The sequence below is a fragment of the Streptomyces sp. MMS24-W38 genome, from assembly GCF_059889265.1.
Genome location: NZ_JCBCPP010000001.1, coordinates 3,436,203 through 3,490,785, shown reverse-complemented (window position 1 = coordinate 3,490,785; position 54,583 = coordinate 3,436,203). Strand labels below are relative to the sequence as shown.

The 54,583-nt window shown below is 70.5% G+C and carries 61 protein-coding genes (2 of these 61 only partly in view); 30 read left to right on the top strand and 31 right to left on the bottom strand.

The genetic code is table 11. The annotated features are described in order from the left end of the window. On the bottom strand, positions 1-808 hold the 5' portion of the coding sequence (locus tag AC6F7H_RS14765) for a GntR family transcriptional regulator (RefSeq protein WP_500757444.1). The gene continues 77 nt to the left of window position 1, outside the view; 808 of the gene's 885 nt are visible here — the first part of the coding sequence; the start codon lies at positions 806-808; the stop codon falls past the left edge of the window. A 163-nt stretch (positions 809-971) separates the two neighbouring features. On the opposite strand from AC6F7H_RS14765, the gene AC6F7H_RS14760 reads away from it, so the two are divergent. Further along, positions 972-1,160, top strand: coding sequence for a hypothetical protein (locus AC6F7H_RS14760; RefSeq protein ID WP_500757443.1), 189 nt, complete (start codon positions 972-974; stop codon positions 1,158-1,160). A gap of 27 nt (positions 1,161-1,187) precedes the next feature. On the opposite strand, the gene AC6F7H_RS14755 is transcribed toward AC6F7H_RS14760, so the two are convergent. From AC6F7H_RS14755 to AC6F7H_RS14745, 3 genes are all read right to left on the bottom strand, one after another. Further along, positions 1,188-2,093 carry a winged helix-turn-helix domain-containing protein gene (locus AC6F7H_RS14755; RefSeq protein ID WP_500757442.1) on the bottom strand — a complete coding sequence of 302 codons (906 nt, stop codon included), beginning with the start codon at positions 2,091-2,093 and terminating at the stop codon, positions 1,188-1,190. Between the two features lie 347 nt (positions 2,094-2,440). Continuing rightward, positions 2,441-3,712 carry a GNAT family N-acetyltransferase gene (locus AC6F7H_RS14750; RefSeq protein ID WP_500757441.1) on the bottom strand — a complete coding sequence of 424 codons (1,272 nt, stop codon included), beginning with the start codon at positions 3,710-3,712 and terminating at the stop codon, positions 2,441-2,443. Positions 3,713-3,803: 91 nt separating this feature from the next. Beyond that, entirely contained in the window at positions 3,804-4,517 is a 714-nt protein-coding gene (locus tag AC6F7H_RS14745; protein WP_500757440.1) for an RsiG family protein, read from the bottom strand. A 177-nt stretch (positions 4,518-4,694) separates the two neighbouring features. Here AC6F7H_RS14745 and dtd point away from each other — a divergent pair, with 177 nt between their 5' ends. Then, positions 4,695-5,120 (top strand): D-aminoacyl-tRNA deacylase, encoded by a 426-nt coding sequence (dtd, locus tag AC6F7H_RS14740; RefSeq protein ID WP_109379231.1) that lies wholly within the window; start codon positions 4,695-4,697, stop codon positions 5,118-5,120. Between the two features lie 39 nt (positions 5,121-5,159). Here dtd and ygfZ read toward each other — a convergent pair whose 3' ends face one another. The 9 genes from ygfZ to AC6F7H_RS14695 form a co-directional block, all read right to left on the bottom strand. Next, positions 5,160-6,125 carry a CAF17-like 4Fe-4S cluster assembly/insertion protein YgfZ gene (gene ygfZ, locus AC6F7H_RS14735; protein WP_500757439.1) on the bottom strand — a complete coding sequence of 322 codons (966 nt, stop codon included), beginning with the start codon at positions 6,123-6,125 and terminating at the stop codon, positions 5,160-5,162. Positions 6,126-6,134: 9 nt separating this feature from the next. Beyond that, entirely contained in the window at positions 6,135-6,572 is a 438-nt protein-coding gene (locus AC6F7H_RS14730) for a Fur family transcriptional regulator (RefSeq protein WP_109379229.1), read from the bottom strand. A gap of 121 nt (positions 6,573-6,693) precedes the next feature. Continuing rightward, on the bottom strand, positions 6,694-7,347 hold the full coding sequence (locus tag AC6F7H_RS14725; RefSeq protein WP_500757438.1) for a restriction endonuclease subunit S: 654 nt from the start codon (positions 7,345-7,347) through the stop codon (positions 6,694-6,696). Next, entirely contained in the window at positions 7,344-8,993 is a 1,650-nt protein-coding gene (locus AC6F7H_RS14720; protein WP_500757437.1) for an N-6 DNA methylase, read from the bottom strand. Before AC6F7H_RS14720 ends, AC6F7H_RS14725 begins: the two co-directional genes overlap by 4 nt. Before the next feature lie 14 nt (positions 8,994-9,007). Then, positions 9,008-9,673 (bottom strand): hypothetical protein, encoded by a 666-nt coding sequence (locus AC6F7H_RS14715; protein WP_500757436.1) that lies wholly within the window; start codon positions 9,671-9,673, stop codon positions 9,008-9,010. 331 nt (positions 9,674-10,004) lie between these two features. Further along, the gene (locus AC6F7H_RS14710) at positions 10,005-10,580 is read right to left on the bottom strand and encodes a heme-binding beta-barrel domain-containing protein (RefSeq protein ID WP_500757435.1); all 576 of its coding nucleotides are present in this window, start codon (positions 10,578-10,580) and stop codon (positions 10,005-10,007) included. Between the two features lie 239 nt (positions 10,581-10,819). After that, positions 10,820-11,665 carry a hypothetical protein gene (locus AC6F7H_RS14705; protein WP_500757434.1) on the bottom strand — a complete coding sequence of 282 codons (846 nt, stop codon included), beginning with the start codon at positions 11,663-11,665 and terminating at the stop codon, positions 10,820-10,822. Next, positions 11,662-12,609, bottom strand: a complete 948-nt coding sequence (locus AC6F7H_RS14700) for a hypothetical protein (RefSeq protein WP_500757433.1) — start codon at positions 12,607-12,609, stop codon at positions 11,662-11,664. The genes AC6F7H_RS14705 and AC6F7H_RS14700 overlap by 4 nt, the downstream gene beginning before the upstream one ends. Further along, positions 12,606-13,286, bottom strand: coding sequence for a hypothetical protein (locus tag AC6F7H_RS14695; RefSeq protein ID WP_500757432.1), 681 nt, complete (start codon positions 13,284-13,286; stop codon positions 12,606-12,608). The genes AC6F7H_RS14700 and AC6F7H_RS14695 overlap by 4 nt, the downstream gene beginning before the upstream one ends. Positions 13,287-13,531: 245 nt before the next feature. Between AC6F7H_RS14695 and AC6F7H_RS14690 the strand changes: the two genes are divergently transcribed. Continuing rightward, positions 13,532-13,894 carry a DsrE family protein gene (locus tag AC6F7H_RS14690; protein WP_042174837.1) on the top strand — a complete coding sequence of 121 codons (363 nt, stop codon included), beginning with the start codon at positions 13,532-13,534 and terminating at the stop codon, positions 13,892-13,894. A 21-nt stretch (positions 13,895-13,915) separates the two neighbouring features. On the opposite strand, the gene AC6F7H_RS14685 is transcribed toward AC6F7H_RS14690, so the two are convergent. From AC6F7H_RS14685 to AC6F7H_RS14665, 5 genes are all read right to left on the bottom strand, one after another. After that, positions 13,916-14,185, bottom strand: a complete 270-nt coding sequence (locus AC6F7H_RS14685) for a DUF3099 domain-containing protein (protein ID WP_500757431.1) — start codon at positions 14,183-14,185, stop codon at positions 13,916-13,918. A 110-nt stretch (positions 14,186-14,295) separates the two neighbouring features. Next, entirely contained in the window at positions 14,296-14,583 is a 288-nt protein-coding gene (locus tag AC6F7H_RS14680; RefSeq protein ID WP_006139129.1) for a DUF1416 domain-containing protein, read from the bottom strand. Between the two features lie 50 nt (positions 14,584-14,633). Further along, on the bottom strand, positions 14,634-15,479 hold the full coding sequence (locus tag AC6F7H_RS14675; protein ID WP_109379225.1) for a sulfurtransferase: 846 nt from the start codon (positions 15,477-15,479) through the stop codon (positions 14,634-14,636). 142 nt (positions 15,480-15,621) lie between these two features. After that, complete coding sequence (locus AC6F7H_RS14670) at positions 15,622-15,729, bottom strand: Ms5788A family Cys-rich leader peptide (RefSeq protein ID WP_350849312.1); 108 nt, start codon at positions 15,727-15,729, stop codon at positions 15,622-15,624. A 263-nt stretch (positions 15,730-15,992) separates the two neighbouring features. Then, entirely contained in the window at positions 15,993-16,733 is a 741-nt protein-coding gene (locus tag AC6F7H_RS14665; protein ID WP_500757430.1) for an LmeA family phospholipid-binding protein, read from the bottom strand. Positions 16,734-16,975: 242 nt separating this feature from the next. On the opposite strand from AC6F7H_RS14665, the gene AC6F7H_RS14660 reads away from it, so the two are divergent. Continuing rightward, positions 16,976-18,364 (top strand): IS1380 family transposase, encoded by a 1,389-nt coding sequence (locus AC6F7H_RS14660; protein ID WP_500757429.1) that lies wholly within the window; start codon positions 16,976-16,978, stop codon positions 18,362-18,364. A gap of 195 nt (positions 18,365-18,559) precedes the next feature. Here AC6F7H_RS14660 and AC6F7H_RS14655 read toward each other — a convergent pair whose 3' ends face one another. From AC6F7H_RS14655 to AC6F7H_RS14645, 3 genes are read right to left on the bottom strand one after another with little or no spacing between them, the layout of a single operon-like run. Further along, positions 18,560-19,771 (bottom strand): hypothetical protein, encoded by a 1,212-nt coding sequence (locus AC6F7H_RS14655; protein ID WP_500757428.1) that lies wholly within the window; start codon positions 19,769-19,771, stop codon positions 18,560-18,562. Between the two features lie 3 nt (positions 19,772-19,774). After that, positions 19,775-20,029, bottom strand: coding sequence for a MoaD/ThiS family protein (locus AC6F7H_RS14650; RefSeq protein ID WP_500757427.1), 255 nt, complete (start codon positions 20,027-20,029; stop codon positions 19,775-19,777). A 41-nt stretch (positions 20,030-20,070) separates the two neighbouring features. Continuing rightward, positions 20,071-20,952, bottom strand: a complete 882-nt coding sequence (locus tag AC6F7H_RS14645) for an alpha/beta hydrolase (RefSeq protein ID WP_500757426.1) — start codon at positions 20,950-20,952, stop codon at positions 20,071-20,073. A gap of 325 nt (positions 20,953-21,277) precedes the next feature. Here AC6F7H_RS14645 and AC6F7H_RS14640 point away from each other — a divergent pair, with 325 nt between their 5' ends. The 6 genes from AC6F7H_RS14640 (at position 21,278) to AC6F7H_RS14615 (ending at position 26,977) form a co-directional block, all read left to right on the top strand. Beyond that, entirely contained in the window at positions 21,278-22,057 is a 780-nt protein-coding gene (locus AC6F7H_RS14640) for a winged helix-turn-helix transcriptional regulator (protein WP_500757425.1), read from the top strand. A 107-nt stretch (positions 22,058-22,164) separates the two neighbouring features. Next, on the top strand, positions 22,165-23,187 hold the full coding sequence (locus tag AC6F7H_RS14635; protein ID WP_109379219.1) for a LacI family DNA-binding transcriptional regulator: 1,023 nt from the start codon (positions 22,165-22,167) through the stop codon (positions 23,185-23,187). A gap of 153 nt (positions 23,188-23,340) precedes the next feature. Next, positions 23,341-24,372, top strand: a complete 1,032-nt coding sequence (locus AC6F7H_RS14630) for a S1C family serine protease (protein ID WP_500757424.1) — start codon at positions 23,341-23,343, stop codon at positions 24,370-24,372. 69 nt (positions 24,373-24,441) lie between these two features. Beyond that, on the top strand, positions 24,442-24,636 hold the full coding sequence (locus AC6F7H_RS14625) for a hypothetical protein (protein WP_500757423.1): 195 nt from the start codon (positions 24,442-24,444) through the stop codon (positions 24,634-24,636). Positions 24,637-24,785: 149 nt separating this feature from the next. Then, entirely contained in the window at positions 24,786-25,526 is a 741-nt protein-coding gene (locus AC6F7H_RS14620) for a response regulator transcription factor (protein WP_500757422.1), read from the top strand. Beyond that, positions 25,523-26,977 (top strand): sensor histidine kinase, encoded by a 1,455-nt coding sequence (locus AC6F7H_RS14615; protein WP_500757421.1) that lies wholly within the window; start codon positions 25,523-25,525, stop codon positions 26,975-26,977. Before AC6F7H_RS14620 ends, AC6F7H_RS14615 begins: the two co-directional genes overlap by 4 nt. 78 nt (positions 26,978-27,055) lie before the next feature. Here AC6F7H_RS14615 and AC6F7H_RS14610 read toward each other — a convergent pair whose 3' ends face one another. Together AC6F7H_RS14610 and AC6F7H_RS14605 are read right to left on the bottom strand one after the other, a co-directional pair. Further along, the gene (locus AC6F7H_RS14610; protein ID WP_500757420.1) at positions 27,056-27,454 is read right to left on the bottom strand and encodes a hypothetical protein; all 399 of its coding nucleotides are present in this window, start codon (positions 27,452-27,454) and stop codon (positions 27,056-27,058) included. Next, positions 27,451-27,738, bottom strand: a complete 288-nt coding sequence (locus AC6F7H_RS14605; RefSeq protein ID WP_500757419.1) for a hypothetical protein — start codon at positions 27,736-27,738, stop codon at positions 27,451-27,453. The genes AC6F7H_RS14610 and AC6F7H_RS14605 overlap by 4 nt, the downstream gene beginning before the upstream one ends. Before the next feature lie 318 nt (positions 27,739-28,056). Here AC6F7H_RS14605 and AC6F7H_RS14600 point away from each other — a divergent pair, with 318 nt between their 5' ends. The 4 genes from AC6F7H_RS14600 to AC6F7H_RS14585 are packed head-to-tail and all read left to right on the top strand — an operon-like array spanning position 28,057 to position 29,035. Next, positions 28,057-28,383: a DUF6247 family protein gene (locus tag AC6F7H_RS14600; protein ID WP_500757418.1), complete on the top strand. Its 327-nt coding sequence runs from the start codon at positions 28,057-28,059 to the stop codon at positions 28,381-28,383. Continuing rightward, complete coding sequence (locus AC6F7H_RS14595) at positions 28,380-28,619, top strand: hypothetical protein (RefSeq protein ID WP_500757417.1); 240 nt, start codon at positions 28,380-28,382, stop codon at positions 28,617-28,619. The genes AC6F7H_RS14600 and AC6F7H_RS14595 overlap by 4 nt, the downstream gene beginning before the upstream one ends. A gap of 30 nt (positions 28,620-28,649) precedes the next feature. Further along, positions 28,650-28,850, top strand: a complete 201-nt coding sequence (locus AC6F7H_RS14590) for a DUF1737 domain-containing protein (RefSeq protein ID WP_500757416.1) — start codon at positions 28,650-28,652, stop codon at positions 28,848-28,850. Continuing rightward, positions 28,847-29,035 (top strand): hypothetical protein, encoded by a 189-nt coding sequence (locus AC6F7H_RS14585; protein WP_500757415.1) that lies wholly within the window; start codon positions 28,847-28,849, stop codon positions 29,033-29,035. Before AC6F7H_RS14590 ends, AC6F7H_RS14585 begins: the two co-directional genes overlap by 4 nt. An 87-nt stretch (positions 29,036-29,122) precedes the next feature. Here AC6F7H_RS14585 and AC6F7H_RS14580 read toward each other — a convergent pair whose 3' ends face one another. Then, a complete protein-coding gene (locus AC6F7H_RS14580; RefSeq protein ID WP_500757414.1) occupies positions 29,123-30,979 on the bottom strand; it encodes a bifunctional metallophosphatase/5'-nucleotidase in 1,857 nt (618 codons plus the stop codon). Positions 30,980-31,257: 278 nt separating this feature from the next. On the opposite strand from AC6F7H_RS14580, the gene mshD reads away from it, so the two are divergent. The 8 genes from mshD to pstB all read left to right on the top strand — a co-directional run bounded on the left by mshD (position 31,258) and on the right by pstB (position 41,244). Further along, complete coding sequence (mshD, locus tag AC6F7H_RS14575; protein ID WP_500757413.1) at positions 31,258-32,208, top strand: mycothiol synthase; 951 nt, start codon at positions 31,258-31,260, stop codon at positions 32,206-32,208. 618 nt (positions 32,209-32,826) lie between these two features. Further along, positions 32,827-35,064: an RNA degradosome polyphosphate kinase gene (locus AC6F7H_RS14570; RefSeq protein WP_500757412.1), complete on the top strand. Its 2,238-nt coding sequence runs from the start codon at positions 32,827-32,829 to the stop codon at positions 35,062-35,064. Further along, on the top strand, positions 35,045-36,286 hold the full coding sequence (locus tag AC6F7H_RS14565) for a CHAD domain-containing protein (protein WP_500757411.1): 1,242 nt from the start codon (positions 35,045-35,047) through the stop codon (positions 36,284-36,286). The genes AC6F7H_RS14570 and AC6F7H_RS14565 overlap by 20 nt, the downstream gene beginning before the upstream one ends. Next, positions 36,283-36,759 (top strand): NUDIX hydrolase, encoded by a 477-nt coding sequence (locus AC6F7H_RS14560; RefSeq protein ID WP_500757410.1) that lies wholly within the window; start codon positions 36,283-36,285, stop codon positions 36,757-36,759. The genes AC6F7H_RS14565 and AC6F7H_RS14560 overlap by 4 nt, the downstream gene beginning before the upstream one ends. A 365-nt stretch (positions 36,760-37,124) precedes the next feature. Beyond that, positions 37,125-38,252 (top strand): phosphate ABC transporter substrate-binding protein PstS, encoded by a 1,128-nt coding sequence (pstS, locus tag AC6F7H_RS14555; protein ID WP_500757409.1) that lies wholly within the window; start codon positions 37,125-37,127, stop codon positions 38,250-38,252. Between the two features lie 106 nt (positions 38,253-38,358). Then, a complete protein-coding gene (gene pstC / locus AC6F7H_RS14550; RefSeq protein WP_500757408.1) occupies positions 38,359-39,363 on the top strand; it encodes a phosphate ABC transporter permease subunit PstC in 1,005 nt (334 codons plus the stop codon). Further along, a complete protein-coding gene (pstA, locus tag AC6F7H_RS14545) occupies positions 39,360-40,424 on the top strand; it encodes a phosphate ABC transporter permease PstA (RefSeq protein WP_500757407.1) in 1,065 nt (354 codons plus the stop codon). The genes pstC and pstA overlap by 4 nt, the downstream gene beginning before the upstream one ends. 43 nt (positions 40,425-40,467) lie before the next feature. Further along, positions 40,468-41,244 (top strand): phosphate ABC transporter ATP-binding protein PstB, encoded by a 777-nt coding sequence (gene pstB / locus AC6F7H_RS14540; RefSeq protein WP_500757406.1) that lies wholly within the window; start codon positions 40,468-40,470, stop codon positions 41,242-41,244. A 113-nt stretch (positions 41,245-41,357) separates the two neighbouring features. Here pstB and AC6F7H_RS14535 read toward each other — a convergent pair whose 3' ends face one another. Together AC6F7H_RS14535 and AC6F7H_RS14530 are read right to left on the bottom strand one after the other, a co-directional pair. Beyond that, positions 41,358-42,359, bottom strand: a complete 1,002-nt coding sequence (locus AC6F7H_RS14535; protein WP_500757405.1) for an inorganic phosphate transporter — start codon at positions 42,357-42,359, stop codon at positions 41,358-41,360. Positions 42,360-42,367: 8 nt separating this feature from the next. Then, positions 42,368-42,988 carry a DUF47 domain-containing protein gene (locus AC6F7H_RS14530; RefSeq protein WP_109379201.1) on the bottom strand — a complete coding sequence of 207 codons (621 nt, stop codon included), beginning with the start codon at positions 42,986-42,988 and terminating at the stop codon, positions 42,368-42,370. A 242-nt stretch (positions 42,989-43,230) separates the two neighbouring features. Between AC6F7H_RS14530 and AC6F7H_RS14525 the strand changes: the two genes are divergently transcribed. Next, entirely contained in the window at positions 43,231-43,644 is a 414-nt protein-coding gene (locus AC6F7H_RS14525) for a metal-sensitive transcriptional regulator (protein WP_500757404.1), read from the top strand. Here AC6F7H_RS14525 and AC6F7H_RS14520 read toward each other — a convergent pair. The 5 genes from AC6F7H_RS14520 to AC6F7H_RS14500 all read right to left on the bottom strand — a co-directional run bounded on the left by AC6F7H_RS14520 (position 43,633) and on the right by AC6F7H_RS14500 (position 47,554). Continuing rightward, a complete protein-coding gene (locus AC6F7H_RS14520) occupies positions 43,633-43,848 on the bottom strand; it encodes a hypothetical protein (protein WP_500757403.1) in 216 nt (71 codons plus the stop codon). The genes AC6F7H_RS14525 and AC6F7H_RS14520 overlap by 12 nt on opposite strands. 81 nt (positions 43,849-43,929) lie before the next feature. Then, positions 43,930-44,784, bottom strand: a complete 855-nt coding sequence (locus AC6F7H_RS14515) for an SCO4651 family lipoprotein (protein WP_500757402.1) — start codon at positions 44,782-44,784, stop codon at positions 43,930-43,932. A 332-nt stretch (positions 44,785-45,116) separates the two neighbouring features. Continuing rightward, positions 45,117-45,809 (bottom strand): phosphatase PAP2 family protein, encoded by a 693-nt coding sequence (locus tag AC6F7H_RS14510; protein WP_500757401.1) that lies wholly within the window; start codon positions 45,807-45,809, stop codon positions 45,117-45,119. 208 nt (positions 45,810-46,017) lie between these two features. After that, positions 46,018-47,028 (bottom strand): C40 family peptidase, encoded by a 1,011-nt coding sequence (locus AC6F7H_RS14505; protein WP_500761818.1) that lies wholly within the window; start codon positions 47,026-47,028, stop codon positions 46,018-46,020. 118 nt (positions 47,029-47,146) lie between these two features. Next, entirely contained in the window at positions 47,147-47,554 is a 408-nt protein-coding gene (locus tag AC6F7H_RS14500) for an ATP-binding protein (RefSeq protein WP_500757400.1), read from the bottom strand. Between the two features lie 205 nt (positions 47,555-47,759). On the opposite strand from AC6F7H_RS14500, the gene AC6F7H_RS14495 reads away from it, so the two are divergent. From AC6F7H_RS14495 to AC6F7H_RS14465, 7 genes are all read left to right on the top strand, one after another. Continuing rightward, positions 47,760-48,611: a helix-turn-helix domain-containing protein gene (locus tag AC6F7H_RS14495; RefSeq protein WP_500757399.1), complete on the top strand. Its 852-nt coding sequence runs from the start codon at positions 47,760-47,762 to the stop codon at positions 48,609-48,611. Between the two features lie 15 nt (positions 48,612-48,626). Beyond that, a complete protein-coding gene (locus tag AC6F7H_RS14490; RefSeq protein WP_500757398.1) occupies positions 48,627-48,983 on the top strand; it encodes a DUF397 domain-containing protein in 357 nt (118 codons plus the stop codon). Between the two features lie 208 nt (positions 48,984-49,191). Beyond that, entirely contained in the window at positions 49,192-49,500 is a 309-nt protein-coding gene (locus tag AC6F7H_RS14485; protein WP_042174769.1) for a DUF8827 family protein, read from the top strand. A 201-nt stretch (positions 49,501-49,701) separates the two neighbouring features. Next, the gene (locus AC6F7H_RS14480; RefSeq protein WP_500757397.1) at positions 49,702-50,529 is read left to right on the top strand and encodes a DUF8175 domain-containg protein; all 828 of its coding nucleotides are present in this window, start codon (positions 49,702-49,704) and stop codon (positions 50,527-50,529) included. Further along, entirely contained in the window at positions 50,519-51,871 is a 1,353-nt protein-coding gene (locus tag AC6F7H_RS14475) for a hypothetical protein (RefSeq protein ID WP_500757396.1), read from the top strand. Before AC6F7H_RS14480 ends, AC6F7H_RS14475 begins: the two co-directional genes overlap by 11 nt. Continuing rightward, on the top strand, positions 51,868-53,427 hold the full coding sequence (locus AC6F7H_RS14470; RefSeq protein WP_500757395.1) for an SCO6880 family protein: 1,560 nt from the start codon (positions 51,868-51,870) through the stop codon (positions 53,425-53,427). The genes AC6F7H_RS14475 and AC6F7H_RS14470 overlap by 4 nt, the downstream gene beginning before the upstream one ends. Positions 53,428-53,439: 12 nt before the next feature. After that, positions 53,440-54,583, top strand: the 5' portion of a protein-coding gene (locus AC6F7H_RS14465; RefSeq protein WP_500757394.1) for an ATP-binding protein. It continues 266 nt past the right edge of the window; only the first 1,144 of its 1,410 coding nucleotides appear in the window; it begins with the start codon at positions 53,440-53,442; its stop codon lies beyond the right edge, outside the window.

Sequence of the window (54,583 nt, the reverse complement as noted above, 5' to 3'; positions counted from 1 at the left end):
CCTGGTCCCGTTGCCCGGCCTGTTTGGCGAAGAGGAAGAGCAGGGACTGGGAGCCGAGGGCGTCGTACATGTCCAGGGTCTGGGTGCCCCACTCCTCCTCGCGCCTGGCGAGCACGTAGTACCCGAGGAGTGCCTCCTGCCCGTTGAGCAGGTAGAGCTTCACCGGCGGGGTGAAGGGCAGGGCCCGGAAGGAGACGCGGACGTCGATGCCGTGGGTGTGGCGGACCGCCTGCAGGTTGTGCTGGAGCACCTGGGCCTGGGCGTTGCGCATCTGCAACCACCGCTCGTGCACCGGGTCGCCGCCGTCGGCGTCCTCGTCGACCAGGACGGGGAAGGCCAGGTTGATCTTCCGGGACGGCAGGAGGACACGGAACTCGATCGACTCGGGGCGGAGCGTGCCCTCATGGATCAGCCGCACGGGTTCACCGACGGCGACCATCAGGGTCTCGGACGTGTGGCACACGACGTCGATACGGACGTGCGTCGCCGAGAAGGCCTCGGTGAGGCGGGGGGCCAGGCCGACCATGGTCCGCTGGGGTTCCTCGGGGACCGAGGCCGGTACGGCGACCCGGGGCGGGCTGCCCTTGCTGACGTTGCTCAGGAGGCCGTCCTCCCGAAGGACGCGCAGGGCCTGACGGACGATGCCGCGCTCCACGCCGAACTCCACGGCGAGCTCGGCCTGGGTGGGCAGGCGCTCGCCGACCTTGAGCTCCCCGGCGCGGATGCGTTCGCGCAGGGTGTCGGCGATCTCCTGGGGCGATTTCCTTCTGCTGCCGTTCACTGCGACGTTCTCCTGGGTCACGACCAAACGCTACAACTTTGATCCATCTATGGGGAGTTGTTTGGAAGTTGTTTATAGATGCCCGCCAAGTGGGGACAACTTAACTAGAGTTGGTTGCCAACTTTGGCAACTTGACCGGGTTGGCGGAAGTTCCGCTTCCGCCGCCGGGGAAGCCCGAAGGGGGAATTCCGTGCCTGTCCTCGCCCTCATCTCCGCGGTGGTCGTCATCACCGTCGAGCAGTACGTGGAATGGAAGTACGGCATCGCCGGCATCGTCGGCCTGCTGCTGCTCACCGTGGGCATCAAGGCCAACAGCCCCGGCGTCAGCTCCGCGGGAGCGGTCCTGCTCGCCCTGCTGGTGGCGCGGCCCGCCCTGTGAGCCGTCGGCGCCCACGGCCGGAAGACGTCAGTCGGTGAGCACCAGCTCCGAACTGATCGTCTTCCACAGCGCGTCGAACCACAGGTGGGACTGCTCCACGAAGGCGGCGTCCCGCGTCCCGGCGCCCTGATCGAAGCCGAACAGCACGGACCGGACGCCCTGCGCGTCGTACGTCTGAAAGTTCTCCTGGTCGATCTGCGCCTCACTGCGCGCCAGCGTGTAGTAGGCGAACAGCGCCTCCTGCCCGTTGAGCAGGTACAGCTTCACCGGCGGGGTGAAGGGCAGGGCCCGGAAGGAGACGCGGACGTCGATGCCGTGGGTGGCGCGCAGGGCGAGCAGGTTGTGCCGGAGCACCTGGCCCTGGGCGTTGCGCATCGACAACCACCGCTCGTGCACGGCGTGGTCGTCACCGCGGTCCTCGACCGCCACCGGGAAGGCGAGGTCGATGTCCCGGCTGGGCAGCAGGACACGGACGTCGACCTTGGCCGGTTTCAGTCGCCCGGCGTGGATCTGGCGCAGCGGTGCGCCGATCGCGAGGGTGAGGGATATGGCGGTCAGGCAGACGGCGTCGATCTCGACGCGCTCGGCCGCGAACGCGGCGGCGATGCGGGGCGCCAGGGCCACCGTGGTGGGCTGCGGCGGTGCTCCGGGGCCGGTCGGCGCGCTGCCGGGGTCGACGGCGACGGTCGCCGGGGCACCCTTGGAGGCGTTGGTGAGGAGCCTCTCGGACTGCAGGACGCGCAGCGCCTGGCGCACGGCACCGCGCTCGACGCCGAACTCCTCGGCGAGCCGGGCCTGGGTGGGCATGCGCTGCCCAGGACCCAGCTCTCCGGACTTGATCCGGGCACGCAACTCGTCGGCCACCTCGCGATGTGTCCTCTGTGGCCGCTGCGACCTCTTCCGTCCATTGACAGGGGCGTATTCCGAGTCCACGACCGAACCCTACAACTTCTCGCCATCTTCGGGCAGTTCAGGGAAAGATGGTTATGAGCCGCTTCCAGACGGAGATAACTGAAGAGAAGTTGGTCGCCAACTTGGGCGACCTGGTCGAACCTCTTGGGAGGTTGGCTCCCCACGGTGACCGTCGGGAGCACTTCTCGAGGAGCCGGCCGGGCTTCCCTCCTGGAGGGGAGCCGGGAACCCGACCGGTCAGCACCACGGCGCGGCAGCGCGACAACCACAACTGAACAGCAAGCAGCTACGGATGACGACACGACACCCGTCGCCGGCAGACAGGCCGGCCGGAGAAGAGAAAGGAGGGAGAGCAGCAGCAGAAGCGCTCAGAAGAGGTCCGGGCACCACGGGCGCCTGGATGTACGCAGCAGGGCGTCGGCCTGACGGGCGGCGCCCGCTCGTTCTTCCCGCACCCGGCCCAGCGCCGCCAGCCGCAACGCCGACTCGTCGCCCAGCCACAGCGCCGCCAACTCGGCCACGTCCAGCGTGAGATCGGCGTCCTCCGTGGTCGCCGCGCAGGCTCCGGTCCCGTCCGCCGAGGCCTCCAGCCGGTAGCGGCCACCGGCCGGCCCCGCGCCGTCCACCACCTCCAGCACCAGCGTCCCCGCCGCGCCGTACGTCCGGGCCTCCAGCGCCCGTACGACGTCCAGGACGCGTACCCACAACCAGTCCGTCTGGGTCGTCACGGCTGCCGCGCGCGGGTCCGGCAGGAAGGACGGGAGCAGGTCGTCGGGGGCCCGCCAGCCGCTCCTCACCTTCACGATCCAGTCGATCGAGCACAGGTAGTGCCACAGCGCGCGCTCCGCGGCCGGGCTCACCGCGAGCAGCCAGTTCACACTCGCCGTGTTCAACGGCTGCATGGTGTCGCCCCAGTTGTCGTCCGCCTTGTAGGAGACCATGCCCTCGACCTCGCCGTCCGCCGAGCGGTACACGGCGAAGTAGGGCTCGGTCCAGGTCGGGCGGGGGCGCAGGGCGCCGGTGGCGAGCTTCCACCAGTATTCCGTACGGCTGACGGCACCCGGCTGGGCCCCGCGCAGCCGCTCGTGCAGCTCCGGACCGAGCTTGCGCACGTCCTCGGCGTCCACGAGGTCGACGCGTCCACCGTCCTCGGGACCCGCCCAGCGCGGGTCGAGGCCGCTGCGCGGGACGTCGACGGTCCACTCGGTCATCCAGGTGGCGGGGCCGAAGCCGTACCGGCCGTAGATCGGGTACTCGGCGGCGATGAGCGTCGCGACCACGTCCCCGCGCTCCTTCGCGGCGGCGAGGTCCTGGGCCATCATGCGGGTCAGCAGGCCGCGCCGGCGGTGGGTGGGGCTGACGGTGACGTTCGATATGGCGTCGGCGGGCACGGCGGCGCCGCCGACGGCGGTGAGCTCCTGGGCGAAGGAGCGGAGCGTCGCGACACACCGGCCGCCGTCGAAGGCCCCCAGCGACCGGCCCGGCTGGAACTCCGTTCGCCGCGCATCGAGTTCCTCCCGGGCGGGAGTGGGCTCGCGCAGGAACCCGGTGTTCAACGCCCTGGTCCAGTCCGCGAACTCGGTCTCGGTGATCGGGCGTACGTCGATGTCGGCACGAGAGGTGTCGGCGCTGGAGGTCATGCGTTCACGGTAGATCGCGCCCGGGCGGGGTGTCGCGCACTTTTCCGACCGTCCGACCGCCTGCTCCGACCGCCTGCTCCGGCGCCCCGCCTCACTCGAGCAGGTCGTCGACCTGGGCCTCCCCCTCGCGGTACCGGCGCGCGATCTCCGCGCCGCAGTCGTCCGCGGTGCGCTGCAACCCCTGCCGCCGCCGGGAGACCTGCTCCTCGTACCGCACGAGCCGGCCCATCGCGGCGCGCAGTTCCCCGTCCGTACGCGCTCCCAGGTCCGAGAGCTCCACCTCGGCGAGCATCTCCGCCGCCAGCCGCCGGGACTCCTCACTGCGCGGAGTGCCCAGGGTCACGTGGCGGGCGGAGGAGCGGTGGCGGGCCGGGGTGTCCCGCAGGATCTCCGGAAGCCGCTCCACCACGGACGCCTCCACCGGCGCGACGGCCGGGACCGCGCCCCCGCCGGACGCGCCCCCGCCGGACGTGGCCACGTCGGCACCGACACCAGCCGGCCCGTCCACCGGCGTACGCCGGGCCAGTTCCGCCCGCAGGATGTCGATGCGCCCCTGGAGCAGCCGCCGCACATAGCTGAGGTCGGCCTCGTCGCGCTGCGCGTCGCGGCGCAGCGCGCGCAGGTCGGGCAGGCTGCGCGCGATCAGCTCGGGCTCCGGCGCCGGATCGGGCTCCCATGTCGGACTGTCCGTGCGCTGGGCGGGCGGACGGTGGAAATCGTGTTCCCCGAAGCGTTCCCCGACCCCCACTCCGATCGACGCCGACAGGACAGGGCCGGGTTGCTGCCCGGTTCCTGGTGTGCTCATGTGCCTCAACCGTCCCCTCGACCGGTGTGTGCCAGCATCGTGCCACCCCTGGCGGCCGCTATGTGACCGAGTGCCCCTGATCCACCCCAGATGGGGGGTAAGGAGGAAAAATAGCCCGACCGGGGTCACGCACGGGTCGCCGTCGGTCATCCGTTCGCCGACCGGCATGATGGACGTATGCGTGCGGTGGTGCAGAGGGTGGACGGCGCGAGCGTCGTCGTGGACGGCGAGACGGTGGGGGCGATCGAGGGCGAGGGACTGTGCGTCCTCGTCGGCGTCACCCATGAGGACACCAAGGAGAAAGCGGCCCAGCTGGCCCGCAAGCTCTGGTCGGTCCGGATCCTCCAGGACGAGAAGTCGTGCAGCGACATCGACGCGCCGCTCCTGGTGATCAGCCAGTTCACCCTTTACGGCGATGCCCGCAAGGGCCGTCGCCCCACCTGGAGCGCCGCGGCCCCCGGGGACGTCGCCGAACCGCTCGTCGACGAGGTGGTGGCCCGGCTGCGTTCCCTGGGCGCGACGGTGGCGACGGGCCGCTTCGGCGCGCAGATGCGGGTGTCGCTGACCAACGACGGCCCGTTCACCGTCCTGCTGGAGGTCTGACCCCCGGGCCCCCGGGCTCTCGGACCGAAGACCCGGCGCTCAGGGCTCGACCACGGTCTCCTGCGCCGCCGCCGTGTCCCCGGCCATCAGGCGGGCGTCGACGGGGACGTTCCGCTTGATCAGCGCGAGGGCGACCGGGCCCAGCTCGTGGTGGCGTACGGACGTGGTGACGAAGCCGATCTTGCGTCCGTCCGGCCCGTCGTCGGCGAGCCGGATGTCGGTCCCGGCCGGCGGCAGGTGGACCTCGCTGCCGTCCAGGTGCAGGAAGACCAGCCTGCGCGGCGGCTTGCCCAGGTTCTGGACCCGGGCGACCGTCTCCTGGCCCCGGTAGCAGCCCTTCTGCAGGTGCACCGCACCGCCGATCCAGCCCAGCTCGTGCGGGATGGTGCGGTGGTCGGTCTCGAAACCGAGCCGCGGGCGGTGCTGCTCGACCCGCAGCGCCTCGTGGGCGAGGATGCCGGCGGGCGGCCCCGCCTTCTCCGCGAACGACTCCAGGTCGGCGCGGGGCAGGAACAGGTCACGGCCGTACGGCGTCTCCCGGACGACCACGCCCTCGGGCACCTCCGCTATGGAACCGGCCGGCAGGTGCACCACCGCGAAGTCGGCGGTGCGGTCGGCGACCTCGACCCGGTAGAAGAACTTCATCGACTCCAGGTAGGCGATCAGCGCGTCCTGGGTGCCGGGCTCGACGTGCGCCCAGACCGTCTCGCCGTCGTCGACCAGGTAGAGCGCGTGCTCGATGTGGCCGTTCGCGGAGAGGATCAGCGCCTCGGTGGCCTGGTGCGGCGGGAGGTCGCTGACGTGCTGGGTGAGCAGCAGATGCAGCCAGCTCAGGCGTTCCGCCCCGGAGACGGTGACGATCCCGCGGTGGGACAGGTCGACGAAGCCGGTGCCGTCGGCGAGGGCGCGCTGCTCGCGGAACAGGTCGCCGTAGTGCGCGGCCACGCCTTCGTCCACGCCCTCGGCGGGGACGGCGCCGGACAGGGTCAGCAGGGGGCTCTTCATACCCCTAGCCTACGACTCGGTAGTTGAACGCTTCAGGGAACAGTCCTCGCAGCGGCCGAAGATCGCGAAGTGCTTCATGTCCGTGTCGAAACCGAACATGTCGCGCAGCTTCGCCGTGAACTCGGCGGCCACCTCCACATCCGCCTCGATCACGTTGGTGCAGTCACGGCAGACGAGATGGATGTGGTGGTGCCGGTCGGCGAGGTGGTAGGTCGGGGCGCCGTGCCCGAGGTGGGCGTGGCTGACCAGACCCAGCTCCTCCAGGAGCTCCAGCGTGCGGTAGACGGTGGAGATGTTGACCCCCGACGCCGTCTTGCGCACTTCCACGAGGATGTCGTCGGGGGTCGCGTGCTCCAGCGTGTCGACGGCTTCGAGCACGAGTTGGCGCTGCGGCGTCAGCCGGTAGCCGCGCTGCCTGAGGTCGCTCTTCCAGTCGGTGCTCACCACACCACGAGTCTAGGGCCCTTCTGAGGGACCTCCGCGGGAGAAGGAACGGCGTCCGGTGCGTGCTCCCGGCGTGCCGCCGCAAATATCTGCCAAAAGAGCCCCGGAGCGGCCCGTGCCCCGCTCACGGCTCGGTCGTCAGAGTGCCGGTCATCAGGGCGTCGGCCAGCACGCTGCGGTAGTCACCGGTCGCACGAGCGATCTCCCTGTGCGCCTGGATCTTGGCGTCGAGGGCGGCAAGCGTGGCACCGATCATCGCTTGCTCAGCGGCCGACGGCACGAGGACGGGCAGCTCACCCAGTGTGCGGATGCTCAGTGACGGGATGACCGAACCGGCGGTCCGGGCCCTGATCCAGTCCTGTGCGGCCGTCGCACTCAGATAAGCGGTGAGATACGCGGCCGACACCCGCCCCACCTCGGGCAACCTGAGCCGTACCAGGTTGGGATGGAACAGCCGACCCACGTGCTCCCGCGTGACCAGGGCACAGCGACCCACGGTGCCGGTCCGGGTGAGGAGGACGTCCCCTTCGGCCAACTCGTACTTCACCAGCGTCCGCGCCCGGTCCCGGGGAATCGAGGAAACGGCTGCGCCTTCTTCGCTGACGATCCGCTGCCCTTGAAGGTCACGTGGCAGTACGAGGGGGGTTCCCCCGTTCGCCCGTGTGGGGTCCTTGTCCTCGGCACGCCGCCCCGGTCCGGCCTGGATGGACGCACACAGTTCCCGCAGCGCGCTGCGCGACCAGCCAGCCGGCGGCACGAACTCGTCGGCCGTCGTCACAGTCCGTACCTCCTCAGCCACCGAGCCGCTTCGGCGTCCGCCTCTTCCGCCCGCGCGTGCAGGGCCGCGGCTTTCTCGGCCAGCTCCGCCAACCGCTCACGGGTCGCAGCGGGACCGGCCGCACGGACCGCCGAGGCCGCGTCGGGCAGCCGGACGTACAGCGGGGGATCCAGCCTGTGGCCGTGATCCGCCACGTCCGGCACCGGCACCGCCCGGCTCAGGCCGGGGGTGCCGGGGAAAGAACGTCCGGCCGCCCTGGCCGTGGTCCAGGACGCATACTCCCCCACCAACCGCGCGATGTCGTCATCGGTCAGGGCCCGCCGGGTCCGGGTGAGCTGGTGTCCGAGATGCTCGCCCGCCACGAACAGCACCTCGAGGTCCGTTGCCTCCTGCGGGCCCGGGGCCCGCAGGAACCAGATCTGCGTCTTGACGGCGGTGAGCGCGAAGAGCCCGGCGGGAAGCCCGATCACGCACTCCACGGCCCCGGCCTCGACCAGGCCCGCCCGCACCGTCTCGGCAGCACCTGCGTTGAAGGAGGCCCCGGCCGGCAGCAGTACGGCGGCCCGGCCTTCCGGGGCGATCCTCGAGACGACATACTGCAGCCAGTCGAACTCGGTCCGCTGGGCCGGCCCGAAAGTCCAGTACGGGGGCGGGGCCACGTCCTCCAACCGTCGGCCGAAGGGCGGGTTGGTCAGCAACACGTCGAAGGCGCCAGGAGGGTCGGCACAGGGTTCGAGCGCCGGAGTGAACGGTCCCTCATCAAGCCGCAGGGGCCGGTCGTGGTGCACCCGCAGGTTCATTTCCGCCACCTGCCGTTCCAGGGCTTCGGGCACCCGGCCGCTGATTCCGGGCGGCGCGCTGCCGACCTGTGCGGTGACCGCGTCCAGGTAGGCCGCAAGCAGTTCTCCGGTGCGGGCGTACGGGTCGTGGACGCGCACCGCCCCAGGCCGTACGGCGGCCAGTGCCCCGGCCATGACCCGGCTCACGGAGGGCGGGGTGAAGAACGCTCCACCCTCGCGCGCGTACGCGTCCCGCCACAACACCAGTACGTGCTCGAACGCCGCTCGGGCTTCCTCCCCGGAGCCTGCGGAGGTGCGGCCGAGCGTGTCGGCGAGCGCGGTCAGCAGAGGGCGCGGAACCGTTTTCTCCGACGGGTCGTAGCCACGTGTCATCCCGCGGAAGCTGTTCACGGCTCTGACCGGACCGCCCTCGGATTCCACGATCTGGTTCAGGACGAGGTACAGCAGCCACAGGAGATACCGGTCCAACGGCATTGGCCCTCGCAGCCGGTCCGCTTCCGGTCCCGCGAGCCGCTCGACCGCCCGCAGCAGTCCGCCTGCCGTGCCTCCGGTCAGCCCCGCGCGGAACCGGTCGCCGTAGGTCGTCCCCGAAGGCTCGCCCGGCCGCATGGCGTTCACGGCGACGGTCCGTCCGGAGAGCCAGGCCAGCATCTCGTCGGCGCGGAACCGCTCGCCCTCGGCGCCGACGGTCACGGGCCGGGGAAAGTCCGCGTGCCGACGCTCCCAGTTGGTGACGGCGGGGCGTTTGACCCCCACGAGTCGCGCGATGTCGGGCCGAGAGACGAGCACGCCGACGAACTCCGCCTCAGCCCTCGTACCGGACCGCTGTGCACCGAAGTCCGTCACAGCGCTTCCCTCCCTCAGAACCGCGGCGGCCGGACGCCGCCCAGGACATCCGCCCGGCCCGCGAGTACGGCCGGAAGTCGGTCCATGACCTGCGCTTCCTTGGCCAGCTCCGGACTCAGGTACCCGAGTACCCGGTAGATGGTGTCATGGTCGGCGGACAGGTGCCGGTGGTGGACCGGCTCATGGTGCATGACCCGGTTGCGCAACAGAACCAGCGAGGTCAGCTCGCGATAGAGGTGGTCACGGCGTCCGCGGTAACACGGAAACGCCGAGTGCAGAACGGGCACCCAGAAGTACCGGTCGTAGCCCGAGCCGTGGCTGAGCAGCGAAACCCAGAAGCCGAAGGACAGCTCCGCCACCACGTCGTCCGGCGTGATCCGCCTCAGGCGCCGCCCGCAAGAGCGGCGGGCATCGTTCACCAGCTTGTGCCCCCGCTCGTTCAGCGGCGCCACCACCCACCAGTCCGGTCTGCCGTGGTGTCGCGCGAGCGCGTCGTGCAGTGCGTTACGCAGGGCCAGTTCCAGGCAGTGCAGGGGGCCGAACAGAGCCGCCGAAACCTCGATGTTCCACCAGTACAGGCGTTCAGCGGTCCGGGCGTTGCCGTGCGCGGCACGGATGTACCGCCGCAGCCGCGGCAGGGACAGGTCACGCAGCATCCATTCGGGCAGGCGATCGGTCACGATTCCCCCAGCGCCTCGCGGGGCGCGCCATGCTAGTGTGATCGGTGAACGTTCTGGGCTCGCCTCTGCAGCGCAAGCCACCCAGAACACAGCCTCCGGAGCCCCGGTCGCAGGCATAGTGCGACCGGGGCTCCGCGCATTCGCGAAGCCTCGAAGCCGCTCTACGAAGACACCCGTACTGTAGCCACGCACCTTTGCCCGCTGCAAGCGCATTGCCGTGCTGTTGATTTTGTTAACCCAACCCAGGGGTTAACACCGATCCGGGGCATCACGCACAACGTCCCCCGGCCGCAGCGGCCGGGGGACGTGAGAACTCTACGAGGTGCGGGGCCTACTCGAAGAAGGCGATTCCGTCGTCCGGCATGTCGTCGGGCAGGGCCTTGGCCCAGCGCTCGACGTCCTCCGGGGTGACGACCTTCTTCAGGTGCGCCGACATGTAGGGGCGCAGCTCGACCTCGGGGGTCTGCTTCTCGCCGACCCACATCAGGTCGCTCTTGACGTAGCCGTACAGCCGCTTGCCGCCACTGTAGGGATCGGCGGCGGCGGTGCGCGCCACCGCGTCCGTCACCAGGTCGATCTGCGGCTTCTGGTCGGCCAGCTCGCCGTACCAGATCTCGATGACGCCGTCGTCGCGGGTCATCGTCACCTCGACCTTGCGGGCGGCGTCGATCCGCCAGAAGCCGTGCTCGGACTCCAGGGGCCGGACCTTATTGCCGTCCCCGTCGAGCACCCAGGTGTGGGAGCTGTACTCCAGGAAGTCCCGGCCGTCGTGGGTGAAGGAGACCTCCTGCCCGAAGTTGCACTTCTCGGCGCCGGGGAAGTCGTGCACCCCGGCGCCCGCCCAGTCGCCGAGCAGGAAGGCGAGCGGCACGAGGTCCTTGTGGAGGTCGGACGGGATCTCGATCATCAGTGACAGTTCCTGGACGTGGGCGGTCAGCGCTGGCCCTGGTACAGCTTCTTCACGGCCAGCCCGGCGAAGGCGAGGACGCCGACGCAGACCAGAGCCAACAGGGCTGAGAAGAAGATCTCCACGGGTGCTCCTTGAGCGGGTGCGGTGCGGTTCGTGTACACAGGTCCGGCCCCCAGCTTACGCGGCCGGTACCCGGCCCTCTGTATGAGGTGCGCCTGTACGGCCCCCTCATCGGGTCAGCTCAGCAGCCGGCTCTGCAGGGCCACTGTCTGCTGGAAGGGCACGGCCTGGGCGCCGCCCTTGCGGGACTGGACGACGAGGGCCAGGGTGTCGCCGAAGCCGAGGTAGGCGTGACGGACCTGTTCGGCGCCGTACGGTGCCGCCTCGACGTAGGACATCCAGTGAGCCCCGTCGGCCCGCGCCTGTCTCGGGTAGTTCTCGTCGAACTGGGACACGCCGGTACCGCGCAGCCGGTACTTGGGGCTGCTGATCGGGGTCAGGCCGTCCTGGAACAGCGAGTCGACGACGGCCGCGGTGTCGAATCGCAGCAGGTAGATCCGGGTCCTGGTGCCGTCCTGCGTGGTCCAGCCGCGGGCCGCGATGTGCCGCAGACCGCGGTCCACGAGTTCCTGCCGGAACTCGTCCCGGTCCTCCGCGACCGCGTACTCCGACAGGAAGACCCCGGTGTCCAGCCAGCCGCCCTTGCCCCGCAGCTTCGCCTCGTCCGTCGCGCCCTCGGGCGCCGGGAGCACGAGGGCGCGCAGGTCGATGTGGTGGGTGCCCGCCCTGTTCGACTCGGCGAGCGGTCCGGGGCTGCCGGAGGGCAGCGGCGGCCTGGTGAGCGCGGGGTAGTCCCAGCGCCCGTCCGACTCGGTCGCGAGCCCCGGTACGTCGGTGCGCTCCATGCGCGTGATGCCGTATGCGGTGGACGTGCCGACGGCGGCGAAGACGGCGACGGCGGCGGTCCAGCGCAGCACGGCGCGCAGCACACGGCGGTCCTTCGCGGCGGCGGGCCCGGCCTGGGGTTCTCCGGGGGCCGGGGGCTCCGAGGGAGGCGGTGTGAGGACGTGCTGCTCGGTCATACCGACTCCCCCGGCTCGGTGATCCGGTCGAGCTGTTCACGGAGCAGCATCGCGGCCTCCTTGGTCCTGAGCGGGGCGACACCGTCGGCGATCGCGGTGACCAGCACATTGCCGACGTGGGCGACGCAGTACATGGTGTCCAGCTCCACCTCGTCCTCCTTCGGCGGCAGGAAGCAGTGGGCGTTCTTGTGGCCCTTGATCTTCGGGCCGGCGCGGAAGACGTCCATGGCGTCCAGGAACCCGCTCTGGAACCGTGCCAGGTCCCGGACGGCAGAGCGGTTCTCCATCTGTGCGAGCTCGATGCTCATGGTGAAGACGTCTTCGTCGTATTCCCAGCGCACGGCGTCAGCATTGACGTAACTGCGCATCGCCAGGCCCGTGATCCGCTGCCGGTCGATCGCCTTCTCCAACTGCTTGCGCTGGGTACGCGGCAGTCCCCGCAGTCGTTCCTTGCGCAGGGCCGTGGCCTGCTCCCCGCCGAGCACGGCATCGGCGCCGAACGTCCCGAGGTCGGGGCCGCGCTCGTAACCCCTGCTCCCGTACGGCACGAGCATGCCGGCGAGACCGGTCGGAGCGGCCTGCTTCCCGTCGGCCGCCTCGGCCTCGTCGATGTCCCAGGTGGGGGCGCCCGGTTCCCGGTCGGCGTTCTCGACGGTGACGACGGTGTACCCGGCACCGCCGAGGACGGCGGCGGCCAGCAGCACGCTCCCGGCCACGGTGGCGATCCGTCCGCGCCGCAGGCGCTTCTTCACCGGCGCGGGTTCGGAAGCGGGCTCGGACGCGGCGTCACCACCGGACACGGCGTCCGGGGCGGGGGCGGGCGCGGGCATCGGCGCCGGCGGTTGTTCCACCGGCTCTGCGGGGCCGGCCGCCCCTGCCGCGACCGCGTCCGCCGGCCTCGGCTCGTCCGGAGAAGCGTCCAGCGGGGTGGGGTTCTCGCTCACAGCCGCTCCATCTGACGCTCGGCCAGGTCGAGGATCTCCTTCTTGGAGATCCGCTCGGTGTCCGTGACCCATACCTCCATATGGATGTCACCACGCCAGGCATGGGCCTCGGCTCTGTACACGGGCAGATAGCCGGGCTCGGAGTCGGGCCGGGTGTGGACGTACGCCATCCCGTCGCCGGTGCCGGGTATGTCCCAGCTGTCCACGCCGTCCTCGCTTTCGGTCCAGTACTGGGCGCCCTCGGCGTAGTCGGCGGCGACGGGGGCCTCCTCCTGGCGGTACTGCACCAGCCGGATCTCCACGGAGGTGTCCCCCTTGCTCCAGCCGGTCACAGCCGCGCGCCGGAACTCGTCGGCGAGCAGTTCACCGAAGGTCTCGTCGGGATCCTCGAACAAGGACGCGTAGTCGGCCAGCCTCATCCAGCCGTCGTCGCCCATGAGGAACTCGTCGTCCTTGGCTCCGCGCGGCTTCTTCAGCAACAGCTTGCGGAGGTCGCCGTCGGTCTTCACCCGGCGGTCCTGCGCCGCCGACAACGGCGCGGGCGCCTGCCCCTTCTTCTGCGTCGGCACCGGCTGCGCCAGCGACGGCAGCGCGGTGGGCTCGCGGTCGGCCTGGACGAGATAACCGGTACAGGTACCGGCGACGACGCCCAGTACGGCAGCGGCGGCGATCAGCAACGTCGTACGGCCGCGGGGACGCGAGCGTGGACGGGCTGCCGCGTCGGACCCGGCAGGCTCCGCACCCGCAGCCGCCTCATCAGGTTTCGGCGTCCCGACTTCCTCGGCAGTCCTGGGACCCCCTGGTCTTTCTGGATCTTCCACAATGTCCCCTCAGAACGAGAAGAGCGCGTTCCATGTCGCGCTTTCACAGAGGACTCGTGGGCCACACAAGTAGTTGTAGGCAACAGGATTACGATTCAGCCATGGCGAAGAAGCTTGTGATCAAGGTGACCGCTGGGGCCGACGCCCCCGAACGCTGCTCGCAGGCGTTCACGGTGGCGGCGGTGGCCGTGGCCAGCGGGGTCGATGTCTCCCTGTGGCTCACCGGCGAGTCCGCGTGGTTCGCGCTGCCGGGCCGTGCCGCGGAGTTCGAGTTGCCGCACGCGGCCCCGCTGCCCGACCTGCTGGACTCGATCGTCGCGGGAGGACGTCTCACCCTGTGCACGCAGTGCGCGGCCCGCCGGGACATCACGGAGAAGGACGTCATCGAGGGCGTACGGATCGCGGGCGCGCAGGTGTTCGTGCAGGAGGCGCTGGCGGACGACACACAGGCACTCGTGTACTGAGGAGCCGCGCCTGTCGGCCTCTCACCGGGGCGGCCGCGGTCCCTTCTTGCCGTCCAGTTCGTCCCACCATTCGTCGGACTGGGGGTCGCCGGAGGGGTCGTCCCACCAGCGGTCCTCGGGGCCGCGCCGGTTGGCGATCATCGCGGCGACCGGCGGGATGACCATGGCCACCACGCACATGCCCACGGCCACCGGCACCGACCACAGCCGCACGACGCTCCAGGCCAGGACGAACAACCCGATGCACGTCCCCATCATGGCGAAGTAGACATGACGCCTGCGCGCGTACATGTGTCCAGCCTAGAACCGAACAGCGCGAAGGGCCGCATCCCGGCGTCCGACCCGGGGATGCGGCCCTTCGACCGTCACCGGTCCCGCGGACGGATCCGCGGGACGGGCCCTCACACCGCGATGGCGACCTCGGCCAGCCCGCCCTGTTGGGCGACGACCGTGCGGTCGGCGCTGCCGCCGGGCACCAGGGCACGGACGGTCCAGGTGCCCTCGGCCGCGTAGAAGCGGAACTGCCCGGTGGCGGAGGTCGGGACCTCGGCCGTGAACTCGCCGGTCGAGTCCAGCAGACGGACGTAGCCCGTCACCGGCTCGCCGTCACGGGTCACCTGACCCTGGATGGTGGTCTCGCCGGGCTTGATCGTCGAAGCGTCCGGGCCACCGGCCTTCGCACCGCACATGGCGTACTCCTGAAGTGGTCTAGTGGTCTGGAAGGGTCGGTCGGTAGGACTTACTTGCCGTCGCCGAGCTCGATCGGCACACCGACGAGGGAGCCGTACTCGGTCCAGGAGCCGTCGTAGTTCTTGACGTTCTCCACGCCCAGCAGCTCGTGCAGCACGAACCAGGACAGCGCGGAGCGCTCACCGATGCGGCACAGGGCGATGGTGTCCTTCGACAGGTCGATCTGCTCGTCCTCGTAGAGCTTCTTGAGCTCCTCGTCGGACTTGAAGGTGCCGTCGTCGTTGGCGTTCTTGGACCACGGGATGTTGCGGGAGCTCGGCACGTGGCCGGGGCGCTGCGACTGCTCCTGCGGCAGGTGGGCCGGCGCGAGCAGCTTGCCGCTGAACTCGTCGGGCGAACGCACGTCGACGATGTTCTGCACGCCGATGGCGTCCACGACCTCGTCGCGGAAGGCGCGGATGGACAGGTCCTGCGGCTTGGCCTGGTACTCGGTCTTCGCCCGCTCCGGCACCTCGTCGCCGGCGACCAGCTCGCGGGCGTCCAGCTCCCACTTCTTGCGGCCGCCGTCGAGGAGCTTGACGTTCTCGTGGCCGTACAGCTTGAAGTACCAGTAGGCGTACGCGGCGAACCAGTTGTTGTTGCCGCCGTAGAGGACGACCGTGTGGTCGTTGGAGATGCCCTTCTCCGACAGGAGCTTCTCGAAGCCCGCCTGGTCGACGAAGTCACGGCGGACCGGGTCCTGGAGGTCCTTGGTCCAGTCGATCCGGATGGCGTTCTTGATGTGGTTCTTCTCGTAGGCGGTGGTGTCCTCGTCCACCTCGACGATGGCGATCGTCGGGTCGTCCAGGTGCTCCTGGACCCAGTCGGCGTCGACCAGTACGTCGTTGCGGCTCATGTTCTGTCTCCTCCGGGGCAGTTGCGGCGGGGCGTGCGGGTAGAGAGGCTGCGCGCCCCTGCGGGGTCGGCGCACGGACGCCCCTCAGGGGGCGAGGCGGGAAAGCGGGAAACGTGGGAAACACGGACGGCGATGCGGCCGCTCAGAAGGGTCGACAGAGCATGGCGGCGACGCGGCACAGGTCGACTGCCCGCCGCTTCGTGAGATCCGCTTGTCCTCGCGCTCGGAGGACGCTCGTCTGACACTGCATGCCGTCGATCGTAGGGAGGGCAGGGCGGGCGTGTCACCGATGTGTCACATGCTGATACAGAATTGTCCGGGATATGGGATGACTGTACTGCCGGGTCCGCGCCCGCGCACCCCGGGCGGGGCCGCGTGCGCCGTCGCATCTGCTCTACGGACGCCTTCGTCTCGCCTGTCGAACGCCTGAGGCCCGTCGGGGTTTTGTGCGGGGGTGCCAGGGGTTCGTCGGGGATCCCCCGGGGGCCGTCCCGAGGGCCCGCCGCTCGCTACCTACCCGGCCAGGCGGACGTCGGAACCCTTCACGGTGATGTGGACGCCGCTCTCCGCGGCCTCGACCTTGTCCAGCTTGATGCCGCCGGGCAGGCCGTTGATCTTCTGCTCGAAGTCGGTGATCGCCCGCACCCGCGTCTCGGCGATCTCGACGCCGCCGAACTTCGGCAGCCCGTCCGCCCGCACCCGCACGGTGTCGCCGTCCACGACCGTCACGGAGCTGAGCACGGAGACCGGCTCGGGCAGCTTGGTGCCCAGGACGGTGGCCTCCACCGTCACCTTGATCTTCCCGTCGCCGCCGTCGGAGAGGCCGACGACGCCGGCGGTGACACCGGGGGCCACCTGCGTGGAGTCGGACTTGGCGGTCTTGAGCAGCTCGTCGTAGGCGACGGTCGCGGTGCCGGTCGCGGCGGCGGCGGTCGCGGAGCTGAAATCGCTGGAGAACTCGACGCCCTCCATGTCGGCGCGCAGGTCGGCGATGCGGATGTTCTTCGCGCCGTCGCCGGTGGTGGCCTCGTAGCCCTCGATGCCGATCTGCACCTCGTCGAGGGTGCCGCCCGCGACCTGGGTGAGGAAGGGGAAACCGTTGATGGACACGTCGGGAGTGGCGGCGAGGTTCTCCGTCGACTTGAGCCGGTCGGCCACCTCGCCCTCCGCGAAGTTGACCGCGACCCGGTCCACGATCACGAAGATGCCGCCCAGAATCACGACGACGACCAGCAGTATTCGCAGTGCGCGCATGCGGTTGGTTCCCCCACCTAGGTACTTTCGACGGCAGTCCCCCACGGACGGCCGGGCAGCCGTCCTGCGCGAGGGTAACCCGCGAGGCCGGGGAAACCCCGAGATTGTCGATCACCTGTGACCCTGGATCCACCGCGTAGCGGACGGGCCGTGGACGGAGAAATCAGAAGAGGTGCCCGCTGACCTGGGATGATGGGAGTTCCTACGCTTCCACCGGTCCCGACCTGCAAGGCACCTCTCAAGTGAAATCGTCCCACAGCCCGGCGCGGGTGTTTGCCGCGTTCGACGAGCCGAATCTCATCGCGCATGCCGGGCTGGTCCCGGTGATCCGGCTGGCCGAGCGGTGCAGCCTGCCGGCTCTGGTGGCCGAGAAGGTCAAACTGGCCGGCGCGGCCAACGGCGCCGGCACGGCCCCCGACGCGAAGGCGATGAGCATCGTGGGCGGCATGGCCGCCGGCGCCGACTCCATCGACGACCTGGATGTCCTGCGGCACGGAGGGCTGCGGAAGCTCTTCGCAGGGGTGCGGGCACCGTCCACGCTGGGCACCTTCCTGCGCGCCTTCACCTGGGGACACGTCCGGCAACTCCAGTCCGCGACACGCGCGTTCACCTGCAACCTGGCCGCCCACACCGGACTGGTGCCCACGACGGACGAGGTGGTGTTCGTCGACATCGACTCCAAGGTCAAGCAGGTCTACGGCCCGGCCAAGCAGGGCGCCTCGTTCGGCTACACCAAGGTCCGGGGGCTGCACTTCCAGATCGTCACGGTCAAGACGTCCACCTGCGCGCCGGTCATCGTCGCCACCAGGCTGCGCAGGGGGTCGGCGGGCTCCGGCAAGGGGGCGGCGAGTCTGCTGCGCGAGGCGCTGACCACGGTGCGGGCCATGGGGATCACCGCGCAGATCATCGTGCGCGCCGACTCGGCGTTCTTCTCCCACAAGGTCGTCGCCGCCTGCCGTCGGGCCGGCGCCCGCTTCTCGCTGGCCGTCGCGGTCACCAAGACGATCCGCACGGCGATCGAGACGATGCCCCCTGACACCTGGACACCGATCCGGTACACCGACGCGATCTGGGACGCCGAGGAGGAACGCTGGATCTCCGACGCCGAGATCGCCGAGATCCCGTTCACCGCGTTCACCAGCAAGAAGAAGCAGTTCCACACCACCGCCCGGCTGATCGTCCGCCGTGTGAAGCGGCTGAACCCGAAGACGGTGCCCGACGGACAAAGTGAGCTGTTCGCGGTCTGGCGCCATCATGTGGTCTTCACCGACAGCACCTTCGTCCTCACCGACGCCGAGCCCATGCATCGTGCTCACGCCGCGGTGGAACAGGTCTTCGCCGATCTGGAGGACTCCGCCCTGGCCCACCTGCCCTCGGGGAAGTTCACCGCGAACGCGGCCTGGCTCACCCTGGCCGCCACCGCCTACAACCTCACCCGCGCGGCCGGACACCTCGCTTCCGCCTTCCACGCACGGGCACGGACCGGCACGATCCGCCGTCATCTCATCGCCGTTCCGGCCCGCATCGCCCGCCCGGGACGACGAGTAGTGCTGCATCTGCCCCAACGCTGGCGCTGGGCCGACGACTTCACCGACCTGTGGACCGCCACCGGGCAGCGGATGCAGACCTGACCAACCGGACCCCCGCCCGTCCACGATCTGGAAGACCTCGGAGAACCCGCCACCGGAACGGCCATCCGGAAACCCGCCCTGCCCGGAACCGAAAATCCACCCCGAAACCAATCACACCGCGCGATCAAAGATCACGCGGTGGATCGAGGGTGACAGGGGCCGCAGGTCCGCCGGTCGTCTGTGCCGTCAATGCCGTCAGCCGGCGACGCGCCCCAGTACGTACACCGCCGGTGCCGCCGCGGCCAGCGGCAGGGCCACCCCGGCCGTGAAGTGGACGAACCGGGACGGGTAGTCGTAGCTCGCGACGCGGTGTCCGATCAGGGCGCACACCGCCGCGCCCGCACCGATCAGCGCGCCCGAGGCGCCGAACCCCGTCATCCCGCCGACCGCCGCGCCCGCACCCGCCGCCACGAGCAGCGCGACCACGACGGACGCCGGCGTCGGCAACGGCAGCGCACGCGCCACGACCGCCGCCGCCAGCGCGACCCCGCCGACCGTCACCGCGTCGGCGTCGGCCGCCAGGTATCCGCTCGCCACGATCGCCAGCGCCGACGCGGCGACCGTCGCCGTCAGGCCGTACATCCGCTCGTCGGGGTCGGCGTGCGAGCGCAGCTGCAGCACCAGCGACAGCACCACCCACACCCCCAGCGTGCCGAGGACGGCCGACGGTGAGCGGTCGGACGCCAGCAGCGCCACGTCGGCGACCAGCGCCCCGAGGAAGCCCAGGGCGATGCCCTGCCGCGCGGGCCACATCCCGTTCAGCCGGAACCAGCCCGCGGCGGTGAGCCCCTGGAGGGCCACCAGCGGTACGAGCAGGGCGTACGTACCCAGCGCCGCCCCGCCGGCGAGCAGCAGCCCCAGCAGCGCGGTGAGCGCCGCCGGCTGCATGCCGGGCTCGATGATCGGCGAGCGCCCCTCCGCGCGGGCGCGCTGCGCGTCCGTGACCCGGGTGTTCCCGGCGAGGGTGGCGGGCCCGTACTCGGGACCGTCAGCGGAAGCGGAGGGTGCGGGAGCGGCGGGTGCGGGCGGGGGTGTGGGTACGGCGCCGGTGGCGGGGACGGCGCCCGCCGGGGCCCCGTGGGTCGGGGCCGCGCCGTACCCGGCGTACACCGCGGGCCCGCCGTGCCCCTGCGGGGGCGGTGGGGTCTGCGGCAGGTACGACGTCTCCTCCGCCGGGGTCGCCGCCGGGACCGGCGGCTGCATCTGCGTCTCCCACGTCTGCCCCTGCCACTGCTGCGTGTACTGCATGGCGGCGTGCGGGTCCTCGTGGCCCGGCTGCCCCCCGGGCCACGCCTGCGGCTCGGGCTGCCGGTACTGCTGGTGCTGCTGGGGCTGGTGCCGCCCGTGGGGGTCGTGGCCCCGCTGCCCCTCGTACCCGTCGTAGTCCTGATACGGCTGGTTGGTCATCGCTCACCCTCCTGCGAACGGCGGGAGCACCTCGACCGTGCCGCCCTCGGCCAGCCGTACCGTCTCATGTTCGCGGGTGCCCACGGGATCACCGTCGACGAGGAAGGAGCACCGCCGCAGGACGCGCGTGAGTTCGCCGGGGTGCCGCTCGCGCGCCGCGTCGAGCGCCTCGGCGAGCGTGGCCGCCTCGAACGTCTCCTCGGCCACCCCGGCCGCGGCCTTGGCGGCGGCCCAGTACCGCACCGTGACCTTTGCCATCTGCTGGTTCCTCAATCGGGTTGACGGTGAACACGGTCAGGCTAGCCCGCCCGGGCCACCACCCAGTCCCCGATCCGGTGCAACAGCCCGTCGGACGCCGCGTTCTCCGCGTGCCCCATGCCCGGCTCCACCCACAGTTCCCCGTGCTCGCCGGCCGCGGCCGCCAGCATGCGCGGATGGTCGAGCGGGAAGTAGCCGTCGCGGTCGCCGTGCACGACCAGCAGCGGCGTCGGCGCGAGGCGCGGCACCGCCTCGACGGGGGACAGCGGAACGGGGTCCCAGTCCCGGCGGTGGATCCGCGTCCGCAGCCCGTACCGACCCACCAGCCGTCCCGAGGGCCGGGTCACCAGCCAGTGCAGCCGCCGCATGGGAGCCGTTCCCCGGTAGAACCACCGGGCGGGCCCGCTGACGGACACCACGGCATCCGGACCGCCCGCACCACCGGCACCACCCGCGTCGAGCGCCGCGTGCCGCAGCACCACCGAGCCGCCCATCGAGAACCCGACCGTCGCCACGCGCGCGTGCCCCAGTTCCCGCGCCCACGACACCGCCGCCGCCAGATCCAGCACCTCGCGGTCCCCCACCGTGGACCGCCCGCCCGAGGCTCCGTGCCCGCGGAAGGAGAACGTCACGACCGCCCCGTGCCGCGCGAGAGCCCGCGCCGCCCTGCGTACGTGCGGCCGGTCCGCGTGCCCCGTGAACCCGTGCGCGATCACGAACACCGGATCACGGGAGGGTGGGCGGAGGCCGTTGTTCCCGGCCGCCGCCGACACGGTGGCCGATTCGTACACGGAATCGATCCGCACTCCGTCCGCGGTCCGCAGAAACGTCCGCAAAGACGTACCACCACGTGTTACGCCGTGCGTCTCGGAATTCGGACGAATGGCGGAACGTGCCACATGACCTGCCGGACCGGTGCTCATGTCGGCTATTCTGCGGGGGAGAGGACTCGGGCAGCGAAGCCCCCGGGTCCTTTTGTGCTTTCGGAAGCGTTGTATACGACGCGGGAAACCGCCGGTGTACGGGCCGTCGAACGCACGAAGCAAGCCGCAGACTCCCCCACTGCCCCGACGGCGTGGGAGGTACCCCCACCGCAGGGACCGAGGAGGAACCAGACGTTATGGGCGAGCGAACCGTGCACGACCGTATGACGACCCGGAAGTGGGCAGCACCCGCGCCGGACCGGGAGCCCGACAGCCGGCTCCGCGAGCTCGGCTCCCGGCGCCGAGATCTCGAGGGAGGGGTGCGATGAGTTCACTGCTCCTGCTGACCAACGCCCTCCAGCCGTCGGCGGAGGTGCTCCCCGCCCTCGGCCTGCTGCTCCACAACGTGCGCGTGGCCCCGGCCCAGGGTCCCGCCCTGGTCGACACCCCCGGCGCCGACGTCATCCTCGTCGACGGCCGGCGCGACCTCCCGCAGGTCCGCAGCCTCTGCCAGCTGCTGCGCTCCACCGGCCCCGGCTGCCCCCTCGTCCTCGTGGTGACCGAGGGCGGCCTCGCCGCCGTCACCGCGGACTGGGGCATCGACGACGTCCTCCTCGACACCGCCGGACCGGCGGAGGTGGAGGCCCGGCTGCGGCTCGCCATGGGCCGGCTGCAGATCGCCGGCGACGACTCCCCCATGGAGATCCGCAGCGGCGACCTGTCCGTCGACGAGGCGACCTACAGCGCCAAGCTGAAGGGGCGCGTCCTCGATCTCACCTTCAAGGAGTTCGAGCTGCTGAAGTACCTCGCCCAGCATCCCGGCCGGGTGTTCACCCGCGCCCAGCTGCTGCAGGAGGTCTGGGGCTACGACTACTTCGGCGGCACCCGCACGGTCGACGTCCACGTACGGAGACTGCGGGCCAAGCTCGGACCCGAGCACGAGTCACTGATCGGCACCGTCCGGAACGTGGGTTACCGATTCGTTACGCCGGAGAAGGGCGAGCGGGCCAAGGAGGGCAAGGGCAAGGCCGCCGACCGGCAAAAGGCGGCGGATACGGACGAGAAGGCCGTCCGGGGAACCACGGAGTCACGGACGCAGGCGTGAGATTTCGCGCGCGTTCGCGGGCACGCGCCGTTTTCCCGCCCTTCTCCGCCGTTCACAGGCTCCTTCTTACTCTGCCGGGACCGGTTATATCCGCGTAGACTCCGCGCGTGGCCAAGGTGACAAGGGATGACGTGGCGCGGCTGGCGGGTACCTCCACCGCCGTCGTCAGCTATGTCATCAACAACGGACCCCGGCCGGTCGCCCCGGCCACGCGCGAACGCGTACTCGCCGCGATCAAGGAGCTGGGGTACCGGCCCGACCGGGTCGCCCAGGCGATGGCGTCGCGGCGCACGGACCTGATAGGCCTGATCGTCCCGGACGCGCGCCAGCCCTTCTTCGGGGAGATGGCGCACGCGGTCGAACAGGCCGCGGCCGAGCGCGGGAAGATGGTGCTCGTCGGGAACTCCGACTACATCGGCGAGCGCGAGGTCCACTACCTGCGGGCGTTCCTGGGAATGCGTGTCTCCGGGCTGATCCTGGTCAGCCACGCGCTCAACGACCTCGCCGCCGCGGAGATAGACGCCTGGGACGCCCGGGTCGTCCTGCTGCACGAACGCCCCGAGGCCATCGACGACGTCGCCGTCGTCACCGACGACCTCGGCGGCGCCCAGCTCGCCGTCCGCCACCTGCTGGAACACGGCTACGAGTACGTGGCCTGCGTCGGCGGCACCGCGGAGACCCCCGCCGTCGGCGACCCGGTCTCCGACCACGTCGAGGGCTGGCGACGGGCGATGAAGGAGGCCGGCATCCCGACCGAGGGCCGCCTCTTCGAGGCCCCGTACAACCGCTACGACGCCTATCGCGTCGGGCTCGACATCCTCTCCGGGCCGAACCGCCCGCCCGCGATCTTCTGCTCCACCGACGACCAGGCGATCGGCGTGCTGCGCGCGGCGCGCGAGCTGCGCATCGACGTGCCCGGCGAGCTCGCGGTCGTCGGGTTCGACGACATCAAGGAGGCGGCGCTCACCGATCCGCCGATGACCACGGTCGCCTCCGACCGTTCGGCGATGGCCCGCGCGGCGGTCGACCTCGTCCTCGACGACGGGCTGCGGGTGGCCGGCTCGCAGCGCGAGCGGTTGAAGGTCTTCCCGTCCGGACTGGTGGTCCGCCGCTCCTGCGGCTGCGCGTAGCGGTCAGGCCGCCGACCGGACCACTGTCCGGGCCGACGACCGGGCTACCGACCGGGCCACCGAGGGCATCTTTATATCGGGCATACGATGTTCTGTCGGACTTCTCAGCGGGCACTCAGGGTGCTCTCATGGTCGGACGGGAGGCTCGTTGACATGACCGAATCCTTTCACCGCAGCGGCGAGCACGAGAACCCGCATGCGAGCGGCCCGCAGCACCCCTCCTCCTCGGTGAACCCCGAGTGGCCGCCCCCGCCGGCGTTCGCGCCGGGGCATCCGGTCGCCGCCGGCCCCGTCGGGCCCCGCCGGAAGCGGAACCGGGGCCCGGCCGCCCTGCTCGCCGCCGTGGCGATCGTGGCGGCGGCCGTGGGCGGCGCCACCGCCTACGGCATCCAGGAGCTGACCGGCAACGGCACCGTCGCCTCGTCGAGCGCGAGCAGCGCCCCTGTGGTGCCGACCGGTCAGAAGGGCACGGTGTCCGGTGTCGCCAAGACGGTCAGCCCGAGCATCGTCGAGATCAACGCCACCTCCAACGCCGGATCGTCCACCGGCTCCGGTGTGATCATCACCAAGGGCGGCGAGATCATCACCAACAACCACGTCGTCGCCGGTGCCTCCTCGGTCAAGGTGCGGACCAGCGACGGCACGACGTACACCGCGGACGTCGTCGGCACGGAGAGCTCGAAGGACCTCGCGCTGATCAAGCTGAACGACGCCTCGGGCCTGAAGCCGGCCGCCCTCGGCGACTCCGACCGCGTACAGGTCGGCGACGAGGTCGTGGCGATCGGCTCCCCCGAGGGCCTGACCGGCACCGTCACCAGCGGCATCGTCTCGGCGCTCAACCGTGACGTGACCGTCTCCACCGACGGGAGCCAGGGGCAGCAACAGCAGGGACAGCAGGGCGGCTGGCCCTTCGGGTTCGGCGGGCAGCAGTTCAACGGCGACACCGGCGGGTCCACGACGACGTACAAGGCGATCCAGACCGACGCGTCCCTGAACCCCGGGAACTCCGGCGGCGCGCTGATCGACATGAACGGCGCCGTCATCGGCATCAACTCCGCGATGTACGCGCCGAGCGGCAGCGGCTCCTCCTCGTCCGACGCCGGCAGCGTGGGCCTGGGCTTCGCCATCCCGGTCAACACGGTCAAGGCGGACCTCCCGGCCCTGCGGTCCGGCGCCATGAACTGACGGCGCCGCGAACCGCCGCCGCACGCGGTACGCACCGATCCGATTCGGTTCCCACCCGAGGAGCCCGACATGATCACACAGGCCAAACAGATCAAGCAGGTCACCCACGAGGTCCCCGGCGCCGACCCGGCCGGTCTCGCCCTCGCGCTGGAGGTCGCGGCCGAGCTGCCCACCCCGGTACGGCGGGCCCCGGAGGTCGCCCCGGCCACGACCCGCCGCAGGACCGCCAACGGGCACGGACACCGCCGCACCGCGCGCGGCTGATCCGCGGCGCACGCGCCCCGGGCACTCGTGCGAGCCTGGGATCCTGGGAGTTCGAGCTCCCAGCTCCGCGTTCCCCTTCCAGTCCAGCAGACCAGCAGCCCGACACGCCGCCGGCCGACACCCCGGCAGACCAGAGGAACCCCGACCCCATGAGCCCCGCAGACGGCGACCGTGACCGCGAACCCCAGCGCATCCTGATCGTCGACGACGAGCCGGCGGTGCGCGAAGCGCTCCAGCGCAGCCTGGCCTTCGAGGGATACGGCACCGAGGTCGCCGTCGACGGCGCGGACGCCCTGGAGAAGGCCGCGGCCCACCGGCCCGACCTGGTCGTCCTCGACATCCAGATGCCCCGGATGGACGGCCTGACCGCCGCCCGCCGCATCCGGGCCACCGGCGACACCACACCCATCCTGATGCTGACCGCCCGGGACACGGTCGGCGACCGGGTGACCGGGCTGGACGCCGGGGCGGACGACTACCTGGTCAAGCCGTTCGAGCTGGACGAGCTGTTCGCCCGTATCCGCGCGCTGCTGCGCCGCAGCTCGTACGCGGCGGCCGTGGCCGGCGCCGCGGAGGAGAACGACGTCCTGGCCTTCGCCGACCTGCGCATGGACCTGGCGACCCGCGAGGTGACGCGGGGCGCGCGACGGGTGGAGCTGACCCGTACGGAGTTCACGCTGCTGGAGATGTTCATGGCGCACCCGCGCCAGGTGCTCACGCGTGAGCAGATCCTGAAGGCGGTCTGGGGCTTCGACTTCGAGCCCTCGTCGAACTCCCTCGACGTGTACGTCATGTACCTGCGCCGCAAGACCGAGGCGGGCGGCGAACCGCGCCTGGTGCACACGGTGCGGGGCGTCGGCTACGCCCTGCGGCAGGACGGCGCGGAGTGACGGCTCTTGCCCGCCGGTTCCGCGCGCTGCCCATCCGGGCGCGGCTGTCGCTGCTGGTGGCGGCGGCGGTGGCGTTCGCGGTGGCGGCGGTGTCGGTGACGTGCTGGTTCATCGTGCAGGGGAAGCTGTACGCGGAACTCGACGGCGACCTGCGGTCGTCGGTCGTCGAGTTGGACAAGAACCAGCTCGACAGAATCGTCGACACCTGTAGCCAGACACCTTCGTGGACGGACGCCATCGGCCCGCAGAGCGGGAGTTACGGCCAGTTGGTGAGAACGGACGGCACCGTTTGCCTGCTGCCTTTCGCCTCGGCCGCGGTCAAGGTCACCGGCGGCGACAAGGACGTGGCGAAGAACCCGGACCCCGACTCCGCACGGTTCCGCAACGGCGTCGACAGCAACGGTGACCAGGTACGCGTGCTGACCACCGCGGTCACCGTCAAGATCCCCATGGGCCGGGGCACGGCCCATGACTACGCCTATGTCGCCGCCGTTCCTCTCGACAGCACCCAGTCGACGCTGGGCGACCTCGCGCTGATCCTGCTCCTCGTCTCCGGCGTCGGAGTGGTCGGTTCGGCCGCCGCCGGCCTCGCGGTCGCCCGCGCCGGTCTGCGCCCCGTCGACAAGCTCACCGAGGCCGTGGAACACGTGGCGCGCACCGAGGACCTGGGCGTCCGCATCCCCGTGGAGGACGACTCCGAGGACGAGGTCGCCCGCCTCTCCCGCTCCTTCAACTCGATGACGTCCGCCCTGGCCAGCTCCCGCGACCTGCAGCAGCAGCTCATCGCGGACGCCGGCCACGAGCTGCGCACCCCGCTCACCTCCCTCCGTACCAACATCGAACTCCTCACCCGCAGCGAGGAGACGGGCCGCCCCCTGCCCGCCGAGGACCGAAAGGCCCTGCTCGCCTCGGTCAAGGCGCAGATGACGGAACTGGCGGCGCTCATCGGCGACCTGCAGGAGCTGTCCCGGCCGGACACCGGCCAGCACGGGGGCCGTGCGCAGATCGTCGCCTGGCAGGACGTCGTGGAGTCGGCGCTGCGCCGCGCCCGGCTGCGCGGCCCGGAGCTGACCATCACGGCGGACCTCCGGCCCTGGTACGTACGCGCGGAGCCCTCCGCGCTGGAGCGGGCCGTGGTCAACGTCCTGGACAACGCGGTGAAGTTCAGCCCGGAGGGCGCCACGATCGACGTACGGCTCACCGACGGCGTCCTCACCGTCCGCGACCACGGCCCCGGCATCGCCGCCGACGAACTCCCCCACGTCTTCGACCGGTTCTGGCGCTCCCCCACCGCCCGCGCCCTCCCCGGCTCGGGCCTCGGCCTGTCCATCGTGGCCCGCACGGTCCAGCAGGCGTGCGGCGAGGTCACCCTGACCCGCGCGGACGGCGGCGGCACGACCGCCACGATCCGCCTCCCCGGCGCCCCCACCCCACCACCCGAGGTGCCGTGACGGGATGCGGGAAACCGTGTGCCCCTATGCGGCCGAGTACGGGATCGAGTGAACCGGGAAGCGGCGACACCCGCCGGCTCAGTGGAAGCCGAGCATCCCGGGGGAGTCGATGTCGACCGTGAGGACGCCGGGCGGGTAGTCGTCCTCCCGGCCGGTCAGGATGATCGACATGCCACCGGTCTCCAGGTGCGGGGTGGCGATGTACAGGGCGTGACAGGTGTCGGGGCCGCCCCAGCCCTCTCGGTGCATACTGCCGACCGTTGCCGCCGCAGTCTGGTGAAGCGCGTCAACCATGACGCCCGGCAGCGCGAGCACGTCACCGGCGATGCCCTTCTCCGTCGATTCGGCGTACATCAGGCACAGCGCCGGGACGTGCAGCCAGTCACCGGGAGTGTGGGCCGCGTTGTCAGCGAGGTGGTGCAGGGCGCGGTGCCCCCGTGCGAGGGCGACGACAGCACTGGTGTCGAGAATGATCACGCGGCGCGGCCCCGCTGCGCATGCATCTTGTCAGCGGCCATCGCGTAGATGTTGGCCAGGACGTCCGGCCCCTGATCGAACTCCTCGTCGGTGAGCGTGCATCCCATCCGCTCGCGCAGCACCGTGCGCGTGGCGGCCACGCGTTCCGCGATCTGCTCCGCGGTGAGCTGCTGCGTCGCCAACCGCTCGACCAGTTGCCCGAGGGTCATGCCCCTTTCCTTCGCGACCTGGGCGAGGTGGTCGCGGGTCTTCCGGGACACCTGGATGGTGGTGTGCTCTGCCATAAATTCACCATAGCCGCGCCGTAGCAACCTGCACAGCCTCACCGCCCGCACCACCCGAAAGGGCCACGTCTTCCCTTCTTCTTGGCGCGTTCACCCCGCCCGCATCGCCACGGAATCGTGCTGTCGTCATCGTATTGACGTCCGTGTCCTTCGGCGGGTGAGTCTGATCGGGGTGGGTCCGGGGCGGGTCGAGGGGGAACGCGTCAGGGCGGGTGGTGGCAGGTGACACACCCGACCACCCCCGTCCGGTATCTCCCGCGTTCTACCGTGGTGCTCCGGCCCCCACGTCGCACCCCGGCCGGAGGAGAGGAGCCGACCATGGCCCACGAGGTGGATCCGAACTCCTGCGAAAGGACACCCGAGGCGATCCGGGCGGCCCTGCAACGGCGCCGGGACTGGTTGCAGGCCTTCGAGCAGGAGTGGCTGAGCGCCGCCGCCGACTTCGACCAGTCGGCGCTCGACGCCGTGATCGACAAGTGGTTCCCCTTCGCCTGCGCCTGCGCCACACCGGGCTACCTCGACGACGTCGAACAGACCGTCAAACGCATGACGGCGGACGACACCGAAGGCCTCGTGTTCCGCGACGCGGAGGGGCACGGCTACGACGCGGCCGGCCGGCCCGTCGAGGCGGGCGGACGCCGGTGAGCGCGTACTCCATCCGGTACGTGGACCGCGCGGCGGCACGGAAGGCCGCGTTACCGGACTCCCAGCGAACCTCGCTCGAGAACCTCGAGAAGCTGCTCACCCTCAACCCGTTCGGTCCGCCGGCGCTCAGCAATCGCGACAACAGCTGGTCCGCGGGCTTCCAGGGCGGCTTCGTCACCTACGTCGTGTCCAACCGCCACGTCGTCATCAACGTCATCGACCTCGTGGCCCTCTGACACCGAGGACGCGTGTGACACGCTGGGATCATGAGAACACCCCCGAACGGCCTGCCTGTTTACCGCGTGCTGACCGGTCCCGACGACGTGGCGTTCTGCCGTCGCGTGAGCGAGGCCCTGACGATGGGTTACCGACTCCACGAAGGGCCGTCGGTCACGTTCGACGGCGACCGGGTGATCGTCGCGCAGGCGGTCGTGTGGCCCGGCGCGGGAGACACCGCCTCGACGTGACGGGCACGCGCCGGGCGTGCGCCCGGCCGGCCCGGCCGGGCGTCGTCCTCACCGAACCACGGCCCGGCAAGGCCGACTGGCTGGGCGTGGTACGGGTCCCCTACGGAACCGATGTCGACGTCCCGAAGGGCCCCGCCACGGGCTTCGTGACCGGAGAGGCGATCACCGGCCCCAAGCGGACCTGACCCAAAACGGGAAGGAGGGGCCCGGCACCCACGGGCCTCGTACGGCCTGCCGGGTGTGCCGGACCCCTCCCGAGGGCCGTCAGCCGACTACTGGACGACCGTGATGCGGTCCGCCGCAGGCGGGGCGAGCGGGGTCGTGGGGGAGGAGTTGGCCGTCAGGTACTGCTCCAGGGCCGTCAGGTCGTCGTCGCCGACCAGGTCGGCCGTGCCCTCGCCGAGGGTCGGGAAGCCGTCGCCGCCGCCCGCGAGGAAGCTGTTCGTGGCGACGCGGTAGGTGGCGGCCGGGTCGATCGCGGAGCCGTTCAGCCTGATGGAGTCCGTGACCACCCGGTCCGCGCCGGTCCTGGTCAGGTCCAGGGTGTAGGTCAGGCCGGCGGAGATCTGGAGGATCTTCGGCGCCGCCTCGTTCGTGCCGCTCACCTGCTCCTTGAGGGCCTGGATCAGCTGCGCGCCGGTGAAGTCCTGGAGGTTGACCGTGTTGGCGAACGGCTGGACGGTGAAGCCCTCGGCGTAGGTGACCACGCCGTCGCCCTCGGCGGCGCTCGCCGCGTAGGTGAGGGGAGCGCGGATGCCGCCGGGGTTCATCAGGGCCAGGTCGGTCTCCGGGTCCAGCGTCCGGCCGTACGCCAGTTGGGCGTCGGCGATCAGGTCGCCGAGCGGGGACTCGATGGTGCCGTCCTTGACGATGTCACCGGAGATGTAGCCGATCGGGCGGTTGCCGATGGGGGCGGCGAGGGTGTTCCACCTGTCGATCAGCCGGGTCATGTCCGGCGCCTTCGGGACGTCCCGCGTCACCACGTGGTTCGCCGACTTCACCGCCGTACGGGCGATGTCACCCGTCGCACGGTCGTACGTCAGCGTCGTGTCCGTGTAGAGGCGGCCGAAGGACGCGGCCGAGGTGACCATGCGGGGCTTGCCCGCCGGGTCCGGGATCGTGCACACGTACGCCGCGTGGGTGTGGCCGGTGACCAGCGCGTCCACCTGGGGCGAGACGTTCTTGGCGATGTCGGCGATCGGGCCGGAGATGCCGTCGCCGGCGCCCGGGGAGTCGCAGTCGTAGTTGTAGGAGGACGAGGCGGGGAAGCCGCCCTCGTGCACCAGGGCCACGATCGACTTCACGCCCTGGCGCTGGAGCTCCTTGGCGTACTTGTCGATCGTCTCGACCTCGTCCTTGAAGGACAGGCCCTTCACGCCCTCAGCCGAGACGATGTCGGGGGTGGCCTCCAGCGTCACGCCGATGAAACCGACCTTGACGCCCTTGTGCTTCCACACCCAGTACGGCTTCAGGACGGGCTTGCCCGTCTTCTCGTTCAGGACGTTGGCCGCCAGGTACGGGAAGTCGGCGCCCTTGAACTTCTTGTCCGTGTAGCAGCCCTCGACGGGGTGGCAGCCGCCGTTCTGCAGGCGGCCCAACTCCTTGGCGCCCTCGTCGAACTCGTGGTTGCCGACGGAGGTGACGTCCAGGTCGAGCTTGTTCAGCGCCTCGATCGTGGGCTCGTCGTGGAAGAGGCCGGAGATGAGGGGGGACGCGCCCACCATGTCGCCGGCGGCCGCGGTGACGGAGTAGCGGTTGCCCTTACGGGCCTCGCGCAGGTGGGTGGCGAGGTACTCCACACCGCCCGCGTCGACGGTCGTCGTCGTACCGTCCGGGTGCAGTTCGGTGACCCGGCCCGAGGAACCCGTCGGGGGCTCCAGGTTGCCGTGCAGGTCGTTGAAGGACAGCAGCTGCACGTCCTGGTAGCGGCCCGGGTGGCCCGGGTGGTGGCCGTGCCCGTGCGACGTGCCGCCCTTGCTCTCACCCGCGCTCGCCGCCTCCGCGGGCAGGGCGGCCGCGGCCAGCGCGCCGACGGTGAGCACACCGGCGGCGGTCACCAGGAGACGGTTCGTACGGCGTCTGCGGCGCGGACGGTACGTCAAAGATGTGGACGTGGGTGTGGCTGGCATGCGCCCCCCTGCGGGTCTGCGGGTCTGCGTGGGTCGGGGTCGGTCGGGTTCTGTCTACGCGGGACCGGGCCGGGCCCGCGTGAGGCGCGCGCCGACCACCCGGCGCAGCCTAGGGTCAACGCGCGTAGCGCGACAGGGGGTTCGTGGTTACATCCCGGTTATCTTTCGCGTCCCGGCACCGGTCGTGCCGTGCCCGGGTCCGGTCGTACCGTGCGGTCGGGGCCGCGTCCGATGCCGCCGTCGTCCGTTTTCGGCGCCCGCCGCTTACCCTCGTACGCATGACCAGCGACGACTTCGCACGGCCGGGCCGCACCCGCTCGCTCCAGACGTACACCGCGCTCTCCCCGAAGCAGGTCGAGGCGGTTCTCGCCCTGCTCGACGAGGCCGCCCGGACCGATGGCCAGCAGGCGGTGTCCGAGCAGGGGCGGTTGCAGCTGCGCGGCGGGGAACGGGCGGGCGTGACCCATCTGTTGCTCTTCCTCACCCGCGAGGGAAGCGAGGGCAAGGACGACGAACTCGTCGGGTACGCCCAACTGGAGGACACCGACCCGGTCGAGCCGCCGGCCGCCGAGCTGGTCGTGCACCCCTCTCACCGGGGGCAGGGGCACGGGCGGACGCTCGGGTCCGCGCTGCTCGCCGCATCCGGCAAGCGGCTGCGGGTGTGGGCGCACGGCGGTCACTCCGCGGCCCGCCATCTCGCCCAGGTCCTCGGGCTCACCCTCTTCCGCGAACTGCGGCAGATGCGGCGACCGTTGGCCGGATTGGAGCTGCCCGACCCGGTGCTGCCGGAGGGCGTGACGGTGCGGGCCTTCGTCCCCGGGCAGGACGACGCCGCCTGGCTCGCGCTGAACGCCGCCGCCTTCGCCCACCACCCCGAGCAGGGCGCCCTCACCCAGCGCGACCTGGACGACCGCAAGGCCGAGTCCTGGTTCGACCCCGAGGGCTTCTTCCTCGCCGAGCGGGACGGCCGGCTCGTCGGCTTCCACTGGACCAAGGCGCACCGGGCGGAGGGGCTCGGTGAGGTGTACGTCCTCGGCGTGAGCCCGCGGGCCCAGGGCGGCGGCCTCGGCAAGTCCCTGACGACGATCGGCCTGCGGTACCTGGCGGGGCAGGGGCTGCCCACCGCGATGTTGTACGTCGACGCCGACAACAAGGCGGCCGTGGCCGTCTACGAACGGCTGGGCTTCCTCACCCACGAGACGGACCTGATGTACCGGACGGAGACCTGACAGACCTGACAGACGAGAGGGACCGGAGGGACCAAAGAGGCCGGAGAGACCGGGCTCGCGACCGGCGTACCGGCTCCGCCCCGCACACCGTCCAGGCCTCCACGGCCGCGCACGGCAGGATCGTCCAGCGGTCATGGTCGGCCGCTGTCGCTGCGGCGGACGGCGGACGCGGCGCCGACGCGACGAGGGCCAGGCGCGGGGCGTGCCGGACGACGCCCCCCCCGGCTCCCGCCCGCCGTCTTCGCCGAGGGTCCGGATCCGGCCCCCGGCGCGAGCCCGCTCGGAGCGGGCGCATACGGTCGGCGGAGAGCCGGGGGGCCGACCCGGGTCGGGCGACACCGTCACCCCGGCGCGGGGCACGTGATCGACGTGGGGACATACCGCCGGGAATGCACGGTTCGCACCCCGGACGCGCTCCCCGCGATCCGCCTCCCGATATCCCACACGTCATGTCTCCGTAACCGCTGATTCAGACAGTCTTGCGACGCTCAGCGAATGAATCCCGCCGCCTCAGAGCCGCCGCCCCGGAGGGGCGACTGGGACGTCCCAGGGGCACCATCCATCCCACCCGCGCTTTCCGACGCGCCCGTGAGGCTGCCGGCGCGGAACAATGGATCCATGAGCCAGCCGAACGCCGACGCAAAGGCACAGGTACAGCACGCGCAGCCCTCCGTGGGCTCCATCGCCGCACACCGGCCGCCCACCGTGGCCGGTACGGTCTCCGACCTGGCACCCGACATCGACGCGGATCTCGACGCCTACGAGGAGTCGCAGACGGGCGGCGAGCCGCTGCCCGAGGGCCGGTTCCTCGACCGTGAGCGCAGCTGGCTCGCGTTCAACGAGCGGGTTCTCGAACTCGCCGAGGACCCCGCCACCCCGCTGCTCGAGCGGGCCAACTTCCTCGCGATCTTCGCCAGCAACCTGGACGAGTACTTCATGGTCCGGGTGGCCGGCCTGAAGCGCCGCATCGCCACCGGCGTCGCCGTCCGCTCGGCCTCCGGCCTCCAGCCGCGCGAGGTGCTGGAGATGATCTGGGGCCGCTCGCGCGAGCTGATGGCGCGGCACGCCGCCTGCTTCCACGAGGACGTCCTCCCCGCGTTGACGGACGCGGGCATCCACCTGGTCCGCTGGAGCGAGCTGACGGAGAAGGAGCAGGCCCGCCTGTTCACCCTCTTCCGGCACCAGATCTTCCCCGTGCTGACCCCCCTCGCGGTCGACCCGGCGCACCCCTTCCCGTACATATCGGGCCTGTCGCTGAACCTGGCCGTGGTCGTGCGCAACCCGGTCACCGGCCACAAGCACTTCGCCCGGGTCAAGGTGCCGCCGCTGCTGTCCCGCTTCCTGGAGAGCTCCCCGGGCCGCTACGTCCCCGTCGAGGACGTCATCGCCGCCCACCTGGAGGAGCTGTTCCCGGGCATGGAGGTGCTGCAGCACCACGCCTTCCGGCTCACCCGCAACGAGGACCTGGAGGTCGAGGAGGACGACGCGGAGAACCTGCTCCAGGCCCTGGAGAAGGAGCTCATGCGGCGCCGCTTCGGGCCGCCGGTGCGCCTCGAGGTCGAGGAGTCCATCGACCGCGACGTCCTGGACCTGCTCGTGCGCGAGCTGAAGATCGGCGAGGCCGAGGTGTACCCGCTGCCGGGACCGCTCGACCTCACCGGTCTCTTCCGGATCCACCGCCTGGACCGGCCCGAGCTGAAGTACCGCGCGTTCGTCGCCGGCACCCACCGCGACCTCGCCGAGGTCGAGTCGGCGTCGGCGCCCGACATCTTCGCCGCGCTCCGCAGCCGGGACGTGCTCCTGCACCACCCGTACGACTCGTTCTCCACGTCCGTGCAGGCCTTCCTGGAGCAGGCCGCCGCCGACCCGGACGTCCTCGCCATCAAGCAGACCCTGTACCGGACCTCCGGCGACTCCCCGATCGTCGACGCGCTGATCGAGGCCGCCGAGGCCGGCAAGCAGGTCCTCGTCCTGGTCGAGATCAAGGCCCGCTTCGACGAGTACGCCAACATCAACTGGGCGCGCAAGCTGGAGGAGGCTGGCTGCCACGTCGTCTACGGCCTGGTCGGTCTGAAGACCCACTGCAAGCTGTCCCTCGTGGTCCGCCAGGAGGGCGAGGCGCTGCGGCGTTACTGCCACGTCGGCACCGGCAACTACCACCCCAAGACGGCCCGGCTCTACGAGGACATCGGCCTGCTCACCGCCGACCCGCAGGTCGGCGCGGACCTCTCCGACCTGTTCAACCGCCTCTCCGGTTACTCCCGCCGCGAGACGTACCGGCGGCTGCTCGTCGCGCCCAAGTCCCTGCGCGACGGTCTGATCTCACGGATCGACAAGGAGGCCCAGCACCACCGGGCCGGCCGCCCCGCCTACGTCCGCATCAAGGTCAACTCGATGGTGGACGAGGCGATCATCGACGCCCTCTACCGGGCGTCGCAGGCAGGGGTGCAGGTGGACGTGTGGGTGCGCGGGATCTGCGCGATCCGGCCGGACGTCGAGGGCCTGTCGGAGAACATCCGGGTCCGTTCCGTTCTCGGCCGCTTCCTCGAGCACTCCCGCGTCTTCTGCTTCGGCAACGGCGGCGAGCCCGAGGTGTGGTTCGGCAGCGCGGACATGATGCACCGCAATCTGGACCGCCGTATCGAGGCCCTGGTCAGGGTCACCGACCCCGCCCACCGGGCGGCGCTGAGCCGGCTGCTGGAGACCGGCATGTCCGACGCCACCTCGTCCTGGCACCTCGGCTCGGACGGAACGTGGACCCGACACGCGGTGGACGCGGACGGCCGGCCCCTGCGGCACGTCCAGGAGATGCTCATTGACGCCCGGAGGCGCCGGCGTGGCACAGCAACACCTTGAACCGACGGATCCCGACCCCCTGCTCAGCCCGGTGACCGGCCCGGTGCCCGCGGGGGCCCTCGCCGGTTATCTGCGGGCCCAGGCCACCGAGTTCCTGCGCGCGCTGCGCCTCCACCGGGAGGCGGGGGCGGGCGTGGCGTCCTCGGAGGGTTCCGTCGAGGCGACGCTCGCGCTGCGCCGCTCGGCCCGCCGGATCAGCGGCAGCCTGCACACCTTCCAGGCGGTCCTGGACCCCGACTGGTCCGAGGCGATGCGCCCGGAACTGGCCTGGGTGTCCGGCACGCTGGCCCTGGAGCACGCCTGCTCGGCACGCCTGGAGCGGCTGCTCCTGGCCCTGCACCGGCTGTCGGGCACGGTGTTCCCGGCCCAGGCGGACGCCGGGAGCGGAACCGGGGCGGCCCGGTCGTCCCCCCCGGCCGCCGTCGCCACCGGGGCGAGCGCGCGTACCGGCGCGCGTACCGGCGCGCGCACGGCGACCGCCTCCGGCCCCACCGGGACGACATCCGCCACCGCGGTGTCCGAACGCGGCAAGCTCACCGTGGGTGCCGCGAAGGCCGGTGCCCTGCTGGACCGGCAGCTCACCCTGGCCCGGACCCGGGCGCACTCCACGGCACTGCAGGCCCTCGGCTCCTCCCGTTTCCACGCGGTCGCCGACAAGGTCGCCGTGCTGGCCAGCGAGGTTCCGCTGACCCCGGCCGCCGGCTCCGCCGACCTGCGCCCGCTGGCCGAGGCCGCGCGGGAGCGGCTCGTCGACGCCGTCGCCGCGCTGCCCCTGGTCATCGCGGGCAGCCCGTACAACGCTGAGGCGCTGATGCACGGGCTGTCGCCGGACCCGGCCCCGCATCCGCAGGACGTCCCCTGGCACCAGGTCCGCCTGCTGCTGCGCCTGCACCGGTACGCCCGCGAGGTCCTGCACGCCGCCGTCCCGGCCCCCACCGGTACCGAAGGCCCCACGGACCGCACCGACGGCACCGCCCCGGCCCCGCCCCCGAACGTCGGCCTCGTCGCCGCGGGCGAAGCCCTGGACCGGCACCGGGACGCCTCCGAGGCGTCGGCGGCCGCGGCGCACGCCGCCCGTACCCCGCGGATCGCACCGGCCACGGCGTACGCGCTCGGCGTGCTCCACGCGGACCAGCGGCACGACGTGGAGGCGGCGCGGTACGCCTTCCAGCACTGCTGGCAGAAGGACGTCGTCGGCTCGTTGCAGGGAGGCGCCCGGTGAGCCCGTCCGACGGCTCCCGCCGACCCGCGGACCCGTCCCCGGACCCGCGCCCGGCCGCCGTCACACTCACCGTCCAGGCGGCCGGCTGTGTCCTGTGGCGCCGCTCCCCGGTTGGGGGGACGCTCGAAGTGTGTCTCGTGCACCGCCCCAAGTACGACGACTGGTCCTGGCCCAAGGGCAAGCTGAAGCGCGGCGAGGACCCGCTCGCCGGGGCGCTGCGCGAGGTCGCGGAGGAGACGGGCCACTGGGCGGTCCCGGTCGTGGAACTCCCGTCGGCGCACTACGTGGCGAACGGCCGGCCGAAGCGGGTCCGGTACTGGGCCGCCGAGGCCGTCTCCGGCACGTTCACCCCCAACGACGAGGTGGACCGCATCCTCTGGCTCCCCCCGCACATGGCCCGCCGCCGGCTCACCGAGCCGAGGGACGCGGACCTGGTGGACGCCCTGCTCGCCACCTTCCACCCGGCCCGGTAGCGTCCGCCCGCCCCTGCGGCAGCCCCTCTGGCACCACCCGCACCACCTCCGGGCAACGCGCGGGCAGCCCTCCGGCAACGCCCGGACGACGACCCGGCCGTGGCCCCCCGCCGTACAGGACTGCCCCGTTCCGGCCCGGTATCCACCCGTGTCCTTGACGTAAGCGTTCCGTGACCTCACCGCACCGTCCTCAGGGGTTCACCTCTCGTTCATTTACGCCCATCGGCGCCGTCACCTCTTCTGCCTAATTTCGGCCTTACGCGATGCGAACCGCCCGCTGATCGGGCACCAGCGTCGCCCAGACTTCTGACTTCAGACTTCGCACGCCGCCGAATTCAGGACGGCGGCACCTGGAAGGAACTCAAGTGAAGCTTCAGCGCAAGAACCGGCGGGCCCTCGCTCTCGGCGCTCTCGCCGTCTCCGGCGCCCTGGCCCTCACGGCGTGCGGGTCGGACGACACCGGCAAGGACAGCGCCGGCAGCGACTCCTCCGCCAGCGCACCGGCCGGCAACGTCGACTGCGCGGACGCCAAGGGCCAGCTCCAGGCCTCCGGCTCCTCCGCTCAGAAGAACGCGATCGACGCCTGGGTCAAGAACTACACGGCCGCGTGCAAGGACGTGCAGATCAACTACCGTCCTGACGGTTCCGGCGCCGGCATCACCGCCTTCCTCCAGGGCCAGACCTCGTTCGCCGGCTCCGACTCGGCGCTCAAGCCGGAGGAGATCGAGGACTCCAAGAAGATCTGCACCGACGGCCAGGCCATCGACCTGCCGATGGTCGGCGGCCCGATCGCGATCGGTTACAACGTCCCGGGTGTCGACGAGCTCGTCCTGGACGCCGCGACCATCTCGGAGATCTTCGACAGCAAGATCACCAACTGGAACGACAAGAAGATCGCGAAGCTCAACCCCGACGCGAAGCTCCCCGACCTGAAGATCCAGGCGTTCCACCGCTCCGACGAGTCCGGCACCACGGACAACTTCACCAAGTACCTGAAGGCCGCCGCGCCGAAGGCCTGGCCCTACGAGCCGGGCAAGTCGTGGGAGGCCAAGGGCGGCCAGTCCGCTCAGGGCTCCTCCGGTGTGGCGCAGCAGGTGAAGCAGACCGAGGGTGCGATCTCGTACTTCGAGCTCTCCTACGCCAAGGACATCAACACCGTCGACGTGAAGACCGAGGCCTCCGAGCCGGTCAAGGCCACCATCGAGAACGCCACGGCCGCCATCGGCGCCGCCAAGGTCGTCGGCACCGGCAAGGACCTCGCGCTGCAGCTGGACTACACCCCCGAGGCCGAGGGTGCCTACCCGCTCGTCCTGGTGACCTACGAGATCGCCTGTGACAAGGGCAACAAGGCGGACACCCTGCCCGCCACGAAGTCCTTCCTGAACTACATGGCCTCCGAGGACGGTCAGGGCCTGCTGGCGGACGCCGGCTACGCCCCGATGCCCGAGGAGATCATCACCAAGGTTCGCGACACCATCTCGAGCCTGAGCTGACCCCGAGTGCGGTCCGGCTCCCGACCAGGGGCCGGACCGCACCGTCCGGTGCACCGCCGCCATGGGGCCTCGACCGACCAGAGGCCCCGCAGACCGGAGAACCCTGATGGACATATCGACACAGCAGACCGCTCCACCCTCCGTCCCCCCGCCGCCCTCGGCGGGGCACAAGCGCGCCGCCCGCGGCGCCACCCGCCCCGGTGACCGGATCTTCCTCGGGCTCTCCCGAGGGTCCGGCATTTTCGTGTTGGCGATCATGGCCGCGATCGCGGCCTTCCTGACCTACCGCACCGTTCTCGCGCTCAGCGAGAACGAGGCCAACTTCTTCACGTCCTTCGAGTGGAACCCCAGCGGCAACCCGCCGGAGTTCGGCATCGCGGTCCTGGTCTACGGCACCGTCGTGTCGTCGATCATCGCCATGCTCATCGCGGTCCCGATCTCGGTGGGCATCGCGCTGTTCATCACGCACTACGCCCCGCGCAAGCTGGGCGGCCCCATCGCGTACGTGATCGACCTGCTCGCCGCCGTGCCGTCCATCGTCTACGGCCTGTGGGGCGCCCTCGTCCTGGTGCCGAACATGGCCGGCCTCTACGGCTGGCTGAACGACTACCTCGGCTGGACCGGCATCCTCGAGTGGAACGGCGGCGCCGCGCGTTCGCTGTTCACCGTCGGCATCCTGCTCGCCCTGATGATCCTGCCGATCATCACCAGCGTCAGCCGTGAGGTCTTCCGGCAGGCGCCGCAGATGCACCAGGAGGCCGCCCTCGCCCTGGGCGCCACCCGCTGGGAAGTGATCCGCATGTCGGTCCTTCCCTTCGGCCGTTCCGGCGTGATCTCCGCCTCGATGCTGGGCCTCGGCCGCGCGCTCGGCGAGACGATGGCCGTGGCCATGGTGCTCTCGCCGTCCTTCGACATCAACGCCAGCCTGCTCGACCCGGGCGGCGGCACGTTCGCCCAGAACATCGCCAGCAAGTTCAACGAGGCCACCGTGACGGGCCGGGACGCGCTGATCGCGTCCGGTCTGGTCCTCTTCGTCATCACCCTGCTGGTCAACGGCGGCGCCCGCCTGATCATCGCCCGCCGCAAGGAGTACTCGGGGGCCAACGCATGAGCCACGCAACCATCACCCCGAAGTCCGCGAGCTCCCTGCGCGGTGCCACGCTCCCCAAGTGGTTCTCCTGGGCGGTCGCCGCGGCCTCCGTCGCGCTGGGCCTGGGCATCAGCAGCCTGGCCGGCCTGCACAGCAGCATCCAGTGGGCGCTGATCGCCGCGGTCCTCTTCGTCCTCGGCTCCTACGCCGTCTCCGCGGCGGTCGAGGGCAAGCGCCAGGCGAGGGACCGCACCGCGACCAGCCTGGTCTGGGTCGCCTTCCTGATGGCCGTCATCCCGCTGGCCTCCCTCATCTGGGAGACGGTCAAGCGCGGCGTGAAGGTCCTCGACGGCTACTTCCTCAGCCACTCCATGGGCGTCGTCGCCGACAGCGAGCCCGGCGGCGGTATCTACCACGCCATCCTGGGCACCCTGGAGCAGGTCGGCATCGCCACCGCGATCTCCGTGCCGATCGGCGTGCTCACCGCGATCTACCTGGTCGAGTACGGACGCGGCAGGCTCGCCAAGGCCGTCACCTACTTCGTCGACGTCATGACGGGCATCCCGTCGATCGTCGCCGGTCTGTTCATCCTCACCCTGTGGATCGTGATCCTGGACATGGGCTACTCCGGCTTCGCCGGCTCGCTGGCCCTGAGCATCCTGATGATCCCGGTGGTCGTCCGCTCCACGGAGGAGATGCTCAAGCTCGTCCCGAACGAGCTGCGCGAGGCGTCCCTGGCGCTCGGCATCCCCAAGTGGCGCACCATCCTGAAGGTCGTCCTGCCCACGTCCATCGGCGGCATCACCACCGGCGTCATGCTGGCCATCGCCCGCATCACCGGTGAGACCGCCCCCGTGCTGCTGCTGGTCTGGGGTACGAGCGTGATCAACGCCAACCCGTTCTCCGACCCGCAGGCGTCACTGCCGATGTACATCTACCTGCAGTACGCCAACAGCGGCGGCTCCGGCGCGGCCTACGACCGTGCCTGGGCGGCGGCCCTGACGCTCATCGCGTTCATCATGATCCTCAACCTCGTGGCCCGCGGCATCGCCCGCTGGAAGGCCCCGAAGACCGGTCGCTGACGCGGCCATCAGCGACACGGACCCGAAAGAAGCAGTGATCCACATGGCCAAGCGCATCGACATCAGCGGCCTCAACGCCTACTACAGTTCCTTCCTCGCCATCGAGGACATCTCGATGACCGTCGAGCCCCGCTCCGTGACGGCCTTCATCGGCCCGTCCGGCTGCGGCAAGTCGACCTTCCTGCGCACCCTCAACCGCATGCACGAGGTCACGCCCGGTGGCAGGGTCGAGGGCAAGGTCATGCTCGACGACGAGAACCTCTACGGCGCCGGCATCGACCCGGTCGCCGTGCGGCGCGAGGTCGGCATGGTCTTCCAGCGCCCCAACCCGTTCCCCACCATGTCGGTCTACGACAACGTGGCGGCCGGTCTGCGCCTGAACGGCAAGTACAGGAAGTCCGAGCTGGACGGCATCGTCGAGAAGTCCCTGAGGGGCGCCAACCTCTGGAACGAGGTCAAGGACCGCCTGAACAAGCCCGGCTCGGGCCTCTCCGGCGGCCAGCAGCAGCGGCTGTGCATCGCCCGCGCGATCGCGGTCGAGCCGAAGGTGCTGCTGATGGACGAGCCCTGCTCCGCCCTGGACCCGATCTCCACCCTCGCCATCGAGGACCTGATCGGCCAGCTCAAGGAGCAGTTCACGATCGTCATCGTGACGCACAACATGCAGCAGGCGGCGCGCGTCTCCGACCGCACCGCGTTCTTCAACCTGGCGGCCGTCGGCCAGCCGGGCAAGCTGATCGAGATCGACGACACGGAGCGCATCTTCTCCAACCCGTCGGTCCAGGCCACGGAGGACTACATCTCCGGCCGCTTCGGCTGATCACGGACCCCTCGCGGTGCTGCATGGCGGTGCCACCGTGAGGACGCGAAGGGCCCGCCCCCCGGTAGCGGGGGGCGGGCCCGAGCACTTTTCGGCGCTGCCTGAGGATCGTGCTACATGAGGATCACCAGGTAGACCAGCCCGTAAGCGGCCGCCGCCACCAGCCCCGCCGCGGGCATGGTGATGAACCACCCCAGGATGATGTTCTTGGCGACGCCCCACCGCACCGCGTTGATGCGCTTCGTCGCCCCGACACCCATGATCGCCGACGTGATCACATGCGTGGTGGAGACCGGCGCCTTGAACAGGTACGCCGTGGCGAACATGATCGACGCGCCGGTCGCCTCGGCCGCGAACCCCTGCGGCGGGTCCAGCTCGATGATCTTCCGGCCCAGCGTCCGCATGATCCGCCAGCCGCCCGCGTACGTACCGGCCGACAGCATCACCGCACAGGCGATCTTCACCCAGATCGGGATGGGATCGCCGTAGTCCTCGACGTCCGCGATGACGAGGGCCATCACCACGATGCCCATCGTCTTCTGCGCGTCCTGGAGGCCGTGCCCGAGCGCCATGCCCGCCGCGGACACCGTCTGCGCGATGCGGAAACCGCGCTTGGCCTTGTGCGGGTTGGTCCGCCGGAAGATCCACATGATCGCGGTCATGACCAGGTAACCGGCGACCAGACCGACGATCGGCGACACGAACATCGGGATGACGACCTTGTCCAGCACCCCGTTCCAGTACACGGTCGTCCCGCCGGCCAGCGCCGCCCCCACCATGCCGCCGAACAGGGCGTGCGAGGAGGAGGACGGCAGTCCGAAGTACCAGGTGATGAGGTTCCAGGTGATCGCGCCGACGAGCGCGGCGAACAGGATCCCCATGCCCGTCGAGCCCTCGGGGGTCTGGATCAGCCCCTCACTGACCGTCTTGGCGACCCCGGACCCCAGGAAGGCGCCGGCCATGTTCATGACGGCGGCCATCGCGAGGGCCACGCGCGGGGTGAGCGCCCGGGTCGAGACCGAGGTGGCGATGGCGTTCGCCGAATCGTGGAAGCCGTTCGTGTACGTGAAGAAGAGCGCGACCCCGATGGTCACGACCAGAGCGAAGGTGTCCATGAAGGGGCTCAGGACTCCTTGACGGCAATGGTCTCGACCGTGTTCGCCACGTGCTCGAAGGCGTCCGCCGCCTCCTCCAGGACATCCACGATCTGCTTCAGCTTGAGCACCTCGATGGCGTCGTACTTGCCGCTGAAGAGATGGGCCAGCAGTTTCCGGTGGATCTGGTCGGCCTGGTTCTCCAGGCGGTTGACCTCGATCCAGTACTCGGTGAGGTTGTCCATGGTGCGCAGGTTCGGCATGGCCTCGGCCGTGAGCTCGGCGGCCCGCGCCAGCACCTCGATCTGCTGGTCGACGCCCTTGGGCAGTTCCTCGATGTTGTAGAGGACGACCAGGTCGACGGCCTCCTCCATGAAGTCCATGATGTCGTCGAGGGACGAGGCGAGGGAGTAGATGTCCTCGCGGTCGAAGGGCGTGATGAACGAGGAGTTCAGCTGGTGGAAGATCGCGTGCGTGGCGTCGTCACCCGCGTGTTCCGCGGCCCGCATGCGCTCTGCGATCTCGACCCGGGCGGGGCCGTCCGCCCCGAGCAGTTCCATCAGGAGTTTCGAGCCCGTGACGATGTTGTCCGCGGACGCGGCGAACATGTCGTAGAAGCTCGTCTCCCTGGGGGTCAGACGAAAGCGCACGTGGGGTCCTTGGGGTGCATCGGTTCGGTGAGGCTGGTGCCGGGCGCACCATCCAGCCACAACTGTCGGGCCGTCCACCAGTGTCACCCATTCGGTATCGGACGACAGGCACGGGGGCGGTCCGAGGGCCGTGGCACGGCTGCCGCCCATGGGCAGCAGCCACAGTGCCTATACCCAGCAAAGTTCGCTACCATATACCCGCCAGGGGTATATGTCGCCCGCCGCTGCACCAGGAGGACGCGATGACGACCACCGAGACCGGCGCCAGCGCGCCCTCCTCCCCGGACACCACGGACGTGACGGACACCACGGACGTGACCGGAGCGACCGGGGCGACCGACCCCGCGGCCGTCGTGACCGACCACGACCGGGGCATCCACGGCTACCACCACCAGAAGCAGGAACACGTCAAACGCCTGCGCCGCATCGAGGGCCAGATCCGGGGCCTGCAGCGCATGGTCGACGAGGACGTCTACTGCATCGACATACTCACCCAGGTGTCCGCCTCCACCAAGGCCCTGCAGTCCTTCGCACTGCAACTGCTGGAGGAGCACCTGCGCCACTGCGTCGCCGACGCGGCCCTCAAGGGCGGCGACGAGGTCGACGCCAAGGTGAAGGAAGCGACCCAGGCGATCGCCCGCATGCTACGGACGTGACCTGAGCGAACCGGCCGGACCGACCCCCGGCTCCGCGCACACCTCGGCCACCTTCAGCACCTTGTCTATGCTCTCCAGGCTGAGCCGCCCCTGGGCGGCGGAGGCGGCGATGATCAGCTCTCCGCACAGCTCGATCTCGGCGAGGGCCACATAGTCCCGAACCGACCCACCACCGAGCGGGGCCACACACGTCACCTCGTCCATACCGTCATACGGGCAGAGGTCCCCTAGCGTAGGCAGCACCCCCCGCCCCGCGCATGGCACGTAAGGGCTAGTTCACGCCGGTCATTCCTCGGCGATCCGGCCCGCGTAGATGTCGGCGGGCTCCGGGAGGCGGACGTCCGCGGGGGCGCCGAAGTCGTAGAGGAGGGTGGTGGAGGCGACCGCGACCGGCTCCTCCCGCTCCCCGTTCATGAAGCTGAACCGGTGGCGGATCTTCCGGATACGCCCCTCGCCGTCCAGGTAGACGTCGAAGGGGATCTCGGCGGTGGCGAAGCCGGTCGCCGCCGCGCCCAGCGGCCCCTTGTTCGCCTCGGAGGCAGCCCGCGCGGCCTCGTGCAGGTCCGCCGTGCCCCGGTAGTGCCGCACCTCGGTCCCGGCGAGCTCCGTCCTGCCCACGAAGGTCGCGGACCGCGTCCCGCGCAGCAGCTCGGCCGCGGCGAACGGGTCGGTGACGCCGCCGGTGACGAGGTTCCCGTCGGACAGCGTCCGGGTGTCCACCCGCACCCACTTGTCGGCGGGCACTCCGGCGCCCCGGTTCTTCATGAACAGCGCGCCCGGAGCGAGCAGCTCGGTGATGGGCCGGCGCACCGACGTGCCGGACGGGTCCTGCGGCAGCAGCACCTTCAGCCGCCCCAGCCGCTTCCGGTAGTCGTACACACCCTCCCCGCGGATGGTCACCCGGGTGCCGCCGGTGGCCATCTCCATCGAGGTGCGCGCCTTGGAGCTGCCCGCGCCCACCAGCGCGTCCGCGGCCTCCCGCACCACCGCCACCGCCGCCGAGCCGCCGGGCGAGCCTCCGGGCGCGGCCCCGCTGCTGCCGCCGCACCCCGCGAGGCCGCCGAGCACCAGACAACCGACAGCCCCGAGGGCGACGACCGCACCACCGGTCCGCCCACGCCGCAGTTCCCGTCCTGCCATGCTCCGCCTACCCCCGCTACGTCCGACACGGGCCGCCTGTCCTCCCGGTTAACGACCGGTAGGGGACCCCGTCACGCAGACACACCCGGAGCGGTACCTTTGTCGAGTGGAACAGCAGGAAGCCCCGGTAAGCCTCCAGGAACACAGGACAACCACATCCGAGCAGGGGCGCTTCTGCGTCGCCCGCTGCGTCTGCGGCTGGCGCGGCCCCGCGAGGAGAGCCAGAAGCCTGGCCCGTACGGACGCCCAGAAACACTCGGTGGAGTGACCCCCACCGGGAAAACCACCCGGGGCCACTCCACCTCATGTCACGCGTCGCGCAGGACGACGGGCTACGCCGCCAGGTCGCGCTCCCCCGGCCCGGACTGCCGGGCCTCTCCCCGGGTCACCCGCGCCTCGGTCCCGTTCCCTTTGATCAGCCACGCACCCCGCCGTGACTGCTCGATCGCCCGCATCAGCGGGGTCAGCAGCGCCATGGCGGGCGGCGACAGCAGCAGCGCGACGGCCGTACCGAGCGCGAGCCCGCCCACGACGTCCGTCGGGTAGTGCACACCCATGTAGACCCGGATGAACCCGCCCAGCACCCCGAGCACCAGGCCGATGATCCCGAGCCGCCGGTTGGCCAGGAACAGCCCCACCGCCAGCGCCATGCAGAGCGTCGCGTGGTCGCTGACGAACGAGTAGTCGGTCTTGCCGTCGACCAGGACCTCGAGCCCCTCATGGTCGAGGAAGGGCCGGCGCCGCTCCACGAACTCACGTATCGGCACGTTCACCAGGACCGCGACGCCCGCCGCGAGCGGGGCCCACACCAGGGCCGCCACGGTCGGGGCCGCGTCCTCGCCGCCCCGCTTCCTGACGCCCCACCAGCACCACAGCAGCAACCCCGACAAGGCGAACAGCAGGCCGAACTCGCCCACGAACTCCATGAGGTGGTCGAACCACGGCGGTGCGGCCTTCGCCAGGCCGTTGATGTCATAGAGCAGGTCGACGTCGGGGTTCGACCCGGAATCTGCGAGTCCAGCCATGGTGCTGAGGCCCCTTCGTCATGTCTTCCGGCGCACCGTGCGTACGCCTCTACCCCACCCCCGTGGTGTAGGTCCGCTGGCCTGTTCGGCTACGACAACAGGAACGCACGGCCACCGCCGATACGTTCCGCCCTCCATCGAATGATCACGCAGACGTTATCGAAGAGAGATGCGTTGTCGCAGCTCAGGGGGCTGGTTCACGCATCGCTCAGACCGTCGTGGGGAGCGCTTTCGCGCCATCTTCGGTGACGCGGGTGGCACCGAAGTAGTCAGGTGTGTCGATCGGGTCGAATCGGATCACGGCACCCGGACGCGGCGCGTCGATCATGTACCCACCGCCGACGTAAATGCCCACATGCCGGATGGCCCGCGAATCGGTGAGGTCGTCCGAGAAGAAGACCAGATCGCCGGGGAGCAGTTCGTCCCGCGCGGGATGCGGTCCCGCGTTGTACTGGTCGTTCGCCACCCGCGGGAGCGTGATCCCCACGCTCTCGTAAGCGGCCTTGGTCAGCCCCGAGCAGTCGAAGCGTCCTCCCTGGTCAGCGGTGCCGTTACCGCCCCAGAGGTAGGGCGTGCCGAGCTTCTTCTGCGCGTAGTCGATGGCTCCGGCGGCCTGCTTGGAGGGGTCGACCCGGCCGACCGGCGCGGCGAAGCTCTTCTCCAGCGAGAGGATGCGCTCGACGTAGTTCTGCGTCTCCTTGTACGGCGGCACACCCTGGTACTTGATGACCGCGTACGCCCCGGCGTTGTACGAGGCCAGCATGTTTTCGGTCAGATTCCCCGGCACGTCCTTCACATAGCCCGCGAGGGCGCAGTCGTACGTCGCCGCCGAGGGGATCGCGTCGTTCGGGTCCCACACGTCCCGGTCGCCGTCGCCGTCCCCGTCGACACCGTGGGTGGCCCAGGTGCCGGGGATGAACTGGGCTATGCCCTGCGCCGCCGCGTGACTCTGCGCCTTCGGGTTGAACCCGCTCTCCTGGTACAACTGCGCGGCGAGCAGCGCCGGGTTGATGGCCGGACAGAGATTGCCCCACTTCTGCACGAGGGCCTGGTACGCGGCCGGCACGGTCCCCTTCGCCAGCGTCTTGGCGGCACCGCCGCCGACCCCGCCCGCGAGGTTCCCGGCGATGACGAAGACGCCGACGGCGAGCACCATGACGAAGGCGAGCGCGGAACCCACAGCGACGCTTGCCGCGATCCAGGCCTTACGCACCGTCAACCGCCCCTCGCCGTACCGGAGTCCGCTGCCCACGTCAGCATAGAGGCGCCCGCCCCTCTCCGGGGTGATCACGGGAGGGACGGGAACACATGTGCCGCGCGGAACAGGACGCACGGCGTCAGCCGCACTCCGCCCACAGGACCTTCCCCCCGGTCAGCACCCCCACACCCCACGAGGAAGCGCAGGCCCGCACCAGCGGCAACCCCCGCCCGTTCTCCGCCTCGTCCGGCGGCACGTCGAGCGGCGCCCCGTCGGCGAACCCGGGCGGAACGCGCGGGTCCGTGTCCCACACCCCGACCCGCAGCCGCCCGTCCTCGGCGGCGCGCAGCCGCAGGGCGTAGGGGCCGGTGGTGTGCACGTGGGCGTTGGCGAGGAGTTCGGCGGCCACCAGCTCGGCGTTGGGCACGAGTTCGGCGAGACCGTGCGCCCCCAGCACGGTCCGCAGGGTGACCCGGGCGATGCGCGGAGCGCGGGGATCGTGCGGGAGTTGAAGGACGTACGACCAGGGCGGGTTTACGGTGGGCATGGAAGTCTCCGATCACTGACGGAAGTTGGCGGGTTGCGTACGGTGGTGACCCAGTGGCATGCCGATCCGTCGATCGGTGCGCTTCTGGAGGGAGCGGCGCCACCAAGGAAGCTAGCAGCGAGGGGATATGTTCTTTATCCCAATCGGAGCTATAACTACTTCTTCCACCTGTGTGGGTGACGAGCGGTACTGAGGAGCGACGGGCATGCCCGTGAGAAGCAACCCCACAGCCCGACAGCGTCGGTTCGGCGTCGAGCTGCGCAAGCTGCGTGAACGCGCCGGCCTGACGTCGACGGAGGCATCACAGCTCCTCGGGATCAAACAAGCTCAGGTCAGCAACATGGAGACGGGGCGTCTGCCCGTGAGCGCCGACCGCGTACGCACCCTGGCCTGCCAATACGACTGCCCCGACAAGGACCTTGTCGAAGGAATCGCCGGAATGACCGGCGAGCGCCGACGCGGCTGGTGGGAGGAGTACCGGGACATCCTGCCGTCGGGTCTGCTGGATCTGGCCGAACTGGAACATCACGGCACCGCACTGCGCACTGCCCACACCTCCGGCATTCCCGGCCTCTTGCAGACGATGGACCATGCCCGCGAGGTGTTCCTCCAAGTCGTCCCCGACCTGTCACCCCCCGATGTGGAGCACCGGACCTCGTTCCGCATCAAGCGCCAGGCCGTCATCTTCCGCCAGCAGCCGGTCCCCTACCAGGCGATCATTCACGAGGCGGCCCTACAGATGAGGTTCGGCGGGCGGGATGTGGCGAGGCGGCAGCTCAAGCACCTGCTCAAGATGAGCGAGCACCCCAACATCTCGATCCACGTCATCCCCTTCGACGCGGGCGGCTTTCCCGGAGCCGGACAGCCGATCTACTACGTGCACGGCCCCGTACCGCCGCTCGACACCGTCCAGCTCGACCAGTCCCACGGCATCGCCCTGCTGGACGCCGACGCCCAACTGGAGAAGTACCGCAAGGTCCTCGATCGCCTGCTGGCCCTCAGCCTGATCGAGATCGAGTCCCGAGCCCTCATCCACCGCATCATCCAGTCCACCTGAGAGGCAGTCACGCTCATGTCCCACTGGCAGAAGTCCTCGTATTGCGGCGAAGGCGAATCCTGCATACACGTCGCAGCCACCACCGCTCCCCGGGCGGCCATCCACATAACCGAGTCCGCCGATCCCAGCGGAGCGGTACTCACCACCACGCCGGACGACTTCCTGAGCCTCCTTCAGGAGCTCAAGGAAGAAGGGGATGTGGCGGCCAACCGGTCCACCGCCATCGACGTGACCGTCGACGACGACCTCACCGTCCGTATCCACGCCGGCGCGACCCCCGGGGCCATTGTCACCACGGACCGCCGCCGGTGGGACACCTTCGTCCTCGGCGTGCGCGCGGGAGAGTTCGACCATTTCGTGGCCGAACCGTGATACACAGAGTGACGATACGACTCATCACCCATCGGGTCGCTCCCCTTCCGGGAGCCGGCGCGCACCGGTGAGAAACTTTCTTCATACGAAACCCGCCCACTAATGACGCCGAGTCGACATCCGACGGCGTCATCGTCGGCGACAATGAGGCCTGACCTCTGCATGCCCGCAGGGGGCACGGAACGACCCGACAGGGGCGGTGACTTACATGTTCTTTGCGGCCGACGAGGGAGACATCAACACCATCATCGGCGGGATCGCTCCCGACTGGGGCCCCTTCGGCAGCTTGGGCAACGAGGCCAAGGTCATGATCGAAGTGGTCATGGCGCTCGCCATCCTGATCTGCCTGGGCATCGCCATCTGGGGAGCGGCGAAGCAGCGCATCGGCGCGACGGCGCTGCGCGACACCTTCAGCGCGGAGCAGGGCAAGGGCCTGATCATCGCGGGCCTGACAGGGGTCTTCATCATCGGCTCCCTGGGCACGGTGTTCACCATCGTGTACGGAATGGCCGTGTAGGAGACCCACCATGCCTCCGACCGGGCCCGTCCGGCCTCCCCTTCCACCCCACCCGCCCGTCGCGCCCACCGGCTGAGGTTGCGTTTCCCTGATGTCGACTCATAACACCGCGCCCGCGCGGGGACCAGCACGGCTACCGTCGTACATGGAGTACGCGGAGTACGAGGTGTTTCCGCACGACGCTGAGGGGGCGTACGCGGCATGAGTCTCGGAGACGAACACGGGAACTCCGGCGGGTACGGCGGCACGGGCCAGACCCACACCCGCCTGCCGGAGACCGACGTCAGCCCGTACGCCGGCGGGCGCAGAGGTGGCCGTACGTCGTCGCGCAGCCTGGTCACGGTGGTCGGCGTGGTGGTGCTCCTGATCGCCGCGATCGCCTTCGCGAACCGTGGAGGAGACGATTCCTCATCGGGCGAGGACGACGACTCCCCGAAGACGGCGGCGACGGCCCCCTCCGGGGAGAAGCCGGTCCAGTCGAAGGCGGCAGGCATCCCCTCGGGCTTCGCCCACAACCGCCAGGGCGCGGAGAGCGCGGCGGCGAACTACGCGGTGGCGCTGGTTTCGGCCGACATCCTCAAGCCCGCTCAGCGGAGCGGAATCGTCCGGCAGCTCTTCGTCGCCGACAAACAGGCCTCCCTGGAGGACCGGTTCAACAAGGCGTACAGCAAGGAGTTCCTGAGCAACATCGGCCTCGACGAGAAGGGCGAATCGGCTACGGGCAGCACCTACGTCTCGCGCACCATGCCGATCGGGACGAAGGTCACGAACTACTCGGACGCAGCCGCCGCAGTCGAGGTCTGGTGCTCCGGCGTGTTCGGCACCACCGGTGAGAGCACGACCAACCCGGTCACCAGCGACTGGTTCACCATGACCCTCCAGCTGCGCTGGGCGGACGACGACTGGAAGATCGACAGTTTCTCGCAGAAGGACGGCCCCGCTCCCGTTCCGGGAGACGACAAGGCATCCACCGCCGAGGAGATGGCCAAGGCCGTCAAGGAGTACGGAGGCTTCACGTATGCCCGGTAGCCAACGCCGCGTACTCAAAGTCGCCGCCACCATCACAGCCGTTCAAGCCGCAGTCCTGCTGCTGGCCACTCGGGCCGTCGCGGCCCCCACTCCGTCACCGACCCCGTCGGACAACAACTGCGACCTCATCGTCGGGCCTGCCAAGGACTACTGCGAACGAGGCGAGGGCGGAGGGTCCGGCGGGTCCGGCGGAGCCGGTTCCCTCAACGACCCCACCACCGCCCTCGACCCCCTCGCCGCCCTGGCAAGGGGCTGCGCCGACGCCGCCGCCTGGACGATCAAGAAGCTCAGTGCCGCCGTCGACGAGACGGCCGCCGTGGACTTCACCAACCCGACGTTCCGTCAGCAGTACGCCGTCGTCTTCGCGGCGTCGACGATCCTGACGCTCCTGCTGTGGCTGCTGGCCGTGGCCAAGCGGGCCGTACGAGGCGTCCCCCTCACGACCGCCCTCTCGGAGGCCATCGGCTTCCTCTGGCTCACGGTGCTGGCCTCGGCGTTCACCCCGCTGATCCTCTACACCATCGTGTCGGCCACGGACAGCGTGACCGACGTCCTGGCGTCGGCGACGGGCAACCAGACGGACACGTTCTTCGGCACGTTCGCGGGCGCCCTGGAGAAGGGCAAGGACATCGGCGGCGGCCCGATCATGCTGATCATCGTCTCGCTGGTGTCGATCCTCGCGGCCGGCGTCCTGTGGCTGGAGCTGGTCATCCGCGCGGCCCTGCTCTACGTGGGCGCGCTGCTCGGCACGGTCGTGTACGCGGGGCTGGTCGACAAGAACCTGTGGGGGCACGTCCGGCGCTGGGCGGGCATCATGATCGCGGTGATCCTGGTGAAACCGGTCATCGTCATCGTGCTGGGCCTGGCGGGCGCGCTGTCCTCCGACGACGGCCCCAACGCGTTCTCCGCCGTGGTGTCGGGTCTGGCGATCATCCTGCTGGCCATCTTCGCCAGCGCGATGATCTACCGCTTCGTGCCGGGCTTCGGCGACGAGATCGCGAACTCCCGCAACAACCGCATCATGCAGGGCGCCGAGAGCAAGGCCGCCGCGGTCATGAGCTCCCCGGCGACCATGGTCGCGCAGGGCATCAAGACCCACAGCACCCGCGCCGACAGCCACGGAGGCGGCCAGTCCTCGTCGTCCGGCGGCGCGCGCCCCTCCAATCCCGCCTCCGGCGGAGTCGCCGCGCACAGTTCGCGCCCCTCGAACGGTGGCGGCGGATCTGTCCCCTCCGCCGCACCTGCCGCACCCGCACCCCGCTCGGGCAGCCCGGTGACCACGCCGCACGCCGGCCGGAGCAACAGCAGCAGTACCAACAGCACGGGAGGTGAAGGGCGTTGACGACCGATTCCCACCTGTCCCATCCGGTCACGCCCCGCCGTACGTATCTGATCGGCCGGGCCCGGCCGAACGCGATCGTCGGCCGCAATCGGGAGACCGGGGAGATCGCGCTGATCGTCCTGGGCGCGTTCTTCGGCATGATGGCCGGTCTCCTCGTCCCCGTGCTGTCCCTGCGGATCGTGCTGCTCGCGGGCCTCCCGATGATCGCGCTGGCCGCCGTGTACGTCCCGTACCGGGGCCGCACGTTCTACAAGTGGTTCGAGATCAACCGGAGCTACCGGCGGACCGTGCGCCAGGGCACGACGTACCGCTCGGACGTCGTCGAAGCCGGCACCCGGCTGGACGGCCGGGAGGTCGAGGTCGGGCCGCCGCCCGGGATCGGGCGGATCACCTGGCTCGCCGCCCCGTTCGGGCCCGACGAGATCGCCGTACAACTGCACGCGGACCGCAAGACGGTCACCGCGGCCATCGAGATCGAGGGCCCCGGCGTGGGCCTGCGCGACTCCGAGGACCAGGAGGCGCTCGTCGACCGCTTCGGCACGCTGCTCAAGCACGTGGCGAACGGCGACGGCTTCGTGACCCGCATCCAGATGCTCGCCCGCACCCTGCCCGCCGACCCCGACGCGCACGCCAAGGACGTCGCCCTGCGCGGGAACGAGAAGGCTCCGCCGTGGCTCCAGCAGTCGTACGACCAACTGCAGTCGATGGTGTCGACCAGCAGCGAGCAGCACCGCGCCTACCTGGTCGCCTGCATGCACTACACGCGTGAGCTGGCCGCCGAGGCCAACGCGATGGCCCGCGCGGTGCGCACCCAGGGCCGCCGCAAGGTGGACCGGGACGCCGGGCTGGCCGTCGTCATGGCCCGTGAGCTGACCGACATCTGCTCCCGGCTCCAGGAGGCCGACATCCGCGTACGGCAGCCGCTCGGCCAGAGCAGGCTGTCCTCGCTGATCCACTCCATGTACGACCCGGACCACCCGATCGACCACATCCAGGCGATGACCAAGCGCAACGCCTGGCCGGCCGAGCTGGACGCCATGGAGCCCACCTACCTCCAGGCCAAGACCCGCGAGTCGTCCACCCGCGCCCCCTGGTGCCACGCCACGGCCTGGATCAAGGAGTGGCCGATGACCCCGGTGGGCGTCAACTTCCTCGCGCCCCTCCTCGTCCACACGCCGGACGTGATCCGCACCGTCGCCGTCACGATGGACCTGGAACCCACCGAGGTCGCCATCGAGCGCATGCTGACGGAGAAGACCAACGACGAGGCCGAGGCGTCCCGCGCCGCGAAGATGAACCGCACGGTCGACCCGCGGGACATCGCCGCGCACGGCCGGCTCGACCAGCGCGGCGAGGACCTCGCCAGCGGCGCGGCAGGCGTCAACCTCGTCGGCTACATCACCGTCTCCTCCCGCAATCCCGAGGCGCTGGCCCGCGACAAGCGGACCATCCGGGCCTCGGCCGGAAAGTCGTACCTGAAGCTGGAGTGGTGCGACCGCGAGCACCACCGCGCCTTCGTGAACACACTCCCGTTCGCCACCGGCATTCGAAGGTAGGGGCTGAGTCCGATGCGGGATCCGCTGTCCGTCGTCACCGACGCCTTCACGTCCTTCCTGTTCGGGAAGGTCGAGACGACACGGCTGCCGGTGCGCACGTCCACCGGCCAGGCGCAGGCCGTCTACCTGCCGACGGCCGCCCCCGGCCTCGGCGACTCCGGCGTCATCATCGGCCGCGAGGTCTACTCCGGCAAGGGCTACATCTACGACCCGTTCCAGCTCTACGGCCAGCAGCTGCCCGCGCCGCACTGGCTGGTCCTCGGCGAGTCCGGCAACGGCAAGTCGGCCCTGGAGAAGACGTACGTCCTGCGCCAGCTGCGCTTCCGCGACCGCCAGGTCGTCGTCCTGGACGCCCAGGGCGAGGACGGGGTCGGCGAGTGGAACCTCATCGCACAGGAGTTGGGGATCACCCCCGTCCGGCTGGACCCGACGGCTGCCCTGAACCACGGCATCCGGCTCAACCCGCTCGACCCGACCATCACCACGACGGGCCAGCTCGCGCTGCTGCGCACCATCATCGAGGTCGCGATGGGCCGCGGCCTCGACGAGCGCTCCGGCTTCGCGCTCAAGGTCGCGCACGCCTACGTCACCGAGACGATCGTCGAACGCCAGCCGGTGCTCACCGACATCGTCGAGCGGCTGCGCCACCCCGAGGCGGAGTCGGCGGAGGCGATGAACGTCGCCATAGACGACGTACGGGCCTGGGGCCTGGACGTCGCCCTGGTCCTCGACCGGCTCGTCGACGGTGACCTGCGCGGCATGTTCGACGGCCCGACGACGGTCGGCATCGACCTGGACGCGCCGCTGATCGTCTTCGACCTGTCCCACATCGACCGCAACTCCATCGCCATGCCGATCCTGATGGCGATCGTCGGCGTCTGGCTGGAGCACACCTGGATCCGCCCCGACCGGAAGAAGCGCATCTTCCTGGTCGAGGAGGCCTGGCACATCATCAACAGCCCGTTCGTCGCCCAGCTGTTCCAGCGCCTGCTGAAGTTCGGTCGCCGACTCGGCCTGTCCTTCGTCGCGGTCGTCCACCACCTGTCCGACGTGGTGGACGGGGCGGCGGCCAAGGAGGCGGCGGCCATCCTGAAGATGGCGTCGACCCGGACCATCTACGCCCAGAAGGCCGACGAGGCACGGGCGACGGGCAGAG

Excerpts from the sequence above, each read along its gene's own strand:
- AC6F7H_RS14750 (WP_500757441.1), bottom strand. The coding sequence starts at position 3,712 with ATGACCTCCAGCGCCGACACCTCTCGTGCCGACATCGACGTACGCCCG.
- AC6F7H_RS14745 (WP_500757440.1), bottom strand. The coding sequence starts at position 4,517 with ATGAGCACACCAGGAACCGGGCAGCAACCCGGCCCTGTCCTGTCGGCG.
- dtd (WP_109379231.1), top strand. The coding sequence starts at position 4,695 with ATGCGTGCGGTGGTGCAGAGGGTGGACGGCGCGAGCGTCGTCGTGGAC.
- ygfZ (WP_500757439.1), bottom strand. The coding sequence starts at position 6,125 with ATGAAGAGCCCCCTGCTGACCCTGTCCGGCGCCGTCCCCGCCGAGGGC.
- AC6F7H_RS14710 (WP_500757435.1), bottom strand. The coding sequence starts at position 10,580 with ATGATCGAGATCCCGTCCGACCTCCACAAGGACCTCGTGCCGCTCGCC.
- AC6F7H_RS14705 (WP_500757434.1), bottom strand. The coding sequence starts at position 11,665 with ATGACCGAGCAGCACGTCCTCACACCGCCTCCCTCGGAGCCCCCGGCC.
- AC6F7H_RS14690 (WP_042174837.1), top strand. The coding sequence starts at position 13,532 with ATGGCGAAGAAGCTTGTGATCAAGGTGACCGCTGGGGCCGACGCCCCC.
- AC6F7H_RS14685 (WP_500757431.1), bottom strand. The coding sequence starts at position 14,185 with ATGTACGCGCGCAGGCGTCATGTCTACTTCGCCATGATGGGGACGTGC.
- AC6F7H_RS14680 (WP_006139129.1), bottom strand. The coding sequence starts at position 14,583 with ATGTGCGGTGCGAAGGCCGGTGGCCCGGACGCTTCGACGATCAAGCCC.
- AC6F7H_RS14675 (WP_109379225.1), bottom strand. The coding sequence starts at position 15,479 with ATGAGCCGCAACGACGTACTGGTCGACGCCGACTGGGTCCAGGAGCAC.
- AC6F7H_RS14670 (WP_350849312.1), bottom strand. The coding sequence starts at position 15,729 with ATGCAGTGTCAGACGAGCGTCCTCCGAGCGCGAGGACAAGCGGATCTC.
- AC6F7H_RS14665 (WP_500757430.1), bottom strand. The coding sequence starts at position 16,733 with ATGCGCGCACTGCGAATACTGCTGGTCGTCGTCGTGATTCTGGGCGGC.
- AC6F7H_RS14655 (WP_500757428.1), bottom strand. The coding sequence starts at position 19,771 with ATGACCAACCAGCCGTATCAGGACTACGACGGGTACGAGGGGCAGCGG.
- AC6F7H_RS14650 (WP_500757427.1), bottom strand. The coding sequence starts at position 20,029 with ATGGCAAAGGTCACGGTGCGGTACTGGGCCGCCGCCAAGGCCGCGGCC.
- AC6F7H_RS14645 (WP_500757426.1), bottom strand. The coding sequence starts at position 20,952 with ATGAGCACCGGTCCGGCAGGTCATGTGGCACGTTCCGCCATTCGTCCG.
- AC6F7H_RS14640 (WP_500757425.1), top strand. The coding sequence starts at position 21,278 with ATGAGTTCACTGCTCCTGCTGACCAACGCCCTCCAGCCGTCGGCGGAG.
- AC6F7H_RS14630 (WP_500757424.1), top strand. The coding sequence starts at position 23,341 with ATGACCGAATCCTTTCACCGCAGCGGCGAGCACGAGAACCCGCATGCG.
- AC6F7H_RS14625 (WP_500757423.1), top strand. The coding sequence starts at position 24,442 with ATGATCACACAGGCCAAACAGATCAAGCAGGTCACCCACGAGGTCCCC.
- AC6F7H_RS14620 (WP_500757422.1), top strand. The coding sequence starts at position 24,786 with ATGAGCCCCGCAGACGGCGACCGTGACCGCGAACCCCAGCGCATCCTG.
- AC6F7H_RS14605 (WP_500757419.1), bottom strand. The coding sequence starts at position 27,738 with ATGGCAGAGCACACCACCATCCAGGTGTCCCGGAAGACCCGCGACCAC.
- AC6F7H_RS14600 (WP_500757418.1), top strand. The coding sequence starts at position 28,057 with ATGGCCCACGAGGTGGATCCGAACTCCTGCGAAAGGACACCCGAGGCG.
- AC6F7H_RS14590 (WP_500757416.1), top strand. The coding sequence starts at position 28,650 with ATGAGAACACCCCCGAACGGCCTGCCTGTTTACCGCGTGCTGACCGGT.
- AC6F7H_RS14580 (WP_500757414.1), bottom strand. The coding sequence starts at position 30,979 with ATGCCAGCCACACCCACGTCCACATCTTTGACGTACCGTCCGCGCCGC.
- mshD (WP_500757413.1), top strand. The coding sequence starts at position 31,258 with ATGACCAGCGACGACTTCGCACGGCCGGGCCGCACCCGCTCGCTCCAG.
- AC6F7H_RS14570 (WP_500757412.1), top strand. The coding sequence starts at position 32,827 with ATGAGCCAGCCGAACGCCGACGCAAAGGCACAGGTACAGCACGCGCAG.
- pstC (WP_500757408.1), top strand. The coding sequence starts at position 38,359 with ATGGACATATCGACACAGCAGACCGCTCCACCCTCCGTCCCCCCGCCG.
- pstA (WP_500757407.1), top strand. The coding sequence starts at position 39,360 with ATGAGCCACGCAACCATCACCCCGAAGTCCGCGAGCTCCCTGCGCGGT.
- pstB (WP_500757406.1), top strand. The coding sequence starts at position 40,468 with ATGGCCAAGCGCATCGACATCAGCGGCCTCAACGCCTACTACAGTTCC.
- AC6F7H_RS14535 (WP_500757405.1), bottom strand. The coding sequence starts at position 42,359 with ATGGACACCTTCGCTCTGGTCGTGACCATCGGGGTCGCGCTCTTCTTC.
- AC6F7H_RS14525 (WP_500757404.1), top strand. The coding sequence starts at position 43,231 with ATGACGACCACCGAGACCGGCGCCAGCGCGCCCTCCTCCCCGGACACC.
- AC6F7H_RS14520 (WP_500757403.1), bottom strand. The coding sequence starts at position 43,848 with ATGGACGAGGTGACGTGTGTGGCCCCGCTCGGTGGTGGGTCGGTTCGG.
- AC6F7H_RS14515 (WP_500757402.1), bottom strand. The coding sequence starts at position 44,784 with ATGGCAGGACGGGAACTGCGGCGTGGGCGGACCGGTGGTGCGGTCGTC.
- AC6F7H_RS14510 (WP_500757401.1), bottom strand. The coding sequence starts at position 45,809 with ATGGCTGGACTCGCAGATTCCGGGTCGAACCCCGACGTCGACCTGCTC.
- AC6F7H_RS14500 (WP_500757400.1), bottom strand. The coding sequence starts at position 47,554 with ATGCCCACCGTAAACCCGCCCTGGTCGTACGTCCTTCAACTCCCGCAC.
- AC6F7H_RS14495 (WP_500757399.1), top strand. The coding sequence starts at position 47,760 with ATGCCCGTGAGAAGCAACCCCACAGCCCGACAGCGTCGGTTCGGCGTC.
- AC6F7H_RS14490 (WP_500757398.1), top strand. The coding sequence starts at position 48,627 with ATGTCCCACTGGCAGAAGTCCTCGTATTGCGGCGAAGGCGAATCCTGC.
- AC6F7H_RS14485 (WP_042174769.1), top strand. The coding sequence starts at position 49,192 with ATGTTCTTTGCGGCCGACGAGGGAGACATCAACACCATCATCGGCGGG.
- AC6F7H_RS14480 (WP_500757397.1), top strand. The coding sequence starts at position 49,702 with ATGAGTCTCGGAGACGAACACGGGAACTCCGGCGGGTACGGCGGCACG.
- AC6F7H_RS14475 (WP_500757396.1), top strand. The coding sequence starts at position 50,519 with ATGCCCGGTAGCCAACGCCGCGTACTCAAAGTCGCCGCCACCATCACA.